This window comes from Cereibacter sp. Soil_C_27 (assembly GCF_057657095.1).
The window spans coordinates 216,834-272,715 of record NZ_JBDGJD010000004.1; the positions used below are offsets into that span (position 1 = coordinate 216,834).

The 55,882-nt window shown below is 68.2% G+C and carries 49 protein-coding genes and 1 pseudogene (2 of these 50 only partly in view); 22 read left to right on the forward strand and 28 right to left on the reverse strand.

Translation table 11 applies throughout. The features are described 5' to 3' along the window. The 5 genes and pseudogenes from flbT to AC3A5Z_RS15920 all read right to left on the reverse strand — a co-directional run. Window positions 1-83 carry the beginning of a flagellar biosynthesis repressor FlbT gene (gene flbT, locus AC3A5Z_RS15900; RefSeq protein WP_487520308.1) on the reverse strand. Its footprint begins 322 nt before the window's first position, so the window shows 83 of its 405 coding nt (coding positions 1-83); it begins with the start codon at window positions 81-83; the stop codon falls past the left edge of the window. Next, window positions 80-406 (reverse strand): annotated as a pseudogene (gene flaF, locus AC3A5Z_RS15905) (flagellar biosynthesis regulator FlaF); the annotation flags it as partial. The gene flbT and the pseudogene flaF, both read right to left, overlap by 4 nt. A 120-nt stretch (window positions 407-526) precedes the next feature. After that, the gene (locus AC3A5Z_RS15910) at window positions 527-1,819 is read right to left on the reverse strand and encodes a flagellin N-terminal helical domain-containing protein (RefSeq protein WP_487520309.1); all 1,293 of its coding nucleotides are present in this window, start codon (window positions 1,817-1,819) and stop codon (window positions 527-529) included. 204 nt (window positions 1,820-2,023) lie between these two features. Next, window positions 2,024-2,353 carry a hypothetical protein gene (locus AC3A5Z_RS15915; RefSeq protein ID WP_487520310.1) on the reverse strand — a complete coding sequence of 110 codons (330 nt, stop codon included), beginning with the start codon at window positions 2,351-2,353 and terminating at the stop codon, window positions 2,024-2,026. Continuing rightward, window positions 2,343-2,618, reverse strand: a complete 276-nt coding sequence (locus AC3A5Z_RS15920; protein WP_487520311.1) for a rod-binding protein — start codon at window positions 2,616-2,618, stop codon at window positions 2,343-2,345. The genes AC3A5Z_RS15915 and AC3A5Z_RS15920 overlap by 11 nt, the downstream gene beginning before the upstream one ends. A gap of 1,622 nt (window positions 2,619-4,240) precedes the next feature. Here AC3A5Z_RS15920 and AC3A5Z_RS15925 point away from each other — a divergent pair. Both AC3A5Z_RS15925 and AC3A5Z_RS15930 read left to right on the forward strand, forming a co-directional pair. Further along, complete coding sequence (locus AC3A5Z_RS15925) at window positions 4,241-4,990, forward strand: flagellar hook-length control protein FliK (RefSeq protein WP_487520312.1); 750 nt, start codon at window positions 4,241-4,243, stop codon at window positions 4,988-4,990. Between the two features lie 9 nt (window positions 4,991-4,999). Further along, window positions 5,000-5,653 carry a flagellar hook capping FlgD N-terminal domain-containing protein gene (locus AC3A5Z_RS15930; protein WP_487520313.1) on the forward strand — a complete coding sequence of 218 codons (654 nt, stop codon included), beginning with the start codon at window positions 5,000-5,002 and terminating at the stop codon, window positions 5,651-5,653. On the opposite strand, the gene ubiB is transcribed toward AC3A5Z_RS15930, so the two are convergent. Beyond that, window positions 5,654-7,183: a 2-polyprenylphenol 6-hydroxylase gene (gene ubiB, locus AC3A5Z_RS15935; RefSeq protein ID WP_487520314.1), complete on the reverse strand. Its 1,530-nt coding sequence runs from the start codon at window positions 7,181-7,183 to the stop codon at window positions 5,654-5,656. It abuts the gene before it with no gap. Further along, on the reverse strand, window positions 7,184-7,936 hold the full coding sequence (gene ubiE / locus AC3A5Z_RS15940; RefSeq protein WP_487520315.1) for a bifunctional demethylmenaquinone methyltransferase/2-methoxy-6-polyprenyl-1,4-benzoquinol methylase UbiE: 753 nt from the start codon (window positions 7,934-7,936) through the stop codon (window positions 7,184-7,186). 94 nt (window positions 7,937-8,030) lie between these two features. Between ubiE and mutM the strand changes: the two genes are divergently transcribed. The 9 genes from mutM to gyrB all read left to right on the forward strand — a co-directional run bounded on the left by mutM (window position 8,031) and on the right by gyrB (window position 17,942). Beyond that, window positions 8,031-8,882, forward strand: coding sequence for a bifunctional DNA-formamidopyrimidine glycosylase/DNA-(apurinic or apyrimidinic site) lyase (gene mutM, locus AC3A5Z_RS15945; RefSeq protein ID WP_487520316.1), 852 nt, complete (start codon window positions 8,031-8,033; stop codon window positions 8,880-8,882). 62 nt (window positions 8,883-8,944) lie between these two features. Next, window positions 8,945-9,721, forward strand: a complete 777-nt coding sequence (locus AC3A5Z_RS15950; RefSeq protein WP_487520317.1) for an enoyl-CoA hydratase — start codon at window positions 8,945-8,947, stop codon at window positions 9,719-9,721. Window positions 9,722-9,818: 97 nt separating this feature from the next. After that, the gene (gene rpsT, locus AC3A5Z_RS15955) at window positions 9,819-10,097 is read left to right on the forward strand and encodes a 30S ribosomal protein S20 (protein ID WP_136791561.1); all 279 of its coding nucleotides are present in this window, start codon (window positions 9,819-9,821) and stop codon (window positions 10,095-10,097) included. Between the two features lie 534 nt (window positions 10,098-10,631). Further along, complete coding sequence (dnaA, locus tag AC3A5Z_RS15960; RefSeq protein WP_487520318.1) at window positions 10,632-12,002, forward strand: chromosomal replication initiator protein DnaA; 1,371 nt, start codon at window positions 10,632-10,634, stop codon at window positions 12,000-12,002. Window positions 12,003-12,130: 128 nt separating this feature from the next. Beyond that, complete coding sequence (gene dnaN, locus AC3A5Z_RS15965; protein ID WP_487520319.1) at window positions 12,131-13,249, forward strand: DNA polymerase III subunit beta; 1,119 nt, start codon at window positions 12,131-12,133, stop codon at window positions 13,247-13,249. A 65-nt stretch (window positions 13,250-13,314) separates the two neighbouring features. Next, complete coding sequence (recF, locus tag AC3A5Z_RS15970; RefSeq protein WP_107662741.1) at window positions 13,315-14,406, forward strand: DNA replication/repair protein RecF; 1,092 nt, start codon at window positions 13,315-13,317, stop codon at window positions 14,404-14,406. After that, entirely contained in the window at window positions 14,403-14,828 is a 426-nt protein-coding gene (locus AC3A5Z_RS15975; RefSeq protein WP_487520320.1) for a VOC family protein, read from the forward strand. The genes recF and AC3A5Z_RS15975 overlap by 4 nt, the downstream gene beginning before the upstream one ends. Beyond that, a complete protein-coding gene (locus tag AC3A5Z_RS15980; protein WP_107662743.1) occupies window positions 14,825-15,445 on the forward strand; it encodes a LysE family translocator in 621 nt (206 codons plus the stop codon). Before AC3A5Z_RS15975 ends, AC3A5Z_RS15980 begins: the two co-directional genes overlap by 4 nt. A 79-nt stretch (window positions 15,446-15,524) precedes the next feature. Beyond that, window positions 15,525-17,942: a DNA topoisomerase (ATP-hydrolyzing) subunit B gene (gene gyrB / locus AC3A5Z_RS15985; protein ID WP_487520321.1), complete on the forward strand. Its 2,418-nt coding sequence runs from the start codon at window positions 15,525-15,527 to the stop codon at window positions 17,940-17,942. A 37-nt stretch (window positions 17,943-17,979) separates the two neighbouring features. Here the strand turns inward: gyrB and AC3A5Z_RS15990 are convergent, their stop codons facing one another. Next, complete coding sequence (locus AC3A5Z_RS15990; protein ID WP_487520322.1) at window positions 17,980-18,132, reverse strand: hypothetical protein; 153 nt, start codon at window positions 18,130-18,132, stop codon at window positions 17,980-17,982. A 210-nt stretch (window positions 18,133-18,342) separates the two neighbouring features. Here AC3A5Z_RS15990 and otsB point away from each other — a divergent pair, with 210 nt between their 5' ends. Then, window positions 18,343-19,122, forward strand: a complete 780-nt coding sequence (gene otsB / locus AC3A5Z_RS15995) for a trehalose-phosphatase (protein WP_487520323.1) — start codon at window positions 18,343-18,345, stop codon at window positions 19,120-19,122. Next, window positions 19,119-20,519 carry an alpha,alpha-trehalose-phosphate synthase (UDP-forming) gene (otsA, locus tag AC3A5Z_RS16000; protein ID WP_487520324.1) on the forward strand — a complete coding sequence of 467 codons (1,401 nt, stop codon included), beginning with the start codon at window positions 19,119-19,121 and terminating at the stop codon, window positions 20,517-20,519. The genes otsB and otsA overlap by 4 nt, the downstream gene beginning before the upstream one ends. 18 nt (window positions 20,520-20,537) lie before the next feature. Here the strand turns inward: otsA and AC3A5Z_RS16005 are convergent, their stop codons facing one another. Together AC3A5Z_RS16005 and AC3A5Z_RS16010 are read right to left on the reverse strand one after the other, a co-directional pair. Continuing rightward, entirely contained in the window at window positions 20,538-21,674 is a 1,137-nt protein-coding gene (locus AC3A5Z_RS16005; RefSeq protein WP_487520325.1) for a sensor histidine kinase, read from the reverse strand. Between the two features lie 35 nt (window positions 21,675-21,709). Further along, entirely contained in the window at window positions 21,710-22,234 is a 525-nt protein-coding gene (locus AC3A5Z_RS16010) for a DUF4142 domain-containing protein (RefSeq protein ID WP_487520326.1), read from the reverse strand. A 234-nt stretch (window positions 22,235-22,468) separates the two neighbouring features. On the opposite strand from AC3A5Z_RS16010, the gene AC3A5Z_RS16015 reads away from it, so the two are divergent. Further along, entirely contained in the window at window positions 22,469-22,657 is a 189-nt protein-coding gene (locus tag AC3A5Z_RS16015) for a DUF3008 family protein (protein ID WP_487520327.1), read from the forward strand. Here AC3A5Z_RS16015 and AC3A5Z_RS16020 read toward each other — a convergent pair. Next, the gene (locus AC3A5Z_RS16020) at window positions 22,654-23,706 is read right to left on the reverse strand and encodes a DNA topoisomerase IB (RefSeq protein WP_487520328.1); all 1,053 of its coding nucleotides are present in this window, start codon (window positions 23,704-23,706) and stop codon (window positions 22,654-22,656) included. The two genes, AC3A5Z_RS16015 and AC3A5Z_RS16020, sit on opposite strands and share 4 nt — an antisense overlap. Before the next feature lie 170 nt (window positions 23,707-23,876). On the opposite strand from AC3A5Z_RS16020, the gene AC3A5Z_RS16025 reads away from it, so the two are divergent. Continuing rightward, window positions 23,877-25,505 (forward strand): MFS transporter, encoded by a 1,629-nt coding sequence (locus AC3A5Z_RS16025; protein ID WP_487520329.1) that lies wholly within the window; start codon window positions 23,877-23,879, stop codon window positions 25,503-25,505. On the opposite strand, the gene purU is transcribed toward AC3A5Z_RS16025, so the two are convergent. From purU to tpa, 10 genes are all read right to left on the reverse strand, one after another. Then, window positions 25,506-26,390, reverse strand: a complete 885-nt coding sequence (gene purU / locus AC3A5Z_RS16030) for a formyltetrahydrofolate deformylase (RefSeq protein WP_487520330.1) — start codon at window positions 26,388-26,390, stop codon at window positions 25,506-25,508. 153 nt (window positions 26,391-26,543) lie between these two features. Further along, complete coding sequence (locus tag AC3A5Z_RS16035; protein ID WP_487520331.1) at window positions 26,544-27,410, reverse strand: dimethyl sulfoxide reductase anchor subunit family protein; 867 nt, start codon at window positions 27,408-27,410, stop codon at window positions 26,544-26,546. Next, entirely contained in the window at window positions 27,411-28,148 is a 738-nt protein-coding gene (locus AC3A5Z_RS16040; protein ID WP_487520332.1) for a 4Fe-4S dicluster domain-containing protein, read from the reverse strand. It lies immediately after the preceding gene. After that, window positions 28,145-30,904 carry a molybdopterin oxidoreductase family protein gene (locus AC3A5Z_RS16045; protein WP_487520333.1) on the reverse strand — a complete coding sequence of 920 codons (2,760 nt, stop codon included), beginning with the start codon at window positions 30,902-30,904 and terminating at the stop codon, window positions 28,145-28,147. The genes AC3A5Z_RS16040 and AC3A5Z_RS16045 overlap by 4 nt, the downstream gene beginning before the upstream one ends. Continuing rightward, window positions 30,901-32,037 carry an acetate/propionate family kinase gene (locus tag AC3A5Z_RS16050; RefSeq protein WP_487520334.1) on the reverse strand — a complete coding sequence of 379 codons (1,137 nt, stop codon included), beginning with the start codon at window positions 32,035-32,037 and terminating at the stop codon, window positions 30,901-30,903. The genes AC3A5Z_RS16045 and AC3A5Z_RS16050 overlap by 4 nt, the downstream gene beginning before the upstream one ends. A gap of 9 nt (window positions 32,038-32,046) precedes the next feature. Then, window positions 32,047-32,787, reverse strand: a complete 741-nt coding sequence (locus AC3A5Z_RS16055; protein ID WP_487520335.1) for a sulfite exporter TauE/SafE family protein — start codon at window positions 32,785-32,787, stop codon at window positions 32,047-32,049. Then, window positions 32,787-34,562, reverse strand: coding sequence for a sulfoacetaldehyde acetyltransferase (gene xsc, locus AC3A5Z_RS16060; RefSeq protein WP_487520336.1), 1,776 nt, complete (start codon window positions 34,560-34,562; stop codon window positions 32,787-32,789). The genes AC3A5Z_RS16055 and xsc overlap by 1 nt, the downstream gene beginning before the upstream one ends. Before the next feature lie 69 nt (window positions 34,563-34,631). After that, window positions 34,632-36,101, reverse strand: a complete 1,470-nt coding sequence (pdxR, locus tag AC3A5Z_RS16065; RefSeq protein WP_487520337.1) for a MocR-like pyridoxine biosynthesis transcription factor PdxR — start codon at window positions 36,099-36,101, stop codon at window positions 34,632-34,634. A gap of 69 nt (window positions 36,102-36,170) precedes the next feature. Beyond that, complete coding sequence (locus tag AC3A5Z_RS16070) at window positions 36,171-37,739, reverse strand: methyl-accepting chemotaxis protein (protein ID WP_487520338.1); 1,569 nt, start codon at window positions 37,737-37,739, stop codon at window positions 36,171-36,173. A 138-nt stretch (window positions 37,740-37,877) separates the two neighbouring features. Further along, window positions 37,878-39,257, reverse strand: coding sequence for a hypotaurine--pyruvate aminotransferase Tpa (gene tpa / locus AC3A5Z_RS16075; protein WP_487520339.1), 1,380 nt, complete (start codon window positions 39,255-39,257; stop codon window positions 37,878-37,880). Between the two features lie 284 nt (window positions 39,258-39,541). Here tpa and AC3A5Z_RS16080 point away from each other — a divergent pair, with 284 nt between their 5' ends. From AC3A5Z_RS16080 to AC3A5Z_RS16090, 3 genes are read left to right on the forward strand one after another with little or no spacing between them, the layout of a single operon-like run. After that, window positions 39,542-40,540, forward strand: a complete 999-nt coding sequence (locus AC3A5Z_RS16080; RefSeq protein WP_444667671.1) for a taurine ABC transporter substrate-binding protein — start codon at window positions 39,542-39,544, stop codon at window positions 40,538-40,540. A gap of 52 nt (window positions 40,541-40,592) precedes the next feature. Further along, window positions 40,593-41,399 (forward strand): taurine ABC transporter ATP-binding protein, encoded by an 807-nt coding sequence (locus AC3A5Z_RS16085; RefSeq protein ID WP_487520340.1) that lies wholly within the window; start codon window positions 40,593-40,595, stop codon window positions 41,397-41,399. Further along, window positions 41,396-42,655 (forward strand): ABC transporter permease, encoded by a 1,260-nt coding sequence (locus AC3A5Z_RS16090; protein WP_487520341.1) that lies wholly within the window; start codon window positions 41,396-41,398, stop codon window positions 42,653-42,655. Before AC3A5Z_RS16085 ends, AC3A5Z_RS16090 begins: the two co-directional genes overlap by 4 nt. 91 nt (window positions 42,656-42,746) lie before the next feature. On the opposite strand, the gene AC3A5Z_RS16095 is transcribed toward AC3A5Z_RS16090, so the two are convergent. The 6 genes from AC3A5Z_RS16095 to AC3A5Z_RS16120 form a co-directional block, all read right to left on the reverse strand. Then, entirely contained in the window at window positions 42,747-43,511 is a 765-nt protein-coding gene (locus AC3A5Z_RS16095) for an ABC transporter permease (protein WP_487520342.1), read from the reverse strand. Continuing rightward, a complete protein-coding gene (locus AC3A5Z_RS16100; protein ID WP_107664353.1) occupies window positions 43,511-44,299 on the reverse strand; it encodes an ABC transporter ATP-binding protein in 789 nt (262 codons plus the stop codon). Before AC3A5Z_RS16100 ends, AC3A5Z_RS16095 begins: the two co-directional genes overlap by 1 nt. A gap of 48 nt (window positions 44,300-44,347) precedes the next feature. Then, window positions 44,348-45,355 carry an ABC transporter substrate-binding protein gene (locus AC3A5Z_RS16105; protein ID WP_487520343.1) on the reverse strand — a complete coding sequence of 336 codons (1,008 nt, stop codon included), beginning with the start codon at window positions 45,353-45,355 and terminating at the stop codon, window positions 44,348-44,350. Window positions 45,356-45,525: 170 nt separating this feature from the next. After that, the gene (locus AC3A5Z_RS16110; RefSeq protein WP_487520344.1) at window positions 45,526-46,323 is read right to left on the reverse strand and encodes a DUF72 domain-containing protein; all 798 of its coding nucleotides are present in this window, start codon (window positions 46,321-46,323) and stop codon (window positions 45,526-45,528) included. Window positions 46,324-46,396: 73 nt separating this feature from the next. Next, window positions 46,397-48,190, reverse strand: coding sequence for an ABC transporter ATP-binding protein (locus tag AC3A5Z_RS16115; RefSeq protein ID WP_487520345.1), 1,794 nt, complete (start codon window positions 48,188-48,190; stop codon window positions 46,397-46,399). 4 nt (window positions 48,191-48,194) lie between these two features. Beyond that, a complete protein-coding gene (locus AC3A5Z_RS16120) occupies window positions 48,195-50,183 on the reverse strand; it encodes a hypothetical protein (RefSeq protein ID WP_487520346.1) in 1,989 nt (662 codons plus the stop codon). A 235-nt stretch (window positions 50,184-50,418) separates the two neighbouring features. Between AC3A5Z_RS16120 and AC3A5Z_RS16125 the strand changes: the two genes are divergently transcribed. Continuing rightward, a complete protein-coding gene (locus tag AC3A5Z_RS16125) occupies window positions 50,419-51,474 on the forward strand; it encodes a tyrosine-type recombinase/integrase (protein ID WP_487520347.1) in 1,056 nt (351 codons plus the stop codon). A gap of 3 nt (window positions 51,475-51,477) precedes the next feature. On the opposite strand, the gene AC3A5Z_RS16130 is transcribed toward AC3A5Z_RS16125, so the two are convergent. After that, complete coding sequence (locus tag AC3A5Z_RS16130; protein WP_487520348.1) at window positions 51,478-51,978, reverse strand: MarR family winged helix-turn-helix transcriptional regulator; 501 nt, start codon at window positions 51,976-51,978, stop codon at window positions 51,478-51,480. Between the two features lie 30 nt (window positions 51,979-52,008). Here AC3A5Z_RS16130 and AC3A5Z_RS16135 point away from each other — a divergent pair, with 30 nt between their 5' ends. The 3 genes in view from AC3A5Z_RS16135 to AC3A5Z_RS16145 are tightly spaced (each overlapping or abutting the next) and all read left to right on the forward strand, a layout consistent with a single transcriptional unit that may run on beyond the window. Next, entirely contained in the window at window positions 52,009-52,836 is an 828-nt protein-coding gene (locus AC3A5Z_RS16135) for an FAD binding domain-containing protein (protein WP_487520349.1), read from the forward strand. Continuing rightward, window positions 52,833-55,544, forward strand: a complete 2,712-nt coding sequence (locus tag AC3A5Z_RS16140) for a molybdopterin-dependent oxidoreductase (RefSeq protein WP_487520350.1) — start codon at window positions 52,833-52,835, stop codon at window positions 55,542-55,544. Before AC3A5Z_RS16135 ends, AC3A5Z_RS16140 begins: the two co-directional genes overlap by 4 nt. Continuing rightward, window positions 55,541-55,882 carry the 5' portion of a 6-hydroxynicotinate reductase gene (locus AC3A5Z_RS16145; RefSeq protein ID WP_487520351.1) on the forward strand. Its footprint extends 1,089 nt past the window's final position, so the window shows 342 of its 1,431 coding nt (coding positions 1-342); the start codon lies at window positions 55,541-55,543; its stop codon lies beyond the right edge, outside the window. Before AC3A5Z_RS16140 ends, AC3A5Z_RS16145 begins: the two co-directional genes overlap by 4 nt.

Here is a 55,882-nt window from a genome sequence, read left to right on the forward strand (position 1 = left end):
GAGCGCCGTTCGCCGTTCTCGATGACCGCGCCGTTGATTAGGACACGCTCATGCGGGCCGAGTTTCAGGACGAGGCCGCTCATCCCCTGCCCCCGTCGCCGCGCAGGCCGCGCATCACGGCGGTGTTGATGTCGATGAGCACATCGATGCCGGCATCGTCCTTCAGAACCTTCAGGCTGTGCTGGTCGATGAACTGGTAGAGATAGAAGAGCTGCGCCCGCAGCTTCTTGGGCAGGCCGTTGTCATTGTCGGCCACATCGGCGGCAAAGGTCGACCAGAGACGCAGATTGTCCTGCAGGGCCGCGGCGAAGGCGGCGAAATCCTCGGACTTGCGGGTACGGGTTGAGGCCAGTTTCTGCGTGATGCGGGCAAGCAGATCGTATTCGACGCCGCGCGCCGTGCGGGCGGGGGCCTCAGGCCGGGATTAGGCGAGGCGGGCCGTCTGAGCGGTGGACATGGGTCATCCTTTCCAAGATTGCACGAGCAGCGGAATGAGCCGGGCAGGAGCTGCCCGGCTCATGGCCCGTCACTTGAAGAGCGAAAGGATGTTCTGCGGCGCCTGGTTGGCGATCGACAGCGCCTGGATCCCGAGCTGCTGCTGGACCTGCAGCGCCTGCAGCCGTGCCGAAGCCTCCTCCATATCGGCATCGACCATCGAGCCGATGCCCGCCTTCATCGAATCCATCAGGTCGCCGACGAACTTCGCCTGGATGCCGATGCGGCCTTCCGCCGAGCCGAAGGCCGAGGCTGCCTTGATCGAGGTCTGGATCAGCCCCTCGATCGCCGAAAGCGCCGCCTTGGCGCCGTTGGTGGTCGAGACGTCGATCTTGGCCACCAGCGCCAGACCGCCGCCCGCCTTGCCGCCCGCGGTCAGCGTGGCATCGCCCGCCGCCGAGGCCGCGAGCGCCGTCGCGGTGTTGTTCTGCACCGTGAAGGTGTTGGAACTGGCCGTCACGGTGAAGTCGGTGCCGAGGCCCTGTTTCTTCAGTTCGAAGTTGATCGTGTCGACGAGGTTCTTGGCGATATCGGCGTTGGTGTCGCCGTCACGCGCCACATAGAGCGCCGTGCCGGTGGCAGTCGCATTGGTGCCGACGAATTTCGTCAGGTCGAAGGAGTAGCCGTCGCCGGCCATCACCGTGGCATTGCGGCCCGACGTCGCCGTTTCACCCGCGACGGTATAGGTCGCCAGCGCCGCGCCATTGGCCGTCGCGGTGCCCGCCGCGGTGAAGGCCGCCGCAGCGAGGGTCAGGCCACCGGCGGCTGCCGCCTGGGTCCCGAGGTCCTGCTTGGCCACGGCGATCGACGACGACGCCACCCCGGTGCTCGAACGGTCGAGCGAGGACAGCACGTTGACCGTCCCGGTGCCCGAGACCGTCGTCTTGATCAGCGCATAGGTTGTGGCCGATTCGCGGTTGCTGAGCAGGCTCAGACCGTTGAACTGCGCCGCGTTGACCACCGAGTCGATCTGCTTGGTGAGCGCCGCGATATCGGTCTGGATCTTGGTCTTGTCGGCGCTCGCCTCCTGCGCGGCGACGATCTTGCCCTTCATGTCGGTGAGCAGGCTGGTCACCGACTCCGCCGCCTTGGCCGACAGCGAGACGGTCGATTTGCCCAGAGCCAGGCTGTCGCTGATCGCCTTGAAGCCGGTGACATCCGACTCCATCACCTTGGAAATCGCCCAGACGGCGGCGTTGTCCTTGGCCGAGGCAACCGACTTGCCGGTGGAGATCTGGTCCTGGGTCTTGGCCAGGTTGGTGTTGATCCCCCGCAGCGTCTGGAGTGCGACCATGGCGCCGGTATTGGTAAGGATGGAAGACATTGCGTTTCCTTTGACAGGCCTGCGCTTTGCGCGGGCAGAAAGCCATCGCTGCGAATGGCGGAACAGGCGTTCTTGCCCTTGCGCCGGGTGCCCCCGCCGCGCCATCCCACCCCGGGACGCAAGCTGATTGATGCCCTCCATGTCTTAACGGATCGCTAATTCCCTCCTCCGCTCTGGCCCGCATTTGAACCAAAGGCGCCGCAGTCAGACCCTCTGGACCAGCGTCGGCAGGGCCGCCTGCGCGCGCTGGCCATGCGCGTCATAGGTCCCGAGCCCGCCCGACACTGCGGCCTCGACCTCGGCGAGGCGCCGCCGCGCCGCCCGGACCCCGCGTGCCGCAGCCTCGAGACAGACCATGTTGCGCTGCGCCTTCTCGCGCAGCCGCTGCGCATCGGCCTCCGCCAGCACCGGCGGCGCGGTCAGCGCCTGCACCGCCCGCTCGCCCAAAGGGCCCAGCGCCGCCAGATCCCCGGCCAGGATCGCCCCGCGCATCGCGTCGAGCAGCGCCTCCAGCGCCGCCGCCTCAGACGGCATCCGCGTCGCCCTTCGTCAGCGCGCGGAACAGGCTTTCCGCCAACCCGATCCCGCCGCCGCGCACCATGGCCGCCGCCTGTTCGTTGCGCAGGAAGGAGGCGAACTGTTCCTCGCCGATGCCGCCGCCAAAGCTGCCCTCGCCGGGCCCCACCCCGGCATGGGCCAGCATTTCCGAGAGAAAAGCTGCCTCCAGCTCGTCCGCCTTGCCGTGCAGCAGCTGCTGCCGCGCCGCCGGCGGCAGGGGAAGAATCGGGTCGGGTATCATGCCATGCTCCTTTCCATCGGATTTTTGTGACTATCCGCGATGCGGGTAAACAGTCGGTAATCAGTCTCGTGGAAAACGGAGCAAGGTCCGGCAGAACGCAGGTTCAGATGATCGCTCCACTTATGATACCCTTCGCCCCTGAGGCCCCGACCGCCGCTGTCCCGGCGACTGCGACGGGCGACGGAGCCTTCCTCCTGGCCTTCCTGCAGGCGGAGGTGCTTTCGGTGCCGAAGGAGCGGGAATCGGAAGCGCCTCTTCCTGAGAAACCCTCGATGTCTGCAGAGGAAGGCCCTGTCGAAGCGGAGCCAGCCGAGGAGTCGTCAGGCAAGGAAGTCGCGGTGGGATGGGCAGTTGCAATGACTGCGGTGCTTCCGCCGGTCGATAAGTCTCCGGCCTCTCCCTTCGACGAGGCTGAAGCGGCCTCAAACACCGCGGAGGCTGACGATTCCAACGCCGCCCCAGCACGGCACCTTGCTGCACTGCCCCCCGCAGAGTTGGAGGCGTCGCGAGGGGCGGATCACCAGGGGCTTCCAGCAGGGTCGACGTCGCGGGCGGTGCCCTTGCAGCCTGCTCCGGGGTTGCAGGATACGGGCGGCGCTGAGCAGGAAGTGTCGCAGCCTAGGCTTGTCGTCGTGGCCCAGCTAGGGGAAAGCGCGCGGCAAGACGTACCACGGCTGCCCATGGCGCTTCCGGAGGATGCTGCTGCTCCAGGCGCTTCTCGCGGCAATCCGGAGGCCTATGCTCGGGCTGAGCCGCGGAAGGAGGAGACGAAAGCAGGATCATCCGACCGGCAGGCTGAAGGACCGGAAGCGGCAGCCACTGCGGGTGAGTCCATGGTCGTCGCCCGAGATCCTGACTCTGCTTCCCAAGCTGCCACGCCATATGCCGGGGCCGCTCCTGCGAGCTCACCCGTAGCGGCCTTCCCGGTCGCCATCGACTCCGGCATAGCGGCCGCGCAGAAGCCAGCGCCGTCGCCAGACGCAGGGGCGAGCCCGAGCGAGCAAGGGTCATTTCCGTCCACACGATCAGCGCAGTCGCTCAGAGAGGTCGGCCAGATACAGCATCTCGAAGCGTCTGCGGAACCTGTGGTGCGACTCGAATCCAAAGCTGCGCCAGGCCCGGAGGTGAAGACACTCCCGCCCGTGCGGATCAGAGCATTGCCGGAGCGCCTGCCCGCGCCCGATGTGAAGGAGGATCGACTCCTCCTCAGTCCGTCAGCACAGACAGCATTTACAGGCACGGCTGTTCACGCGTTCAAGGCCAGCGCACCAGCCGTTCCGCCAATCACGATCCGGGAAGCCGTCGAGACCGCCGTGGATCATGCCACCGAGCCGGCTAGCCCGTCGAAATCCGATGCCCCGCCGCAGCTTCATCGCAGCAGCGAAGTGCCCCTGGATCCGGCAAGGTCCCTCCGCAGCGCAGCTTCCCCGGGCGAGCCTGCTCTGCCGCGCCCGCACGTCACGCCCGCTGCGCCTCTCGCAGCCGCAACGCCTGCTCCGCCTCTCGCACCGACGACGCCTCTCGCACCGGCGACGCCTCCGCCGCCCGAGGAGGCGATGTCCGCCCAGCCAAGGCTACGCCCGGAAAGGTCGGACGACCCGCAGTTCTCCGACAAGGCAGGGATGTCCGAAGAAAATCTCGCGAATACCACGCGGGGGGCGCCTGCGAGGCCGAAAACGCTCCCCTTCGACGGGCGCATATTGGCGCCATCTCCCCAGGCGACGCCTCCGCAGGCGCACAAGCTCCCGGAGGCGCCGGCGCAGGTCCACCTGTCCGATGCCCTGACCACCCGCCCTCTCGAGCCCCGCCGCGCCAATGCGCAGGAGAGCGAACTGCTCGCGCCTTCAAGCCCTTCCCTCACCGCACCGGAGCACAGCGCCCCACTCCAACCGGAAATATCCGCCGCTGATCCGCTCCCGGCCCCCGCACCCCAGGGCGATCCGGCCCTGACCAAACTCGAGCCAGCGGATCGTCCTGCGCTCCCGCCGCGTTCCCTGCCGCCGGAAGTGGCACCCGCCCTGACGGAGCTGGCGCGGGAAGGCGGGGGCGGAGTGGAGGTTGCGCTCTCGCCGGAAGAGCTGGGCAGTGTCACCCTGCGGATGGAGCAGGAAGGGGCGGGGCTTCGGGTGACGCTTTCGGCGGACCGGCCCGAGACGCTGGATCTGATGCGCCGCCATGCCGGGCATCTGCAGCAGGAGCTGGCCGATGCGGGTTTCGCGGGCGTCACCTTCAGCTTCGGCAAGGGCGAGAAGGGTGGCGAGCGGCAGGCCGACCGTCCGCCGCCGCGGGGGACCGAACTGGGCGCGGCTGTCGCCTTCCCCCGCCTGCCCGCTCCCGTGTCGCGGGGCAGCGGGCTCGACCTCAGGATGTAGGAGACGATGATGGATGTCGCTTCGGCCACCGCCACGACCAGCACGACGACGCAGACCGGCAGCGCCGCCAGCAGCGTGTCGGATTACCAGACCTTCCTCAACATGCTGACCACCCAGCTGCAGTATCAGGATCCGCTCAACCCGATGGAGTCGTCGGATTTCGCGGTGCAGCTCGCGACCTTCTCGGGGGTGGAGCAGCAGACCCAGACGAACCTGCTTCTACAAAGCATGATTTCCTCCTTCGACATGATGGGCATGGCGCAGCTGGCGGGCTGGATCGGCAACGAAGCGCGGGTGGCCGCACCCGCCTGGTTCGACGGTGCGCCGGTGACAATCTCGCCCAACCCGGCCTTTGGCGCCGACGGGGCAGTGCTGGTCGTCCGCGATGCCGAGAGCGATGTGGTCTCGCGCGAGGACGTGCCGGTGATCGCCGGGCCGATGGACTGGGTCGGGCTCGACCCCACCGGCGCGCCGCTGCCCGACGGGGCCTACAGCTTCACGCTGGAGAGCTATGCCGGCGAAAAGCTTCTCGGCACCAGCCCGGTGGAGGTCTACGGCCGGATCATCGAGGCGCGCGGCGGCGAGTCGGGCACGATGCTGGTGCTGGAGGGCGGAATCGAGGTGTTGGCCCAGGCCGTGACCGGCCTGCGTGCCGCGCAATGATCAGAGCAGCGCGCCCAGCCAGACCCCGAGCCCGGTCATCCCCGCCCCCGCCAGCATCCAGACCACCGGATGCACCCGGCGGCGCGGCGGCAAGACCACCACGGTCTGACCCTGGCGGATCAGCAGATCCTCCACCAGCCGCGGCAGCCGCGGGCCGAAGCGGCCGACGACGCGGGCGGTCCGGGTCAGATCGCGCAGGATCGCCTTGGGACCGACGTTTTCCTTGATGTAGTCCTCGACGATCGGCCGGGCCACCTGCCAGATGTTGATCCGCGGATCGAGGCTGCGCGCCACGCCCTCGACCACCACCATGGTGCGCTGCAAGAGGATCAACTCGGTCCGCGTCTCCATGCCGAAGCGCTCGGTCACCTCGAAGAGATAGGCCAAGAGCTTCGCCATCGAGATATAGGTGGCGTCCATGCCGAAGATCGGCTCGCCCACCACCCGCAGCGCCCGGGCGAATTCATCGATGTCGCGGTCGGCGGGCACATAGCCGGCCTCGAAATGCACCTCGGCCACGCGGCGGTAGTCGCGGCGGATGAAGCCGAACAGGATCTCGGCATAGACGCGGCGGGTGTATTCGTCGAGCCGCCCCATGATGCCGAAATCATAGGCGATGATGTCGCCATTCGCCGCCACCTTCAGGTTGCCCTGATGCATGTCGGCATGGAAGAAGCCGTCGCGCAGCGCATGGCTGAGGAAGAGCTGCAGCACCCGCGTGCCCAGCACCTGCCGGTCATGCCCTGCCGCATCCAGCGCCGCATTGTCGGCAAGGCTGATGCCCTCGGCCCAGCCCAGCGTCATCACCTGACGGCCCGAGAAGTTCCAGATCGGCTTGGGCACCTGGAAACCGGCGTCATTCTCGGTATTGGCGGCGAATTCGCCCGCCGCCGCCGATTCCAGCCGCAGGTCCAGCTCGCCGTTCACCACGCCTTCGAAATGCGCGATCACCTCGGTCGGCCGCAGCCGGCGCGAGGCCGGAGACAGCAGCTCGATGATCCGGGCGGCGAGGTAGAAGGCGTCGATATCGGTGCGGAACGACCGCTCGATCCCCGGGCGCAGCACCTTCACCGCGACCTGCACGCCGGTATCGGCCAGCCGCGCGCGATGCACCTGCGCGATCGAGGCGGCGGCGACGGGCTCGGAGAATTCCGAGAAGATCTGGCTCACCGGGCGGTTCAGCTCGGCCTCGACCATGGTCTTGGCCACCGCCACCGGGAAGGGCGGCAGCTTGTCCTGCAGATATTGCAGCTGCACCGCCATCTCGGGGCCGACCACGTCGGGCCGGGTCGAGAGGATCTGGCCGAACTTGATATAGGCCGGACCCAGCGCGGTCAGCGCCCGGGTCGCGGGCGGCAGCGTCTCGTCGCCCTTCAGCCCGATCCAAGCGAAGGGCCAGCCGAGCACCCGCGCCACCAGCCGGATCCGCGGCGGCGCGTCCAGCGCCGCCAGCACCACGCCGATCGCCCCGGTCCGCTCCAGCGTGGCAAGGGTCCGGATCAGCCGCCAGATATTGTGCGGGCCGCGCACCTACAGTTTCCAGCCGGAATGCAGCGCAGCGATACCCATGGAGAGGTTGCGATACTTCGCCTGACCGAAACCGGCCTTCTGGATCATCTTCAGGAAGGTCTCCTGATCGGGGAACTTGCGGATCGATTCCACCAGATATTGATAGCTGTCGCGATCACTGGCCACGATCTGGCCCATCACCGGGATCACGTTGAAGGAATAGCGGTCATAGGCCCATTGCATCGCCGGGTTGGGCAGATGGCTGAACTCCAGCACCATGAGCCGCCCGCCCGGGCGCAGCACCCGGAAGGCTTCGTTCAGCGCGTCCTGCACCCGGGTCACGTTCCGGATGCCGAAGCTGATGGTGTAGACGTCGAAGCTGTTGTCCTTGAAGGGCAAGGCCATCGCATCGCCCGTCACCCAATCCAGCCGCTCCGACATGCGGTCGGCCTCGGCGCGCTGGCGGCCCGCCACCAGCATGCTCTCGGTCATGTCGCAGACCACCGCCGTCGCCCCCGGCGCGCGGCCGAGGAAGCGGAAGGCGATGTCGCCCGTGCCGCCCGCCACATCCAGCAGACGCTGCCCGGCACGGGGGGCCAGCCAGTCCATCATCGCATCCTTCCACAGCCGATGGATGCCCATCGACATGAGGTCGTTCATGATGTCGTATTTCGAGGCCACGCGGGTGAAGACCCCATGAACCATTCCGGCCTTGTCCCCCTCGGGCACCGTCTGGAAGCCGAAGTGGGTGGTGTTGGGCTGATCGTCGGTCATCGGGTCTTGCTGTCCTTCGCTTTGACCTCTCTTTATAGGCTGCCCGGCGCGCGCTGCAATGCGCCGCCGTGCTGCCATCTGTCGCGGAGTGAGAATGCCCGAACTGCCCGAGGTCGAAACCGTGCGCCGCGGGCTGGAGCCCGTGCTCACCGGCCATGTCATCACCGAGGCCCTGGTGAACCGCCCCGACCTGCGCTGGCCCTTCCCGGAAGCCATGGCCGAGCGGCTGACCGGCCAGCGCATTCTCGCGCTGCGCCGCCGGTCGAAATACATCCTCGCCGATCTCGGCAGCGGCGAAAGTCTGCTGATCCATCTGGGCATGTCGGGGCGGATGCTGGTCTCCGGCGCCCTGCTGGGCGACTTCCACCACGACCATCCGGCCCCCGCCAAGCACGACCATGTGGTGCTGACCATGGACAGCGGCGCGCGGGTCACCTTCAACGACGCCCGGCGCTTCGGCTCGATGGATCTGGTGGCGACCGATCACGCGGCAGAACACCCGCTGCTGGCGGGGCTCGGGCCGGAGCCCTTGGGCAATGTCTTCCACGAGGCCTATCTGATCGCGCGGCTCGCGGGCCGCAACACGCCGATCAAGGCCGCGCTGCTGGATCAGCGCGTGGTGGCGGGGCTTGGCAACATCTATGTCTGCGAGGCGCTGTTCCGCGCGCAGATCGACCCCACCCGAAAGGCGGGCGCGCTGTCCGCCGCAACCGTCGCCTCGCTCGTGCCGATCATCCGCCAGGTACTGACCGAGGCGATCGAGGCCGGCGGATCGTCCCTGCGCGACTACCGGCAGGCGGATGGCGAGCTCGGCTATTTCCAGCACACCTTCCGCGTCTACGACCGCGAGGGCCAGCCCTGCGTCACCCCCGGCTGCCCCGGCACCGTCGGGCGCATCGTGCAATCCGGGCGCTCCACCTTCCACTGCCCGATCTGCCAGAGATGACTTGATCCCGTCCGCCGGGCTGCTAGACCTTCGCCCAACGCTGCGAGTGCAAAGGAACAGCCATGGCCTACGAGACGCTGATCGTCGAGATCGAGGATTATGTCGCGCTGATCCGGCTCAACCGGCCCGACGCGATGAACGCGCTGAACTGCAAGCTGATGTCGGAGCTGGCGCAGGCCCTGGGCGAGGCCGACCGCAACGACAAGGTGCGCTGCATCGTGCTCACCGGGTCGGAAAAGGCCTTCGCCGCCGGGGCCGACATCAAGGAAATGGCCGAGCAGAGCTTCGTCGACATGTTCGGCGGCGACTTCTTCACCCAGGATTCCGAAGCGATCCTGCGCACCCGCAAACCGGTGATCGCCGCCGTGGCGGGCTATGCGCTGGGCGGCGGCTGCGAGCTGGCGATGATGTGCGACTTCATCATCTGCGCCGAGAACGCCAAGTTCGGCCAGCCCGAGATCAATCTCGGCGTGGTGGCCGGCCTCGGCGGCACCCAGCGGCTCACCCGCTTCGTCGGCAAGGCCAAGGCGATGGACATGCATCTGACCGGCCGCTTCATGGATGCCGCCGAGGCCGAACGCTCGGGCCTCGTCAGCCGGGTCGTGCCGGTGAAATCGCTGATGGAAGAGGCGATGAAGGCCGCCGCCCGCATCGCCGAGAAATCCGCGCTCACCGCCATGGCGGTGAAGGAGGCGGTGAACCGCAGCTACGAGACCACGCTGCGCGAAGGCATCCTCTTCGAGCGCCGGCTGTTCCACGCGATGTTCGCCACCGAGGACCAGAAGGAGGGGATGGCCGCGTTTCTGGAAAAACGCACGCCCCAGTTCCGTGACAGATAAGTGAAAAACCGCCCATACCCGGTTGACTCGAGCCCGAGTCGCTCGTAAAGACGCGGCTTCAAGATAGACACGAACCGAAGAACCGGAAACTCGATACATGGCCAATTCGCCCCAGTCCAAGAAGCGCGCCCGCCAGTCCGAGGCTCGCTATGCCGTGAACAAGGCGCGCCGTTCGCGGATCCGCACCTTCCTTCGCAAGGTCGAGGAGGCTCTTGCCTCCGGTGACCAGGCTGCTGCCGCTGCCGCTCTGAAAGTCGCTCAGCCCGAAATGGCGCGCGGCGTCACCAAGGGTGTGCTGCACAAGAACACCGTGGCGCGCAAGATGTCGCGCCTCTCCTCGCGCGTGAAGACCCTCGGCGCTGCTGCCGCAGCCTGATCCGAAACGCACGACTGATCTGCAAAAGCGCGCCGCTCCGGCGCGCTTTTTGCATGTCTGAATGCGCGTTTCACCCCAGCGTTGCCGTTTTGCCCGCCCTCCGGGATTCGCTTCGGCAATCTATGCGTCAACAGTGAAGTTCGGTTGCGGAGCCTCGGTGCCAGTTGCTAGCGTCTGGAGGCGATTCACTTCGTCCTTGGGGGGACATGGCTGATCGCAGGTCGTTTTACATCGCTGCTGGTGTCGCGCTGCCGCGACTGGATGAAGAATGTCCTGTGGTCATGGGGTTATGGTGTCTGTGCTGAATAAAGCACGCATTCCACGGAGATAGGGGGCACCGAAGCCTTTCGGTGGCACCCAGTCCGTATCGACCCGGTTTTCCGGCCCGCGCCGCTGATGGCGGTGGGGCTGGCCCGTCCTTCTGTGCCTTCTCGGCAGAGGGGGCGCGGTGCAGTCGCGAACGAGACAACATGGCAGCCCATGGCATGACGCCGAGGGCAGGCCGCAAACAAAAAGCGACGGACGGGCTTGGGAATGACGAACGACACGTGGGTGCAAATGCGCGAAGGTCTGCTTCAGCGGGTAGGCCGGAACAACTTTGTCACCTGGATCGAACCACTGAAACTCGCCGGCCTGCGCGAGGGTGTCGCCCGGTTCGAGGTGCCGACCGTCTTCTTCGGCGACTGGGTCTCGCGCAACTTCGGCGACCACATCCGTCTGCACCTGTCCGAAGGCGGCGCGGCCGTGGAGCGGCTGGAATTCGCCGTGAGCACCGCGCCCCGTCCCGCTGCGGCGCCCGCTCCGGCTCCGGCCCCCGCCCCGGTGAAGACCACCGTCAAGGCCAAGCCCGTGGCCGAGGAAGACCTGCGTGGCGCCCCGCTGGATGCCCGCTTCACCTTCGAAAGCTTCGTGGTCGGCAAGCCGAACGAGCTCGCCCATGCCGCCGCCCGCCGCGTGGCCGAGGGCGGTCCGGTCAGCTTCAACCCGCTGTTCCTCTATGGCGGCGTCGGGCTCGGCAAGACCCACCTGATGCACGCCATCGCCCACGAGCTGCAGATGCGCCAGCCCGACCTGCGGGTGCTCTACCTCTCGGCCGAGCAGTTCATGTACCGCTTCGTCCAGGCCCTGCGCGAGCGCGAGATCATGGGCTTCAAGGAGCTGTTCCGCTCGGTCGATGTGCTGATGGTCGATGACGTGCAGTTCATCGCCGGCAAGGATTCCACGCAGGAGGAGTTCTTCCACACCTTCAACGCGCTGGTGGACCAGAACAAGCAGATCGTCATCTCCGCCGACCGCGCGCCGGGCGAGATCAAGGATCTGGAAGAGCGGATCAAGAGCCGCCTGCAATGCGGTCTGGTCGTCGACCTGCATCCCACGGATTACGAGCTGCGTCTGGGGATCCTGCAGCAGAAGGCCGACTACTATCACCAGCAGTACAAGGGCCTCGTGCTGGCCGATGGCGTGCTGGAGTTCCTCGCCCATCGCATCACCACCAACGTCCGCGTGCTGGAAGGCGCGCTGACCCGGCTCTTCGCCTTCGCCAGCCTCGTCGGGCGCGAGATCAACCTCGACCTGACGCAGGACTGCCTCGCCGACATCCTCCGCGCCTCCGACCGCAAGGTCACCATCGAGGAGATCCAGCGCAAGGTGGCCGAGCATTACAACATCCGCCTCTCCGACATGATCGGCCCGAAGCGGCTGCGCACTATCGCGCGCCCGCGTCAGGTGGCGATGTATCTGGCCAAGCAGCTGACCCCGCGCTCCCTGCCCGAGATCGGCCGCCGCTTTGGCGGGCGCGACCACACCACGATCATGCACGGTGTGCGCAAGATCGAAGAGCTGATGGCGACGGATTCGCAGCTCAACGACGATCTGCAACTGTTGCGCCGTCTGCTACAGGCCTGAACCGGGTCGGGCCGGGGCCTTGACGGCCCCGCGAAAGCTTCCATAGTCGAAAAAACTTGTGATCCGGCGAAAAGCCGGGCAGCTTCGGCGTCCCTGACGCGAGGCGTCGGTCAGAAGGGTATGAGGGAATGAAGATCAGCATCGAACGCGGCACCCTGCTGAAGGCCGTTGGGCAAGCCCAGTCGGTCGTCGAGCGCCGCAACACCATTCCCATCCTCGCCAACGTGCTGATCGAGGCCGAGGGCAGCTCCGTGTCGTTCCGCGCCACCGATCTCGACATCGAGGTGGTGGACCGCGCCGCCGCCATGGTCGAACGCCCCGGCGCGACCACCGTCTCGGCGGTCATGCTGCACGAGATCGTCCGCAAGCTGCCCGACGGCGCGCTGGTCGGCCTGACCGAAGATGCCGCGACCGGCCGCCTGACGGTCACCGCCGGCCGCTCGGTCTTCAGCCTCGCCACGCTGCCGAAGGAAGATTTCCCGGTGATGGCGAGCTCGGAATATGCCTCGAACTTCTCCGCCCCGGCCCCGGTGCTGCGGCGGTTGTTCGACAAGGCGAAATTCGCCATCTCGACCGAGGAAACCCGCTACTACCTGAACGGCGTCTACCTGCATGTCGCCACCGGCGACGAGGGCCCGGTGCTGCGCTGCGTCGCGACCGACGGCCACCGTCTGGCCCGGATCGATGCGCCGCTGCCCGAGGGCGCGCAGGGCATGCCCGGCGTCATCGTGCCGCGCAAGACGGTGAACGAGCTGCGCAAACTGCTCGACGACGACGAGGCCGAAATCGCCGTTTCGGTGTCCGAGACCAAGGTGCGCTTCGCCACCCCGGTGCTGACCATGACTTCCAAGGTCATCGACGGCACCTTCCCCGACTACACCCGCGTCATCCCCACCGGCAACACCCGCCGTCTGGAGGTCGACGCCGCCGAATTCGCCAAGGCGGTCGACCGCGTCGCCACCGTCTCCTCGGAACGCTCGCGCGCGGTGAAGCTGTCGCTCGACGAGGACCGGCTGGTGCTCTCGGTGAACGCCCCCGATTCCGGCGCCGCCGAGGAAGAACTGGCCGTGGCCTATGCCGACGAGACGCTGGAGATCGGCTTCAACGCCAAGTATCTCTTGGAGATCGCCTCGCAGGTGGATCGTGAGAACGCGGTCTTCCTGTTCAACTCCTCGGGCGACCCGACGTTGATGCGCGAGGGCAATGACATGTCGGCGGTCTATGTCGTCATGCCGATGCGCGTCTGAGCCGACGCCGGGGGGCCAGCCCCCCGGACCCCCCGGGATATTTTTCGACAGAAAATGAGGGTGTGATGCGCGGGCTTGCGATCGAGACGCTGGTCCTGTCGCATTTCCGCAGCCACCGCGCAGCACGGCTGCAGCTCGACGGGCGGCCGGTGGCCATCTTCGGGGCCAATGGCGCGGGCAAGACCAATATCCTCGAGGCCGTCTCGCTGCTCTCGCCCGGGCGCGGGTTGCGGCGCGCCGGCGCCGAAGAGATCGCCCGGCGGCCCGAGGCTCTGGGCTGGAAGGTAAGCGCCGATCTTCGCGGCTTGCACGGCGCGCATGAGGTCGAGACCTGGGCCGAGGCCGGGGCGCAGCGGCAGGTGCGGATCGACGGCAAGGCCGCGACGCAGGTGATGCTGGGCCGGATCGCCCGGCTGCTCTGGCTGGTGCCGGCGATGGACCGGCTCTGGATCGAGGCGGCCGAGGGGCGGCGGCGGTTTCTCGACCGCATGACCATGAGCTTCGCCCCCGATCACGCCGAGGCGGTGCTGGCCTATGAGAAGGCGATGCGCGACCGCAACCGGCTGCTGAAGGATCAGGTGGGCGACCCGCATTGGTATGGCGCGCTGGAGGCGCGGATGGCCGAGGCAGCGGCGCTGATCGTGGCGCATCGCGCCGCGGCGCTGGCGCGGCTGAATGCCGCGCAGGAGGGCGCTGCGACCGCCTTTCCCCATGCCGCCCTCAGCCTTTCCGGCGAGGAACCCGAGGATCTGGCGACGGCCTGGGCCGAGGGGCGGCGGCGTGACATGGCGGCGGGACGCACGCTGATCGGCCCGCATCGCACGGATCTGCTGGCGGTTTATGCCGCCAAGGGCGTCGGCGCCGACCAATGCTCCACCGGCGAGCAGAAGGCGCTCTTGATCTCGCTGATCCTCGCCAATGCCCGGGCCTTGGCCGAGGATCTCGGCGCGGCGCCGATCCTGCTGCTGGACGAGGTCGCGGCCCATCTTGACGCCGGACGGCGCGCTGCGCTCTATGACGAACTCTGTGCCCTGGGGGCGCAGGCGCTGATGACCGGCACGGGGGCAGAGCTCTTCGACACGCTGGGCAGCCGCGCGCAGGTGTTCGAGGTGGCCGAGGAGGCAGGCGTGTCCAGTGTGAGGGAGATCGTCGCATGACGCCGCAGCGGGTCACGCTCATCACGCTGGGCGTCGCCGATCTGGCCGCCGCCATCGCCTTCTACGAACGCCTCGGCTGGCGCCAGCACGGGCGGCAGGAGGGCGTCGCCTTCTTCCAGCTGAACGGTCTGGCGCTGGCGCTGTTCGGGCTCGCCGATCTCGCCGCCGATCAGGGCCGGGCTGGCGCGACCCTCGGCACCGGGGGAGTGACGCTGGCGCAGAACTTCGCCACCGAGGCCGAGGTCGATGCGGCCTTCACGCAAGCGCTGGCAGCGGGCGCCACGGCGCTGAAGCCGCCGGAGAAGGTGTTCTGGGGCGGCTATTCCGGCTACTGGGCCGATCCTGATGGCCATGTCTGGGAGGTTGCGATGAACCCGTTCTGGCCCTTGGCCGCAGACGGCAGCCTGACGTTGCCCGCATGACCATCGCTGCGGAAAGCCTGCTGCTCTACTGCGGCGCCCTCGTCATCCTGTTCCTCACCCCCGGCCCGGTCTGGGTGGCGATGATCGCCCGCGGCCTCACCGGAGGCTTCGCCGCCGCCTGGCCGCTGGCGGTGGGGGTCGCGCTCGGCGATCTCTTCTGGCCGCTCGCCGCGATCTTCGGGCTGAGCTGGGTCGCCTCGGTCTATGCCGATTTCATGTCCGTGCTGCGCTGGGTGGCGGTGGCGATCTTTCTCGTCATGGGCTGGATGCTGATCCGCAACGCCGGCAAGCCGATCTCGACCGACAGCCGCCTCACCCGCCCCGGCCGTTTCGCGGGCTTCGCCGCCGGCATCGCGGTGATCCTCGGCAATCCCAAGGCGATCCTGTTCTACATGGGCGTGCTGCCCGGCTTCTTCGACCTCACGCGGCTGACCTCTGTCGATGTCGCGGCGATCCTCGCCGTCTCGGCGGCGATCCCGATGGCCGGAAACCTCTGCTTCGCGCTCATGGTCGACCGGGTGCGCAGGCTTCTGTCCTCGCCAGAGGCGCTGCGTCGGCTGAACGTCACGGCGGGGGTGCTGCTGATTGCGGTTGCAGGCGTGATTGCCCTCTCCTGACCGCTAAATCTATGGCAGGCGCGTGACATTCCCCCCCCCGGCGGCTATAAGTTGCGGGTAATGAAAAGGGTGGGTCCGCATGGCCGAAGCAGCAAAAGTGCCGGAAGAATACGGCGCAGATTCCATCAAGGTTTTGAAGGGGTTGGAAGCCGTCCGCAAGCGTCCCGGCATGTATATCGGTGATACGGACGACGGCTCGGGCCTGCATCACATGGTCTACGAGGTCGTGGACAACGGCATCGACGAGGCGCTGGCCGGTCACGCCACCGCCGTCTCCGTGAAGATCCATGCCGACAGCTCGGTTTCGGTGCGCGACAACGGTCGCGGCATCCCGGTCGACATGCACCAGGGCGAGGGCGTCTCGGCGGCCGAGGTCATCATGACCCAGCTGCATGCGGGCGGCAAATTCGACCAGAACAGCTACAAGGTCTCGGGCGGCCTGCACGGTGTCGGCGTCTCGGTGGTGAACGCGCTGTCCGAATGGCTGGAACTCAGGATCTGGCGCAACGGCAAGGAATATTACGCCAAATTCGCCCATGGCGAGACGGTGGAGCCCTTGCGCGTCGTCGGTGACGCCCCGGGCGAGAAGGGCACAGAGGTGCGCTTCCTCGCCTCGACCCAGACCTTCTCGAACCTCGACTACGTCTACAAGACGCTGGAAAACCGCCTGCGCGAGCTGGCCTTCCTCAACTCCGGCGTCCGCATCCTGCTGGAAGACGAACGCCCCGCCGAACCGCTGAAGACCGAGCTTTTCTACGAGGGCGGCGTGCGGGAATACGTGAAGTATCTCGACCGCTCGAAATCCTCGATCATGCCCGAGCCGATCTACATCATCGGTGAACGCGCGGGGATCACCGTCGAAGTGGCGATGTGGTGGAACGACAGCTACCACGAGACGGTGCTGCCCTTCACCAACAACATCCCGCAGCGCGATGGCGGCACGCATATGGCGGGCTTCCGCGGCGCGCTGACCCGCACGATCAACGCCTATGCCCAGTCCTCCGGCATCGCCAAGCGCGAGAAGGTGGATTTCACCGGCGACGACGCGCGCGAGGGTCTGACCTGCGTTCTGTCGGTGAAGGTGCCCGACCCAAAATTCTCCAGCCAGACCAAGGACAAGCTCGTTTCCTCCGAAGTCCGGCCCGCGGTCGAGAACCTCGTGAACGAGAAGCTGGCCGAGTGGTTCGAAGAGAACCCGACCAACGCCAAGATCATCGTCGGCAAGATCGTCGAGGCGGCGCTGGCCCGCGAGGCGGCGCGCAAGGCGCGCGAGATGACCCGGCGCAAGACCGCGATGGATGTGGCCTCGCTGCCGGGCAAGCTGGCCGACTGCCAGGAGAAGGACCCGGCTCTGTCCGAGATCTTCATCGTCGAGGGTGACTCGGCAGGCGGTTCGGCCAAGCAGGGCCGGGCGCGCAAGAACCAGGCCGTGCTGCCGCTGCGCGGCAAGATCCTCAACGTGGAACGTGCCCGCTTCGACCGGATGCTGTCGTCGGAAACCGTCGGCACGCTGATCACCGCGCTCGGCGCCGGGATCGGCCGCGACGAGTTCGACATCAACAAGCTGCGCTACCACAAGATCGTCATCATGACCGACGCCGATGTTGACGGCGCGCATATCCGCACGCTTCTCTTGACCTTCTTCTTTCGGCAGATGCCCTCGATCATCGAGGGGGGCTTCCTCTACATCGCCCAGCCGCCGCTCTACAAGGTCGCCCGCGGCAAGTCCGAGGTCTACCTGAAGGATCAGGCCGCGCTCGAGGATTACCTGATCCAGATGGGCGTCGACGGCGCCATCCTGCAGCTCGGCACCGGCGAGAAGATCGCGGGCGCCGACCTCGCCCGGGTGATCGAGGGCGCGCGGCAGTTCCGCCGGGTGCTGGAGGCCTTCCCGACCCACTATCCGCGCAACATCCTCGAACAGGCGGCGCTGGCCGGCGCCTTCGATCCGGGCCGTGCCGACGAAGACTTGCAGCTGGTGGCCGACACGGTGGCCAAGCGGCTCGACGGCATCGCGGTGGAATACGAACGCGGCTGGACCGGGCGCATCACCCAGGATCACGGCATCCGCCTGTCGCGCATCCTGCGCGGCGTCGAGGAACTGCGCACGCTCGATGGCGCGGTGCTGCGCTCGGCCGATGCGCGGCGGTTGTCGCATGTCTCGACCGGCACGCGCGAACATTACCAGGCGCCGGCCCGGCTGATGCGCAAGGACCGCGACCAGATGATCCACGGCCCGATCGACCTCTTGAAGGCCATCCTGGCCGAGGGCGAGAAGGGTCTGTCGCTGCAGCGCTACAAGGGTCTGGGCGAGATGAACCCCGAGCAGCTCTGGGAAACCACGCTCGATCCCGAGGCGCGGACGCTGCTGCAGGTCAAGGTCGACGATCTGGCCGAGGCGGACGACATCTTCACCAAGCTGATGGGCGATGTCGTCGAGCCGCGTCGCGAGTTCATCCAGCAGAACGCGCTGAACGTCGAGAACCTCGACTTCTGACCTGTGGGACGGCAGCGTTGCGGCGCTGCCGTCCGTCCTAGCGGCGGACGGGCGTCGCGGCGAAGACGCAGCCGATGATCAGGCCGACGGCCCAACCGACGGCAAGCTGCCCGATCGCCACGCCGAAGACAGTGCCGAAGCCGATCCCGATGATCGTGCCCATGACCAGACGCCAAATCAGTTCCGACATGAGATCCTCCCTGTTGATCCGCCTCAACGGCACAAGCCCGTTCCGGTTCCATCGGCGGGAACCCGCCAAAACGCTGTTCATGCGGTTTTTGCCCGGGCTCACCTGCGTTAGCCATAACATCACGGGTTCGGCACCGGATATGCGCTGCAGAAATGAACAAAGCGCTCTCGTCAGGCGTTGACCCATGTCCGCAATCAGAACGGAGGCTCCATGCACCTGAACACCCGGCACCCCGGTCTCGACGACGGCCCCTCGCGGCTTCGCTCCGCGCTGGAGCATCCTGCCGATTGGGCGCTGTTTCTCGACATCGACGGCACGCTGGTGGATATCGCGGCCGAGCCGCATGCCGTTCAGGTGGAAACGGGCCTTGCCAATCATCTGCTCCGGCTGGCCGGACGGCTCGACGGCGCACTGGCGCTGGTGACCGGGCGACGCGTCGACTGGATCGACGCGCATTTCGGCCCGCACCTCTTCCCCGCCGCCGGTCTGCACGGGGTGGAGCGCCGCCGCGCCGCAGGCGATCTCGACCGCGCCGCCGTGACGCCCGGCCTCACCGCCGTGCGCAACGACCTCGCCCGCCGCACCGCCCAGATGTCCGGCGTCGTGCTCGAGGACAAGGGCCCCGCCGTCGCCCTCCACTTCCGTCAGGCGCCCGAGCGCGAGCAGGCGGTGCGCGACATGATGGCCATGGCGCAGAAGGTCATGGGCAAGGGCTGGACCCTGCAGCACGGCAAGATGGTGATCGAGCTGCGCCCCTCCAATGCCGACAAGGGCTCGGCGCTGAAAGCCTTCATGGCCGAACCCCCCTTCAAGGGCCGCCGCCCAATCGCCATCGGCGATGACGTCACCGACGAGGCGATGTTCAAGGTGGTCAACGCCCAGGGCGGCCTCTCCGTCCGCATCTGCGAGACCGAGGCCCCCACCGATGCCGTGGCGCAGATCGCCAGCCCGCAGAACCTGCGCGCCCTGATCCGCGAGCTTTCGGCATGACCCGGCTCGTCGTCGTCTCGAACCGCGTCCCGCTGCCCGACGAAAACGGCAACCCTCCCCCCGGCGGCCTCGCCGTCGCCGTCCATGCCGCCCTGCGCGAGAGCGGCGGCATCTGGATGGGCTGGTCCGGCAAGACCACCGGCGAGGAGGAACCGACCGGCCTCACCACCCTCGAGCATGGCAAGATCAGCTATGTGCTGACCGATCTCACCCAGGCCGACCTCGACGAATATTACAACGGCTTCGCCAACCGCGTGCTCTGGCCGATCTTCCACTGCCGCCTCGACCTCGCCGAATACGCGCGGCAGGAAATGGCAGGGTACTTCCGCGTCAACCGCCTGTTCGCCGAGCGTCTGGTGCCGATGCTGGAGCCCGACGACGTGATCTGGGTGCATGACTACCACCTGATCCCGCTCGCCGCCGAGCTGCGCAAGCGCGGGGTGAAGAACCGGATCGGCTTCTTCCTGCATATCCCTTGGCCGCCCGCCGACATCCTGACGGCGCTGCCGGTCTACGAGATCATCATGCGCGATCTGGCCGAATACGACCTCGCCGGCTTCCAGACCGATTACGATCTCGACAATTTCGTCGGCTGCCTGCGCCGCGAGAAATGGGGCGACCGCACCGGCAAGACCGCGATCCACGCCTTCGGCCATGATTTCGCCGCCGGCGCCTATCCCATCGGCATCGAGACCGCCGAATTCGCCCGGCTGGCGGAAAAGGCCGGCGAAGCCTCGATGGTCGGCGAGATGGAGCAGAGCCTGAACGGCAGCGCGCTGATGATCGGCGTCGACCGGCTCGATTATTCCAAGGGCATCTCGCACCGGATCGACGCCTTCGAGCGCTTCCTGACCCGCAATCCCGACATGGCGGGCAAGCTGACGCTCCTGCAGGTCGCGCCGCATTCGCGCTCCGATGTGAAGGAATATCTCGACATGCAGGCGCAGGTCGAGGCGCATTGCGGCCGGGTGAACGGCGCGCATGGCACGATCGACTGGGTGCCGATCCGCTATGTGAACCAATCCTTGACCCGCCCGGTGCTCTCGGGGCTCTACCGGCTGGCCAAGGTCGGTCTGGTGACGCCGCTGCGTGACGGCATGAACCTCGTCGCCAAGGAATATGTCGCCTCGCAAGACCCCGAGGATCCCGGCGTTCTGGTGCTGTCGCGCTTTGCCGGGGCCGCGCGCGAGCTCGACGGCGCCGTGTTCATCAACCCCTACGACACCGATCAGACCGCCGCCGCGATCGGTCGTGCGCTGGCCATGCCGCTCGACGAGCGGATGGCGCGCTGGAACCGGATGATGGAGCATCTGCTGAAGAACGATGTCGGCCACTGGTGCCGCAGCTTCCTCGACGATCTGTCCGAGGCACCGCTGCACGCGTCGCTGACAGCCTGATCCCTGCAGGCGCGCCGCTCAGCGCGCCTGTCCCTGCCCGTTCAGCGGAAAACGGATCTCGCAGTCGGCGCCGTCCGGCCCGAAGGACAGCCGCGCCTCGCCCGCAAGCATGTAGGCAATGCTCTTCTCGATCGTCTCCGATCCAAAGCCGCGCCGCTCCGGCGCGTCCTCGATCGGCACGCCGCTTTCCTTCCAGGTCAGGCGCAGATGCGTCCCCTCGCCCACGACCGACCAGCTGACATCCAGCCGCCCGTCCGGCTGAGCAAAGGCCCCGTATTTGCCCGCATTGGTCGCAAGCTCGTGGAAAGCCATTGCCAGCGCCTGCGCCGCGCCACCGGTCAGGTCGATCTCGGGCCCGCTCAGCGTCACCCGGTCCAGATCTTCCATGCCATGCGCTTGCAGCTCCTGCCGCAGCACCTCTTCCAGCCCGATGGAGCCGTCCATCCCCCGCGTCAGCAGATCCTGCGTGCGGCCCAGCGCCTGCAGCCGCGCCTCGAATGCCTGCGAGAAATCCGCCAGCGTCCCGCTCGACCGCCGGGTGCGCCGCGCAAGCGAACGGATGTTCAGCAACAGGTTCCGCACCCGATGCTGCAGCTCGCCCAGCAGAAGCTCGCTCCGCTCCACCGCCTTCTTCAGCGCCGCCTCGGTCTCAAGCCGGTCGATGGCCGCCGCCAGCAGGTTGGCGTAGTTCTGCAGGAAGGTCGCGTCGTCATCGTCGAAGTCATGCGGCGTCCGCGAATCCACCTCCAGCACGCCCCAAGCGCGATGCTCGCCCCGGATCACCACATTGACCATGCTGCGGACGTGATGCTCCTGCATGAAGGCCGGAATCTCGAAACGCTGCTCCGCCCCCACATCGGGCGAGAGGGCCGGGCGGTCCGTCTGCATGGCATAGCCCGCGGGGGACAGCTCATGCGCGCCGATCATCTCATGCCCGACGACACCCGGATGCCAGCCGATCCCGGCGCGCACCAGCAGGCTGTCGCCCCCCGGCATCAGTTCCAGCACCTTGACCAGTTCCGCCCCCAGCGAGGTGGCGACCGTCTGGCAGGCATCCTCCAGCAGTCGGTCCAGATCCTGCGTGCGCAGGGACTGCGTGCCGAACGAGGCGAGGGCCGCCGTCTGCCGTTTCAGTCTCTGGATCTCTTCGAGCATCCCACCTCTTCCTCTGCCCTGCCTGCCCGTCAGGGTCAGAAGCTGCCCGCAAGCTCGCGGACTTCGGTCTGATGCTTCACCAGCCCATCCATCGCCTGCCCGGCGAAATCGCGCAGCGCCCCGGGGGCGCCCTCGGCGGCAAAGCCCTGAAACAGCGTCACCGCCTCGTCATGGGCGCGGGCTTGGGCCATCACATAGGTATCGTCGAACTGCTCGGCGCTGCTTTTCTTCAGCGTCTCCACATCGGCCAGATGCCGCTGCGACATGCCTGCCGCCGGGGCGACCTGATCGGCCTTCGCCGCCTCGATCAGCGCGGCCGTGGCATCGGTCTGATCCGCCACCACCGACTCGGCAAAGGCGCGGACCTCTTCGGTCTGCGAGCGTTCCAGAGCGATCTCGCTCGTGATGATGCCATACATGGCCGAAGACAGGGCCATGTCGGAAAAGACTTGCGGGTCGTCGATGACGACCAGCGGCGTCTCGCGCGGCTGAGCCACGGCCGTGGTGGCCAGCGGCGTCAGAGCCAGCGCGGCGCCAAGCGCCAGGGTCACGAATTTCATGCGTCCTCCTTGGTCCGACGAAGGTCAACCATCGGAGGAGGTCATGGTTCCGTTTGCCCCCGTCTCCCCTCCGGTCCTCGGCGGGAACCTTCCCCGATCGGGCGGGTTTCGCCCAGGATCAGCCGCTGCGGACCGCCTTTGTCCGGAGGTTGACAGAAGGTTAACGAAAAAGAGGATCCCGTTCCAGATCAACACCTTGCCCCGATTTTCACGCGTGAAACCAAGGAGAGGCCGATGCCCGCCAAATCCAAGGCCCAGCAAAAAGCCGCCGGAGCCGCCCTGTCCGCCAAGCGCGGCGACACGAAGAAGAGCGACCTCAATGGCGCCTCGAAAAGCATGGAGAAATCCATGACCGAATCCGAGCTCGACGAGCTCGCCTCCACCTCACGCAAGGGCAAGCCCGAGCACGCCAGCAAGGACTAGACGGGCGGCTCGGCCGACAGAAACCCGAGCATCCGCCGCTCCTCGGCCCGCAGATCCTGATCCCCGACCGGCTCGACCTGCTCCAGCAGCTCGACCCGCTCGTCGGGGGCCAGCTCCGACAGCGACAGGATGCGCGGGTGGATGTAGGAGGCCTTGCTGATCGTCGGGGTATTCATCAACCGCTCCGCCGCCGCCTCGGCCATCATCTTGGCCGTCAGCTTCCCCTCCGCCGCCCGCGCCACCCCGAAGGCCGCAAGCGACCCGCCCCAGGTCCGGAAGGTCTTGGCCGTCACCTCGGGCACCCCCGTCGCCTCGGCCAGATAGGCGTTGACGTGATGCGAGGCCACCTTGCGGACCTCGCCTTCCTCGGTGACGTAGGTGAAGAGGTTCCGCCCTGGCAGATCGCCGATCTCCTGCAGGATCCGGTGCAGCCGCTTGTCCCGCAGCGTGTGCTGGACCTTCTTGCCGCCTTTCGCCCGGAACGACAGCCGCACCTCGGTCTCGGTCAGCTTCATGTGCCGCGACAGAAGCGTGGTCGCCCCGAAGGTCCGGTTCTCCGAGGCATAGGCCGAAGTCCCCACCCGCAGATAGGTCCGGTCGATCAGCATGGTCAGCGCGGCGAGGCTGAAGGCCAGCTCCCCCGCCTCGGCATGCAGATCCCGCACCACCCGCCGCCGCAGCTTTCCCAGCGCCGCGCCGAAGGGCGCCAGCTGCGAATATTTCGCCTCCGACCGCCACAGCCCCCAATGCGGGTGATAGCGATACTGCTTGCGCCCCCGCGCGTCGAAGCCGGTGGCCTGCAGGTGGCCGTTCTCCTGCAGGCAGATCCAGACCCGCTCGTAAGCGGGCGGGATGCCCAGCTTCTGGATGCGCTGACGCTCGGCCTTGTCGAGCAGCTTGCCGTCCGGGCCGCGGTAGGCAAAACCCTTGCCCGAGCGGCGGCGGCTGATGCCCGGATCGGCGTCGCTGACGTAGATCAGACCCTCCGGCACCAGAGCCTCGCTGCCATCGTCGAGCGTGACCAGCACGTCGGGTCCGTTGTCCTTCACGCCGCATCCTCCCCCAGATCGCCGGATCAACCTGCGGAACGCAGCCGAGTTCCCGGGCGTTGGATCGGGCGCGGGGAAGTGATCGCCGCGCGGTCACGGCCCAGCCTTGTCTCCGGCATCGAAGCGGCCTATCCCGAATACACCGGCCAGAGGCGAAAGGTTTTTCAGACGTGCCGCAGCGTATCTCTCCGACGGCGCCGTTCCGGCACAAGACCTTCCGCTATCTCTGGCTCGCGACGCTGGTCTCGAACTTCGGCGGTCTGGTGCAGGCGGTGGGCGCGGGCTGGATGATGACCACGCTGACCGACTCTCCGGGCCTGATCGCGCTGGTGCAGGCCTCGAACACGCTGCCGATCATGCTGTTCTCGCTGCCCTCCGGCGCACTGGCCGACAGTCTCGACCGGCGCAAGATCATGCTGGTGGCGCAGGGCTTCATGCTGGTCGTCTCGGCGGGGCTCGCCTTCTGCGCCTATGCCGGGCTGCTGACACCGTGGCTTCTCCTCGGCTTCACCTTCCTCATCGGCCTCGGCGTCGCGCTCTACAACCCGTCTTGGCAGGCCTCGATGGGCGACATCGTTCCGCGCGACGACCTGCCCTCGGCGGTGGCGCTGAACAGCATGGGCTTCAACCTGATGCGCAGCGTCGGTCCGGCACTCGGCGGTCTGATCGTGGCCGCCGCCGGGGCGGCCGCGGCCTTCACCCTGAACGCGATGAGCTACATCCCCTTCATCCTGACGCTCGCCCGCTGGAAGCCCGAGATCGCGCCGCGCCGCCTGCCGCGCGAGGCCTTCGGCAGCGCCATCGGCGCCGGGCTGCGCTATGTCGCCATGTCGCCGGTGCTGCTCAAGGTGATGTTCCGCGGCTTCCTCTTCGGTCTGGCGGCGGTCTCGGTGCTGGCGCTCCTTCCGCTGATCGCCCGCGATCTGGTGGGCGGTGGGGCCTTCACCTATGGCGTGCTGCTCGGCGCCTTCGGGGTCGGCGCCATCGGCGGCGCGCTGCTGAACGCCCGGCTGCGCGAGCGGTTCTCCAACGAGTGGATCGTGCGCGGCGCCTTCCTGACCTTCGCGGCGGCGGTCAGCGGGTTGTCGGTCAGTCAGTCGCTCTGGATCAGCGCGGCGGTGCTTCTGCCCGCCGGAGCCTCATGGGTGCTGGCGCTTTCCCTGTTCAACGTCTCGGTGCAGCTGTCGACGCCGCGCTGGGTCGTCGGCCGGGCGCTGGCGCTCTACCAGACCGCGACCTTCGGCGGGATGGCAGGCGGCAGCTTCCTCTGGGGGCAGGTGGCCGAGATCTCCGGCCCCAGCGAGGCGCTGCTGTTGTCAGCGGCGGTGCTGGTGGTGGGGGCCTTGGCGGGGCTGAAGCTGGCGCTGCCCGCTTTCGGCACCGCCAACCTCGATCCGCTGAACCGCTTCAACGAGCCGACGCTCAGGCTCGACCTGCGGGCCCGCAGCGGTCCCATTCAGGTCATGGTGGATTACGTCATCCCGCAGGAGAACATCCCAGCCTTTCTCGCCACCATGGCCGACCGCCGCCGCATCCGAATCCGCGACGGCGCCCGGCAATGGGCGCTGCTGCGCGATCTGGAGCAACCCGACATCTGGGTCGAAAGCTATCACGTCGCGACCTGGGCCGAGTATCTGCGCCACCACGAGCGGCGGACCAAGGCGGATGCCGAGGTCACCGACCGGCTGATGGAACTGCACCAGGGGCCGGAGAAGCCCCGGGTGCATCGGATGATCGAGCGTCAGACGGTGCCCTTGTTCGACGACATGCCGCTGAAGCCCCATCCCGACATTCCGTGATCAGCCCATCCGCTCCGACGCATGGCCGCCGGGGCTCGCCGGGAAGACCACCGTCTTGTTGCCGTTCAGGAAGACGCGGTGGTGGATATGCGCGTGGATCGCGCGCGACAGCACCCCCGCCTCGACGTCGCGGCCAAGGCTGACGTAGTCGTCGGGGCTCTGCGCATGGGTGATGCGGACGGTGTCCTGCTCGATGATCGGGCCCTCGTCCAGATCGGCGGTGACGTAATGCGCCGTCGCTCCGATCAGCTTCACCCCGCGCTGATAGGCCTGCTTGTAGGGGTTGGCGCCCTTGAAGGACGGCAGGAAGGAGTGGTGGATGTTGATGATCCGCCCCGACATCTTCTGGCAGAAGGCATCCGACAGCACCTGCATGTAGCGCGCCAGCACCACCAGTTCCGTCCCGCTCTCCTCGACCAGCGACAAGAGCCGGGCCTCGGCCTCGGGCTTGTTCTCCTTGGTGACGCGGATGTGGTGGAAGGGGATGTCATGGTTCACCACGACCTTCTGGTAGGTCATGTGGTTCGACACCACCCCGACGATGTCGATCGGCAGCGCGCCGATGCGCCAGCGGTAGAGCAGGTCGTTCAGGCAGTGGCCGAAGTTCGACACCATCAGCAGAACCTTGATCTTCTGCGCCTGGTCGAACATCTGCCATTCCATGTCGAAGGGCGTGGCGATGGCGGCGAAGCCTTCGGTCAGGGCCTCCAGCGTCGTCCCGGTCTCGGGGCGGAAGCCGACGCGCATGAAGAAGTTGCCGGTCTCCAGATCGTCGAACTGAGCCGAGTCGGTGATGTTGCAGCCGTTCTCCGCCAGATAGCTGGCGATGGCCGCGACGATCCCGCGGCGGGAGGGGCAGGTGACGGTCAGGACGAACTGCGGCATGAGGTTCCTCGGAAAGCAAAGGGCATGGGTTCCGGCTATCGTGCCGGAGGCCCTGCGGCACATCACAAAGCGACGGTCAGATGGCGATTTCAGACATTGGCCAGAGTGTCGGGCCTTCGCGCCCGGTCACAGGGCGCGAATTGCCGCTGGCGATCAGCGTTTGCCGTAGTAGAGCCCGACGACATGCTCGGCCTCGGCGAAGAACAGCCAGCGCTGCACGAAGGCGCCGGTCAGATGCAGCAGCACCGCGAGGCCGATGGTCAGCGGCGAGGGCCAGAGCGTGAGCGGCGCGGGCAGGACGGCGGCGAAGAGCACCGCGATGACCCGCAGCTTTTGCGCATGCTTGCGGCCGACGACATGGATCATCTCGCGCATCAGGTAGTTGCCGCCGGTATGCGGCTGCTCGAAGACCCGGGGGCTGCCGATGCTGCCGAGTCCGGTGGCGGTGCTTAAGGTGGAGCCGCAGGCGGCGAAACGCAGGTCGCCGACGCGGAAGCCCCGGACGAGGGCGATGCCGAGGGCGAGGCAGCAGAGCAGGGCGAACCAGCCGGTCCCGGCGAGGATCGCGCCGCCGGTGAGCGAGAAGAGGCCGTAGGTCAGAGGCACCGAAAAATGGTTCCAGCGCGGCACGGTCTTCAGCTGGGCGTAGAGCATCGAGGTGCAGAAGATCGTCAGCGCCGAAAGCGCGGCACCGATGAGGCCGAGCAGCGGCACGTCGAAGCCCAGCCAGTCGCCCAAGGCGCAGGGGGCCAGCAGCAGCAGCGCCGCGACCGAGGTCCAGGCCTCGCGCGACAGCCAGCTTGTGCGCCATTGGGTGAAGGCCAACAGCGCGCGCTGCGGATTGCCTAAGTGCGCGGTGGAGGCGGTCAGCCCGCCGGCGGCCAGCGCATAGCCGAGGCCCCAGAGCCAGAAGGCGGGCCAGCCCTCGGGGTCGGCGATGCCCAGACCGAGGAAGGCGAGGAAGCCGAAGCCGAGCCCCGAAAGCACGGTGAAGACGATGACGGAGGGAGCAGGATGCATTCAGATCCGCTCCAGCAGCTTGTCGAGCCAGCCGGCAAAGCCGGTCGCCTTGATGTCGAGCAGCGGCGCCAGCAGCGAGGCCTCCTGCGGGCGGTCCTTCTTGCGCGGCGGCAGGTAGCGGTTCACCGGCTTGGTGCCCTGCTCGGGCATCAGCTCAAAGCCGCCGCGCTCCGCCACCAGACGGCTCACCTTGCTGTCCGGGTCGCCCAGATCGCCGAAATGCCGCGCGCCGGTCGGGCAGGTGCGGACGCAGGCGGGCTGGCGGTCGATCTCGGGCAGGTTCTCGTTGTAGATCCGGTCGACGCAGAGGGTGCATTTCTTCATCACCCCCGCCGTCTCCTCCATCTCACGCGCGCCATAGGGGCAGGCCCAGGCGCAGAGGCCGCAGCCGATGCAGGCATCCTCGTTCACCAGCACGATGCCGTCCTCCCGGCGCTTGTAGCTGGCGCCGGTCGGGCAGACGGTGACGCAGGGGGCATCCTCACAATGCAGGCAGGAGCGCGGGAAGTTGACGATCTGCGCCGGACCGGCCTCGGGCTGCACCTCGTAGGAATGCACCCGGTTCAGGAAGACCCCCGAAGGCTCCGCGCCATAGGCATCCTGATCGGTTAGGGCCGCGCCATAGCCCTGATCGTTCCAGCCCTTGCAGGCGGTGACGCAGGCATGGCAGCCGACGCAGGTGTCGAGGTCGATCACCAGACCCAGCTTCTTGTCGGTGGTGGCGGGCAATTGGGTCATGTCGTCTCCAGAGGCGAGCCGAGCACGCCGAATTGCGGCAGCGAGGCCTCGTGCCGGGCCACCTTCTCGATCCGCACGCGCAGGTCGAACCACGCCGCCTGCCCGGTGATCGGGTCGGAATTCGACCAGCGTTGGCCGTCGCCCTTCTCGGGCAGCAGTTCCGAGATCAGGTGGTTGAGCAGGAAGCCCTCGGTCGCCTCGGGCGCGTCGGCGTCGAGCGCCCAAGCCCCCTTGCGCTTGCCGATGGCGTTCCAGGTCCAGACGGTGTTCTCGTTCAGCGCCGCCATATGCGCGACGGGCACCACGATGCTGCCGGTGGGCGAGGTCACCCGCGCCCAGTCGCCTTCGGTGAAACCGTTTTCTACCCAGACCTTCGTCGGAACATAGAGCGCGTTCTTGCCGTGAATCTGCCGCAGCCAGGCGTTCTGCGAGCCCCAGGAATGATACATCGCCATCGGCCGCTGGGTCAGCGCATGCAGCGGATAGCCCTCGACATCGCCGAGCGGCGCATACCAGAGCGGCAGCGGCGACATGGTCTCCTTGATGCGGGCGCGCAGCCGGTCGGGTGGCTGCGGGAAGCCGTGCCCCTCGGCGGCAAGCTGGAAGCGGCGCAGGGGCTCGCTGTAGATCGAGAAGAGATAGGGCTGCGGCGTGTCGTAGAAGCCGGTCTCCACCGCCCAGTCCTGATAGGCGGCGTTCCACGGCTTGTAGAAGGCGGCCTCCTCCGGCACATGCGCCTGAAAAAATCCGCCATTGGCGATATAGGCGTCGATCTGCCCCGGGTTGGGCGCGCCGCGCCCCACCTCGCTGCCATTGCCGCGAAAGCCCATCAGCGGCCCGACCCCCGGCCTGCGCTGATGGCTGACGAGGTAATCGGCGTAATCGGCATAGAGCGGCGCACCCTCGGGCGTGACGAACCCCGGCAGGCCCAGCCGCGCGCCCAGATCGATCAGCACCGACTGGAAGCCGCGCACGTCGCGGTCCGGCTCCACCACCGGCCAGCGGATCGCATCGCCCGCCGCCCCCGGTTCGGAGATCGGGCGGTCCAGGAGGCTGATGCAGTCGTGCCGCTCCAGATAGGTGGTGTCGGGCAGGATCAGATCGGCATAGGCCACCATTTCCGAGGCATAGGCGTCGGAATAGATGATCCGCGGGATAACATATTCCCCGTCCTTCTCCTCCGTCAGCATCTCCATCACGGCGGCGGTGTTCATCGAGGAGTTCCACGCCATGTTCGCCATGTAGAGAAACAGCGTGTCGATCCGGTAGGGATCGCCGGCATGGGCATTGGGGATGACCATATGCATCATCCCATGCGCCGAGAGCGGGTTCTCCCAGGAAAACGCCTTGTCGATCCGCGCCGGGCTGCCGTCGGGCAGCAGCGCCAGCTGTTCCGGGCCACGCGGATAGCCCAGATGCGGGCCGGAAAGCGGCTTGCCCGGAACGGAGACGAAATGCGGCGTCGGATGCGCCTCCACAGGCTTGGGATAGGGCGGCTTCAGCCGGTAGCCGCCGGGCGTTTCCACCGTGCCGAGCAGGATCTGCAGCAGATGCAGCGCCCGCGCGGTCTGGAAGCCGTTGGAATGGGCCGAGATGCCGCGCATCGCGTGAAAGCTGACCGGGCGGCCGATCATCGTCTCGTGCCGGTCGCCGCGGAAGTCGGTCCAGGGCTGAGCGATCTCGATCGCCTCGTCGAAGGCCACCCGCGCCAGATCCGCCGCCAGGGCGCGGATGCGCGGCGCCGGGATGCCGACGCGGTCGGCCACCGCCTCGGGGGCGTGCTCCGGCGCAAGATAGGTCTCGGCCATCTGCTGGAATACCGTCCGGTGCCCCTGCCAGACCGCGCCCAGATCGGGCTGCACCCCCTTGGCGTCCCAGGGGGCGGGCTGGCCGCTGCGGCGGTCGATGACGAAAGGCTGGCTTTCGGCATTCTTCAGGATCAGGCCCTTCTCCGGCCCCTCGGTCGCGTTCACCAGGAGCGAGGCATTGGTGAACTTGGCCAGATAGTCGAGATCGACCTTCCCCGCCTCCAGAAGGCAATGGATCAGCGACAGGATCAGCAGGCCATCCGTCCCCGGGGTGATGCCCAGCCAGTCGTCGGCCACCGCGTTGTAGCCGGTGCGAATCGGGTTCACCCCGATCACCCGGGCGCCGCGCGCCTTCAGCTTGCCCAGACCGATCTTGATCGGGTTGCTGTCATGGTCCTCGGCCACGCCGAAGATCACGAAGAGCTTCGTGCGCTCCCAGTCGGGCTGGCCGAACTCCCAGAAGGCACCGCCGATGGTGTAGATCCCCGCCGCCGCCATGTTGACCGAGCAGAAGCCGCCATGCGCGGCATAGTTCGGCGTGCCGAAGGCCTGCGCCCAGAGGCCGGTCAGGCTCTGGCTCTGGTCGCGGCCGGTGAAGAAGGCGAGCTTCTCGGGCGCCGTCTCGCGCAAGGGCTTCATCCAGGAAACCGCCAGCGCCAGCGCCTCGTCCCAGGAGATCTCCTCGAAGGCCCCCGAGCCGCGCGGCCCGACCCGGCGCAGCGGCGCGCGCAGGCGGGAGGGCGCGGTGATCTGCTTGATCCCGGCGGCCCCCTTGGCGCAGAGCACGCCCTTGTTCACCGGATGGTCGCGGTTGCCCTCGATGTAGCTCACCTTGCCGGAGGTCAGGTGCACGTTGATGCCGCAGCGGCAGGCGCACATGTAGCAGGTGGTCTTGCGGATCTCGTCCGAGACGGGCGGCGAGGTGTCGAAGACGGGCTGGCGGATCATGCGGTCCTCGTGGCTTCTGTCAGGATATGGCGGGCCTCGGCGGCGATGCGCGCCTCTTCGCGCGCCGGGACGATCCAGGCCGCGACGCGCGACCCCTTGGCATGCAGCCGCGGGCCCGCCGGATCGGCCCCCTCGACCTCGACCCCGGCCCAGTTCAGCCCCACGAGGATCTGCCGGCGAAGCTGAATATCATTTTCACCAATGCCGCCGGTAAAGGCAACCGCGTCGAGCCCCTGCATCGCTGCGATCATCGACCCGGCATGGCGCAGCACCCAGTAGCGGAAATGCCGGATGGCGAATTCCGCCGCCTCCGTCCCCGCAGCCTGCAGCGCCCGCATGTCCGAGGCGCCGCCGAGGCCCAGCAACCCGCTCTCGCGGTTGAGGATCCGCGCCGCCTCGTCGATGCCATGCAGCTCGGCCAGCCGCAGCACCGCGTTGCCGTCGATGCTGCCGCTGCGCGTGCCCATGGTCAGCCCGTCGAGCGGCGAATAGCCCATGGTCGTCGCCACCGACTGCCCGCCCCGGATCGCGCAGAGCGAGGCACCATTGCCCAGATGCAGCGCCAGCAGCCGCTCGGGCAGGGCCGCGCCGCTGATCGCGGGCAGCTGCTCCACCAGCCCGGCATAGGAGATGCCATGGAAGCCGTAGCGCCGGATCTCCTCATGACCCGGCGGCAGGGCATAGCGCAGCGCCTCCTCGGGGTTGCTGGCGTGAAAGGCGGTGTCGAAGCTGGCGAATTGCGGCAGATCCGGCGCCACGGCGCGCAGGGCGCGGATGGCGGCCAGATTGTGCGGGTTGTGCAGCGGGGCCAGCGGGATGCAGGCGACGATCTCGGCCTCGATCTCGGGCGTTACCCGGCAGGACGCGACCAGCCGCCGCCCGCCATGCACCACCCTATGCGCCGCCGCCTGCAGGGTCGGGACCGGATGGCCCAGCTCCTCGAGTGCCGCAAGGCAGAGCGCGATGGCGCCCAGATGGTCCGCCGCCTGCACGGACCGCCGCAGCGGCCCGAGAACCAGCTCCGCCGCGCCGCCGATCTCGGTCACCGCGCCGGAGAGCACCGGCGCCCCATCCCGGAACAGCACCAGCTTGATCGAGGACGAGCCCGCGTTCACCACCAGAAGATCGCCCATCCGCCCCCCTCAGATCACCGATTTCGCCAGACCGGCCAGCGACATCACCGCCAGGAGCCCGATGGCGAAGCGGCGGAAATCCTGAGGCGCGGCGCGCAGGAAGTGCCTCCCGCCGAGCCAGATGCCGAAGACCACCAGAGGCAGCATCCACCCCAGCGCCCAGAGCGTATCGACCGAGATCATCCCTGCCTGCCACATCAGCGGCATCGACCAGAGGTCGAGCAGGGTGAAATAGGCGATCAGCGTGGCGCGGAAGGCGGCGGCCGGGATCGGCTGCGCGGCAAAGAACGCCGCCACCGGCAAGCCGCCCACCGCCGCGCCATTGGCGATGCCCGAAAACACCCCGATCCCGACATGCGGCCCCGCGCCCACCGGACGCAGGAACTGCCAGCCGGTCATCAGCACCGCGCACATTGCCAGCACGTAGAGCGCGATGAAGGCCCGCGCCATGTCGACGCCGACATTGGCCAGCGCAAAGACCCCCAGCGGCACGCCAATCGCCGCCCCCGCCGAGAGCGCGCCGACCCGGCGCCAGTCGACATGACCCCGGATGCCGCGCGCCTGCAGCACCGCGATCAGCCCGTCGCAGAGCAGCACCGCAGGCACCACCAGCACCGGGTTGATCACCAGCCCCGCCGCCGAGACGACCAGAGCGGCAAAGCCGAAGCCGGAATAGCCGCGCACGAAGGCCGCCAGCAGGACCGCCGCCGCCAGAAACAGCGCCGCGCCCGGCGTCAGGTCGAAGGGCATCACGCCCCGGCTTGCCGCCGCATGTCGGACGGGTCGATCCCGGCCACCGCGACCGGCTTCTTCATCGCGTCGCGGCGGAAGGGCTCACCCAGCTCCTGGTTCAGCAGCACCTCGATGAAGGTGGTGACCCCGGCCTTCTGATCGGCCAGCGCCCGGTGCAGCGCCTCGGTCAGATCCTGCATCGAGCTGACCTGCACGCCCTTCAGCCCGCAGGCGGTGGCGATGGCGGCATAGCTGACCTTGGTGTTCAGCTCGGTGCCGACGAAGTTGTCCTCGTACCACAGCGTCGTGTTGCGCTTTTCCGCGCCCCACTGGTAGTTGCGGAAGATCACCATGGTGATCGCCGGCCATTCCTCACGGCCGATGGCGGTCATCTCGTTCATCGAGATGCCGAAGGCCCCGTCGCCGGCAAAGCCCACCACCGGCATGTCCGGCTGGCCGATCTTGGCGCCCATGATCGAGGGCAGGCCATAGCCGCAGGGCCCGAACAGCCCCGGCGCGAGGTATTTCCGGCCCTGCTCGAAGGTCGGGTAGGCGTTGCCGATAGCGCAGTTGTTGCCGATGTCGGAGGAGATGATCGCCTCCTTCGGCAGCGCCTGCTGGATCGCGCGCCAGGCCATGCGCGGGCTCATCTTCTCCGGCTCGCGGGTGCGCGCCCGCTCGTTCCAGGTCGTGCCCGGATCGTCATCCTCGTGATCCATGGATGAGAGCTGCTGCGCCCAGACCGATTTCGTATGCGCGATCATGGCCTTGCGATCCTCGCGCCCGGCGTCGCCCGCCCCGGAGGACAGCCGCGCCAGCACGGCCTCGGCCACCTTCTTCGCATCGCCTACGATCCCCACCGTCACCGGCTTGGTCAGGCCGATCCGATCGGGGTTCAGATCGACCTGGATGATCGCGGCCTCTTTCGGCCAGTAGTCGACGCCGTAGCCCGGCAGCGTCGAGAACGGGTTGAGCCGGGTGCCCAGTGCCAGCACCACATCGGCCCTGGAGATCAGCTCCATCCCCGCCTTCGACCCGTTGTAACCCAGAGGCCCGGCGAACAGCGGGTGGCTGCCCGGGAAGGCGTCGTTGTGCTGGTAGCCGCAGCAGACCGGCGCATCGAGCCGCTCAGCCAGCGCCATCGAGGCCGGGATCGCGCCCGCCAGCACCACGCCCGCGCCGTTCAGGATCACCGGGAACCTGGCCCCCGACAGCAGCTCCGCCGCCCGGGCGATCGCCTCCTCGCCGCCCGAGGGCCGCTCGAATTCCACCACTTTCGGCAGCTCGATGTCGATCACCTGGGTCCAGTAATCGCGCGGCACGTTGATCTGGGCCGGGGCGCTGGCGCGCTTGGCCTTCAGGATCACCCGGTTCAGCACCTCGGCGATCCGGCTTGGGTCGCGCACCTCCTCCTGATAGGCGACCATGTCCTTGAACAGCGCCATCTGCTCGACTTCCTGAAAGCCGCCCTGGCCGATGGTCTTGTTGGCGGCCTGCGGGGTGACCAGCAGAAGCGGCGTGTGGTTCCAGTAGGCGGTCTTCACCGGCGTCACGAAATTGGTGATGCCGGGGCCGTTCTGCGCCACCATCATGCTCATCCGGCCGGTTGCGCGGGTGTAGCCGTCGGCCATCATCCCGGCATTGCACTCATGCGCGCAGTCCCAGAAGGCGATGCCCGCCTTGGGAAACAGGTCCGAGATCGGCATCATCGCCGAGCCGATGATCCCGAAGGCATGCTCGATGCCATGCATCTGCAGCACTTTGACGAAAGCCTCTTCGGTGGTCATCTTCATGGCGGTTCTCCTTGTCCGCGCGCAGTCTAGCCCCGGGCCGCGGGCTGCGGTTAGGGCCAGACCTTCGGCCTACATAGGTCCAGTCTCGGCGATGCCGCGGGCGATCAGCGCGATGCCCTCGGCGATGCGGGCATTGGGGATCGAGGAGAAGGCCAGCCGGTAATGCGTCGAGGGTCCGGCCCCCGGCGCGAAGAACACCCGCCCCGGCTCGATCAGCACCCCCTTGGCCCGCAGCCTGAGCGCAAGTTCGCCGGTATCCACATGGTCCGGCGCCCGCATCCACAGGCTCGACCCGCCGAAGCCGCCCTGTCCGGCGATGGTCAGCCCCTGCTCGCGGATCGCCTCGTCCATCAGGATGCGCCGCCGCTTGTAGGCCGCGCGCATCCGGTTGATCAGCGCGTCGTAATGGCCGAGCGACAGGAAATAAGCCGCCGTGCGCTGGATATGACCCGGCGGATGCCGGAGCACCGTCGCCCTGAGTGCCCGCGCCTCGGTGATGAAGGCCTCTGGGGCGACGATGTAGCCAAGCCTGAGGCCCGGGAACAGCGACTTCGAGAAGGAGCCGACGTAGATCACCCGCCCCTCGCGGTCGAGCGATTTCAGCGAGGGCGAGACGGCCTTGAGAAAGGACATCTCGAACTCGTAATCATCCTCGACGATGACGAAATCCCGCGCCGAGGCCGCCTCCAGCAGGGCGCGGCGCCGCTCCAGAGGCATGGTGGCATTGGTCGGGCAGTGGTGGCTGGCGGTGGTGAAGACCACATCGGCGGCGGGCAACGCGTCGGGCGGCAGGCCGTCCTCGTCGACATCAACGGAGACCACCTCGCAGCCGGTCTGGCGCAGCACGGCGCGCAAGCCGGGATAGCACGGGTTCTCCAGCGCCGCCCGCCGACCCGGGCCGAGCAGCACCTGCCCGGCAAGCCAGAGCGCGTTCTGCGCCCCCATGGTCAGCAGCACCTCGCCCGGGGCGGCGATGATGCCCCGGCGCGGCAGGATGTGGCGCAGGATGTATTCGATCAGCAGCGGGTCGTCGCGTTCGTAATAGTCGCTGGTCAGCGTCTCGAAATCGCGCTTGCCCAGGGCGCGCAGCGCGCAGAGCCGCCAGTTGCGGTGATCGAAGAGCGAGGCATCGGCCTGCCCGTAGATGAAGGGATAGCGATAGCTGCTCCAGTCCTCGGGCTTGGCCAGCCGCTCCTGCGCCGAGAAGCGCCGGCCGGTCAGCCCGGCGTAATCCACCGTGGGTTCGGCGCGGTCGCGGGTCAGCGAGAAATCCGGCTGGCGTGGCGCGGTGTCTGAGACGAAATAGCCCGAACGCCCGCGCGAGGTCAGATAGTCGGAGCTGACGAGCTCGGTATAGGCCAGCGTCACGGTGATCCGGCTGACGCCCAGATGCTGCGCCAGACCGCGGCTTGAAGGCATCCGGTCGCCGGGGCGGTAGCGGCCCGCCAGCACGCCCTCGGCCACCATCTGCCGGATCTGCTGCTGCAGGGTTCCGGCGCCATTCGGGGAGAGGAAAAAACTTTCAGCCGGTATCGCCATTCTGGCCTTATCGTTGCGGGAGTGCTGGACTGTTGTAGTCAGCCCCGGCAGGCAAGGCCAAGCCCAAACTCAGGCCGCCGCCGCCTCCCGCCCGCCGAGCCAGCCGAAACCGCGGGGGGCCTGGGTGACGGGCGCGGGCTCCGTCGCGGCGAGGCGGAAGTAGGAGATCGACTCCTGCAGCACCTCGGCTTGGCCTGAGAGGGAGCTGGCGCCCGACGACAGCTCCTCGGCGGCGCTGGTGTTCTGCTGGGTGACGTGGTCGAGCTGCTGGATCGCCACGTTCACCTGGGCCGCCCCGGTCGCCAGCTCCCGCGAGGAGACCGAGATGGCGGAGACAAGGCCCGCCGTCTCCTCGATGTCGGGCACCAGACCGGCCAGCACGGTGCCTGCATTGGCCGCGGCCTGCACCGTGCTGGTGGAGAGTGCCGCGATCTCGGCGGCGGCGCTCTGGCTGCGCTCGGCCAGCTTGCGCACCTCCGCCGCCACCACCGAGAAGCCGCGCCCGTGGTCGCCCGCCCGCGCGGCCTCGACCGCGGCGTTCAGCGCCAAGAGGTCGGTCTGGCGGGCGATCTCCTGCACCACCGCGATCCGGTTGGCGATGGCATGCATGGCCGAGACCGCCTCGGTCATCGCGCGCCCGGTCTCGCGGGCGCTCTCGGCGGATTTCAACGCAATGCGCTCGGTCTGCGCCGCGTTTTCCGAGCTTTGCCGGATATTCGCCGTCATCTGCTCCACCGCTGCCGAGGCTTCCTCGGTGGCCGAGGCCTGTTCGTTGGCGCCCTGCGACAGCTCCTCCGAGGTGGCGGCGACGCTGGCGCTGCCGGTGCCGACGGTGCCGATGGCGTGGCTGACTTTGCCCACCACCTCGCGCAGCTTGAGGATCATCGCGTTGGAGGCTGCCAGCATCTCGGCGATCTCGTCGGAGCCGCGCACCTCGGCGGTGGTGCCGAGATCGCCGGCCGCGACGCCGCGCGTCAGCGAGATCGCCCGGCGCATCCCATGCGAGATCGACAGCGTGATCCAGCTGGCGCTGCCGAGCCCGATCAGCACCGCCACCGCCACCATTCCCAGCACCAACCGCACCGACTCGTCCGAGTCCTGCTCGGCCCTGCTGGCGACCGCGCCCAGATCGGCCAGCCCGCGCTCCCTGACCTGATCGAGCAGCACGACCCTCTGCGCCACCCAGCCGACATAGTCGGGGTCGAGCAGCGCCTGCAACGCGGCCTCTGCCCGGCCGGCGGCGGCATGGTCGAAGACCGCGCGGTTGGTCGCCATGGTCAGCTGCCAGAGCCGCTCGTATTCCGCGAGGATTTCCCGCTCGGCGGGGCCGACCTGCTGCACCAGCGCGTCGAAGATCCTGCGCGCCTCCGCCGAGGAGGCCTTTCGCTGAGCCATCATCTCGGCCTTGCGGGCGGGATCGGTGGTCATCAGGTAGTTGCGGGTCGTCAGCTGCATGCGCAGCTGTTCGCTGTTCAGCCGCTCGCCCAGCAGGATGGCCGGGAACTGGTCATGCACCAGCGCGTGGATGCGGTCATTCGATTGCTCCAGCGCGTGGATGTTCTCCCAGATCGCGGCGCCGGCGAGCAGGAAGACGGCGCAGAAGGTCGCCATCAGCTTGAGCTTGATCGTCAGTTTCATGCAGCGTCTCCTGTGCCCCGGGCGCGCCCGCAAACCTCGCGGGATCAGCCTAGGGGCTGCCGGTAAAGGAAGGCTTAGCTGCAAAAACAGGAATGGGCAGGCGCTGCCGCCTGCCCTCCGCGTTCCCTGTCTTCGGCGTCAGCCGAAGACGCGGGTCAGCGCGCGGTCGATCGCATCGGTGATCTGATCGATGTCATCGGCCTTGGAGATCAGCGCCGGCGAGAGGCAGAGCGTGTTGTTGAAGCCCGGCAGGCTTCGGTTGGTCATGCCGATGATGACGCCCTGCTGCATGCAGTCGGCCACCACCGCCGCCACGCGCTTCTCGTCGGCCGGCTCCTTGCTGTCGCGGTCCGAGACCAGCTCGGCGCCGCAGAATAGCCCCTTGCCGCGCACGTCGCCGATGACCTTGTGCTTGTCCTGCAAGGCCTTGAGGTTGTCGATCACCCGCGCGCCCATGGTCAGCGTGTTGTCGAGCAGCCCCTCGTCCTCGATGATCCGCATGTTCTCCAGCGCTGCGGCGGGGCCGGAGGTGCAGCCGCCGAAGGTGGAGATGTCGCGGAAATAGCTCATCGGATCGTTCGGATCGTCCTTGAACATGTCGAACACCGCCTCGGTGGTGACGGTGCAGGAGATCGCCGCATAGCCCGAGGCGACGCCCTTGGCCATGGTGACGAAATCCGGTTTCACCCCGTAGTTCTGGTAGCCGAACCAGACCCCGGTGCGACCGACGCCGCAGACCACCTCGTCGATGTGGATCAGGATGTTGTACTTGGCGCAGATCTCCTGCACCCGCTCCCAGTAGCCGACCGGCGGGGTGATGACGCCGCCGCCCGCCGTCACCGGCTCGAGGCAGATCGCGCCGATCGTGTCGGGGCCCTCGCGCAGGATGACCTCCTCGATCGCATCCGCCGCCCGCTCGCCGTAGTTCTCCACGTCCCACTGCTTGCGGTATTCGAGGCAATGCGGCACCTCGACGAAGCCCGGGGTCAGCGGGCCGTATTGCATCACCCGCTGCGGCTGGCCGCCGGCGGAAAGCGCGGTGATCGTGGTGCCGTGATAGTCGCGCTCGCGGTAGAGGATCTTCGACTTCTTGCCGCCATGGTGCCGGTGCGAGATCTGCCGCACCATCTTGAACACCTTCTCGTTCGCCTCGGAGCCGGAGTTCGAATAATAGACCCGGCTCAGGCCCGGCATCTTCGAGATCAGGCGCTTCGAGAACATCGAGGCCGGGATCGAGCCTGCGGAATGGGCGAAGTAGTTCATCTTGATCAGCTGGTCGCGCACCGCGTTGGCGATGCTCTCGCGGCCGTAGCCCACGTTCACCGTCCAGACGCCGCCCGAGACCGCGTCGAGATGCTCCTTGCCGGTGGCATCCCAGACCCGCATCCCCTTGCCTTCGACGATGATGCGCGGATCGATGGATTCGTATTGTTTGTGCTGGCTGAGATGGTGCCACATATGGGCACGGTCAGCCTCGATGACCTCACTGAGATCGTTGCTCTGCGCCAAGCCTTCCATGGTCCGTCCTTCTCGCGTTGATGAGCTGCCCGAATTTCCGGCGACGGCAGCATGTGACGACCAATCCTTTCCGATTGCAACGGCCCGCCGTAGGGCCAGAGCGTTACGGACGATAAGGCCAGAGCCAGTTTCGCTTTGGTGCGGGGTTTTGCCCGGAGAACACTGGGGCGTGGCGAGCGTCTCCCGTGCAAGGCGCTTCATTATTGGGCGGGACTGATGCGATGCTGCTAAACAGCACAATGACCGCGCGGCATCGACCGTGCAGCACAACAAGGAGGAACTGAATGACCGGACGCAACACCCTCATGAGTGCGGTGGCGGGGCTTGCCCTGCTGGCTGGCCTGCCGGCCCAGGCGCAGGAAGAGATCACCGTGGCCTATTTCCTCGAATGGCCGATGCCCTTCGAATATGCCAAGGTGACCGGCGCCTATGACGAGGCGCTGGGAGTGAAGGTGAACTGGCGCGCCTTCGATACCGGCACGGCGATGTCGGCGGCGATGGCCTCGGGCGATGTGCAGTTCGCCATCAGCCAGGGCGTGCCGCCCTTCGTGGTGGCGACCTCGGCGGGGCAGGACCTGCAGATCATCGACGTCGCTGTGTCCTATTCGGACAACGACAACTGCGTGGTGCGCACCGATCTCGAGATCACCAAGGACAATGCCAGCGAGCTGGCCGGCAAGCGGGTGGCGGTGCCGATCGGCACGGCGGCGCATTACGGCTTCCTCAAGCAGATGGCCCATTTCGGCGTCGACGTCTCGACACTACAGATCGTCGACATGGCCCCGCCGGATGGTGCGGCCGCCATCGCGCAGGGCGCCGTCGACATGGCCTGCGGCTTCGGCGGCGGGTTGGGCCGGATGAAGGAGCATGGCGACGTGCTGCTGACCGGCGCCGAGAAGGAGGAGCTGGGCATCCTGGTCTTCGACGTGACCACCTCCCCCGCCGCCTTCCTCGCCGAGAACCCTGAACTGGCGGCGAAGTTCGTCAAGGTGACGGCGGATGCCAATGCCATGTGGAACGAGGGCTCGAAGAAGGCCGAGATGATCGAGGTCATCGCCAAGGACGCCGGCATGGATGTCGAGACGGCAACGCGCGACATCGGCACCTTCGTCTTCCCGAGCATCGACGAGCAGCTTTCGGCGAAATGGCTCGGCGGCGGCAGTCAGGAGTTCATGAAGGGCGTGGCCGAGGTCTTCGTGACCGCGGGCAGCATCCCGGCGGCGCTCGACAGCTACGAGGGCGTGGTGAACACCGCCCCGCTGGAAGCCGCCAAGGGCATGTGAGGCAACGGGCGGCGGGCGCTGTCCCGCCGCCCCCACCCAGGAAGATCCCGATATGACCGGACTGACCGTCGAAAACCTCTCGATGCGTTTCGACCTGCCCAGTGGCCAGCATGTGCAGGCGCTGAAGAATGTCTCGCTGGCGCTGAAGCCGGGCGAGCTGATGTCGGTGCTGGGCCCCTCGGGCTGCGGCAAGACCACGCTCCTGAACATCCTCGCCGGATTCCTCGCCCCCAGCGAGGGCCGGGTGACGATGAACGGCCACACCGTCACCGGACCCGCCGCCGAGCGCGGCATGGTGTTCCAACAGGGCGCGCTGTTCGAATGGATGAGCGTGCGGCGCAACGTCGATTTCGGCCCGCGGATGAAGGGCATGGCCAAGGCCGAGCGCGACCGGATCACCGATCACCTCCTGGAGACCGTGGGCTTGCAGGATTTCAAGGACAAGGCGGTCTACGAGCTGTCCGGCGGCATGCAGCAGCGCGTGGCGCTGGCGCGCTGCCTCGCCAACGACCCCGACGTGATCCTGATGGATGAACCATTGGGCGCGCTCGACGCGCTGACGCGGGAGAAGATGCAGGGGCTGGTGCTGAAGCTCTGGAAGGAGACCGGCAAGACCGTCGTGCTCATCACCCATTCCGTCGAGGAGGCGCTGCTGCTGGGCGAGCGTCTGGTGGTCATGGCCCCGCGTCCGGGGCGGATCTTCAAGGAATATCGCCTGCCCTTCGCCGAGCGGGGGGTGAACGCCGATCTGCGCGACGTGAAGAAATCCGAAGGCTTCGCGCAGACGAGGGAGGAGATCCTGACGATGATCTGGGGCATGGAAGAGGAAATCATGGGCCGGAAGGAGCGCCGCGCATGATCGTCCTTGGCTTCTACGCAGCACTCTTCGTCGCTTCCTTCCTCGTTGTCCGGCTGCTGCGCCGCCGCGGGGCGCGCAACGACCTGACCAGCCGCAAGACGGTGACCTTCGGCGACGAGAGCGCCATCCGCCCCGACCGCACCGCCTCGGTGATCTCGGTGCTGGCGATCTTCCTGATCTGGGGCGCCTTCACCGGGTCGCGGATCGTGCCGCTGCATGTGCCGGGGCCCTTCCTCGGCGACATGAGCTTCACCTACACGGCCGAGAACGCCGCCGGGCAGCGCGACGACGCCACCGTCACCGTCCGCGCCTATCGCGGCGACAAGCCCGCGGCGCCGGAGGTGGCGCCGGGCGAGGGCTTCGCCCGCGACGACAGCGCGGTGGTCGCCGCCTGGCGCTCGGTGCTGATCCGGCCGGGCGACAACGACCAGGACAGCGGCCAGGAGGGCTACCGCATCGTCGCCATCGACGGCCAGCCGGTCGGGCCCGATCAGTCGGTGGAGGTGGCGCAGGGCCGGGTGCTGCTGACCTCGAAGGGCTCGCTGAACATCGAGCCGTCAAAGGGCCTGCAGATGGAGCCGATCTGGCTGCCCGCGCCGGAAACCGTCGTCGCCCGCTTCTTCGAGATCGCCCGCGATGGCTACCAGAATATCTCGCTCTGGGAACACCTCGGGGCCTCGCTGATGCGGGTGCTCGCGGGCTTCGCGCTGGGATCGCTGGTGGGCATCCCGCTCGGCTACGCCATGGGCCTCTCGGGCTGGTTCCGCGGCTGGTTCGACCCGATCGTCGAGTTCATGCGCCCGGTGCCGCCGCTGGCGCTGATCCCCTTGGTGATCATCTGGTTCGGCATCTGGGAGAGCGGCAAGATCGTGCTCCTCTTCCTCGCCGCGCTCTGGATCATGACCATCGCCGCGCGCTCCGGCGTCTCGGGCGTGCGGATCTCGAAGATCCACGCGGCCTATTCGCTCGGCGCCTCGAAGACCCAGATCCTGCGCCATGTCATCATCCCCAACTCGCTGCCCGACATCTTCACGGGCGCGCGGGTGGCGATGGGGGTCTGCTGGGGCACGGTGGTGGCCGCCGAACTGGTGGCGGCGCAGAAGGGCGCCGGGATGATGATCATCGCCGCCTCGAAGTTCCAGCTCACCGACATCGTGGTGATGGGGATCATCCTGATCGGGGTGATCGGCTACGGCATCGACACGTTGATGCGCATGGCCGAGAAGGCGCTGGTGCCGTGGAAGGGCCGGGGCTGATTTTCGCAGAAAATCAGGGGACACGGGGGGCTGATCTTCGCAGAAATCAGCGGGCGCGGGGGGCCGATTTTCTGCGAAAATCGCGCTCCCCTCAACCCTGCGGCCGCTCCGCCCAGCCCGCAAAGATCCGCTCCAGCGCGACCACGGCGTAATAGAGCAGGATGCCGAGGAAGGCCAAGGCGATCAGCACGGCGAACATCAGCGGGTAATCCCCGTTGGTCTCGCCCGACTTGAACAGCGCGCCGAGGCCGCGGCCATGCGGGCTGACGATCTCCACCAGATTGGTGCCGATGAAGGCCAGCGTGACCGAGACCTTCAGCGCGCCGAAGAACTCTGGCAGGGTCTTCGGCAGGGCGATCTTCTGGAAGATGGTGAAGCGCGAGGCGCCGAGCGAGCGCAGGATATCGCGGTATTCCGGCTCCAGCGTCGACAGGCCGATGCCGACCGAGACGGCGATCGGGAAGAAGGAGATCAGGAAGGCCATCAGCACCGTGTTGAAATCGTGCTGGCCGATGAAGAGCAGCGCGATGACCGGCACCAGCGTCGCCTTCGGCACCGCGTTGAAGCCCACGAGCAGCGGATAGAGCGCGTCGCGCGCCAGCCGCGAGAAGCCCATCACCATGCCGAGGAAGGTGCCGAAGATCACCGCCAGCAGAAGCCCCAGCACCGTGCGCCACAGCGTCTGCCAGCCCATCGTCAGGAACAGCCCCCAGTAGCGCACATAGGCGGGCGGCAGGTCGGAGGGCGAGGCCATCTTGTAGTTCGGCCAGCCGTTGACCCAGACGAGGAATTCCCACAGGCCGAGGAAGGCCAGCACGGCAGCGACCGGGACGGCGATCTTGCGCGCGAGATCCATCAGTGCAGCTCCCCGTCGCGCCCCTGGGCGATGCGGATCTGGTCGCGCAGCACATGCAGCATCTCGGTGGCCTTCGGCGTGTAGAGGATGTCGATCTTCCGGTCGGCGGGCAGGTCGACGTCGAGCACGAATTGCGTATGCGCCGGGCGGCCCGACAGCACGATGACCTGATCGCCGAGAAAGACGCTCTCGCGCAGGTCATGGGTGATCAGCACGCAGGTGAAGGGCTCGGCTGCGCGCAGGTCGCGCATGGTCTGCCACAGGTCCTCGCGCGTGAAGTTGTCGAGCGCGCCGAAGGGCTCGTCCATGATCAGCACATCGGGCTTGTGGACGATGGCGCGGCAGAGCGAGGCGCGCTGGCGCATCCCGCCCGACAGCTGCGAGGGCCGCTTGGCGTCGAAGCCCTTGAGGCCCACCATCTCCAGCAGCTGCATCGCCCGCTCCACCCGGTCCTTGCGGGACATCCTGGGGGCGACGATCTCGAGGGGCAGGATGACGTTCTCGAGGATGCTGCGCCACTCCAGCAGCACCGGGTTCTGGAAGGCCATGCCCACCGTCTTGCGCGGGCTGGTGACCTTCTCGCCATGCAGCCAGACCTCGCCCCTGTCGGGCGTCATCAGCCCCGAGATCAGCCGCGTCAGCGTGGACTTGCCGCAGCCCGAGGGGCCGACCACGGCGCAGAACTCGCCTTCGGGCACGGAAAGGCTCAGCCCGTCCAGCACCGGCAAGGGGCCCATGCGGGTCTGGTAGGCGTGGCTCACGCCCTTGATGTCGATGAGATTGGTCATGCTGGCCCCGGCGTTCGGGAGAGGGCGCCGCGCGGGCGCCCCCTCCGGTCAGTTCATCGTCAGGCTGCCGTCGGTCGGCAGATAGCTCGGGTCGAAGTAGAGCTTGGCATCCGGCGCGTTGACGAAGGTGTAGACCGACTTCGTCTGCTCGATCGCCTTGGCCATCCGCGCCTCGTCGATCCCGCCCAGCCCGTTCTGCTTCACCCAGTCGGTCAGCACGTTGTCGTCGATCGACATCTGCAGCCGCTGCCGCTCCAGCGCCGCATCCGCCGCCGGGTTGCGCGACATCAGCGTCTCGATCGCCGCCTCCGGGTCGGAGATGCTGTCCTTCCAGCCCTTGGCCACGGCGCGGAGGAAGCCCGTCACCGCCTCCGTGTTCGCCTTGGCGAAATCGGTGTTCACGATCACCGCATTGCCATAGAGCGCCACGCCGTGATCGGCCATCAGCAGCACCGAGACATCCTCGGCCTCCACGCCCAGACGGATGACGTTCAGCGTCGAGGTGAAGGAGAAGCCGGTGACGGCATCGACCTGGCCCTCGGCCAGCATCGGCTCGCGGGTCGGGAAGCCCACCGGCTCCACCGTGATGCTCGCCATGTCGAGGCCGTTCGCCTCGGCGAAGATCGGGAACTGCGCCCAGGCGCCATCGGGCGGCGGCGCGCCCAGCTTCTTGCCGGCGAGATCGGCGGGCGCCTCGATGCCGAGCGACTTGCGCCCGACCACCGCGAAAGGCGGCTTGTCGTAGATCATCATCACCGCCGTCACCGGCGCGCCGGGGTTCTGGTCGAGGAATTTCATCAGGCTGTTGATGTCGGCGAAGCCCACGGGAAAGGCCCCCGTGGCCACCTTCGGGATCGCGTCGAGCGAGCCCGCGCCCTCGGAGACTTCGACCGACAGGCCTTCGGCGGTGAAATAGCCCTTGTCCACGGCCACCACATAGGGCGCCGCCGGACCCTCGAACTTCCAGTCGAGCGCGAAGGGCATGGCGGTTTCGGCATGGGCCGCTGCCGCAAGGCTGAACGCCGCGGCGAAGGCGGCGAGGGACGGACGGAACATGGATATCTCCCCAGAACTAAGATCGTCTCCGACCCTGCGCGGCACCGGGGCGGTTGCAAGCCGCGCGGCGGGCTTCGGGCAGCGCCGGTGCAACTATGCCCTGAAAACCGGCATTCTGTCGACAACTGCCTAAGCCCGAGGCGATTTATGGGCAGCTGCCCGGAAATGCCTCACTCCAGCCGGTCGATCAGCGCCAGCGCCGCCTGCGGATTGCGCGGCTTGAAGCCGCTGATGACATAGAGGAACACGTCGCGCGGCTTCTCCGGCGCCGGCGGGCCGATCGGCTCCAGCCCCTCGCCGGCCTTTCCCGCCACCCAGTCCTTCGCCCGCTGCGCCCAGCGATCCAGAGGCGGCTTGGCATAGCCTAGCGGCTCGTCCTCTGACGTGCCCATGATCCGGGCATAGACGAAATCCGCGGTGGGGTCGGCGATCAGCGGATGTTCCGAGTCGCCGGACAGCGCGATGGCGACATTGTGCTTGCGCGCCAGCTCGACGAAGGCAGGGTCGCGGAAGCTCTCGTGCCGCACTTCCACCACATGCCGCAGCCTGCGCCCCTCGTGCGAGGCGGGCAGCAGAGCGAGGAAGGCGGCGAAATCCTCGGGGTCGAACTGCTTGGTCGGCAGGAACTGCCAGTTCACCGGGCCGAGCTTCTCGCGCAGCTCCATCACGCCGCTGGTGAAGAACCGCTCCACCGACGCGGCGCTTTCCGCCAGCTTCTTGCGATTGGTGGCAAAGCGCGGCGCCTTCAGCGAGAAGACGAAGCTGTCGGGCGTCTCGTCATGCCAGCGGGCGAAGCTTTCGGGCTTCTGCGAGCCGTAATAGGTGCCGTTGATCTCGATGCTGGACAGCTGGCGGCTGGCATATTCCAGCTCGCGTTTCTGCGGCAGGCCCTTGGGATAGAAGTTGTCGCGCCAAGGCTCGAACACCCAGCCGCCGATGCCGATGCGGATCTTTCCCGTCTTTGCCATGCCACCTCCTGCCGTCCCGCAAAGATGGGCCGCCTCCCGCGCTTGTCGACCCGGAGCCTGCGGAAATCCGCCGTCAGCCCGCAGCGAAATGCAGGGCGCGGAAGGCCGGGCTCTGCTCCAGCAGCTCGGCATAGCTGCCCGAGGCGACCACCCGCCCCGCCTCCATCAGGAAGATCACGTCGCAGGCGCGGACCGTGGTCAGCCGATGCGCGATCAGCACGATGGTCTTGCTGTGGCCGAGCCTGGCCAGCGCCTGCATCACCGCCCGCTCGGTCAGGTTGTCGAGCGCGCTCGTCGCCTCGTCAAAGACCAGAAGATCGGGGTCGCGGTAGATCGCCCGGGCGATGCCGATGCGCTGGCGCTGCCCGCCCGACAGCCGCGTGCCCCGCTCGCCCACCAGCGTATCATAGCCCTCCGGCAGCTCTCGGGTGACGAAGCCGTGCAGATCGGCCACCCTGGCGGCCTCGATCACCGCGCCGCGGTCGATCTCGGCTGCGGGACAGCCGAAGGCGATGTTCGCCGCCACGCTGTCATCGACCAGATAGATCTCCTGCGGCACATAGCCGACCGAGGCCTGCCAGGACCGCAGGTTTTCCGGCCCGATCGCCTGCCCGTCCACCCGCAGGACCCCCGACTGCGGTGCCAGCAGCCCGAGGATCAGATCGACCGCCGTGGTCTTGCCCGCCCCGGTCGCGCCAACGATCCCCACCGTGGTCCGCGCCGGGATGGTCAGGCTCAGCCCGTTCAGCGCAGGCTGCGCAGCACCTGGAAAGCCGAAGCCCACGTCTTCCAGCACCAGCGCCTGCCGCAGCCGCAGCGCCGGGCCCCGCACCCCGCCCAGATCGCCGGTCACCGGCGCCAGCAGTTCGGCGTGCAACTCGTCCAGCGAGGCCGCGCCATAGCGCAGGGCCGAGAGCGCGGCAAAGAGCTGCTGGATCGTCGGAAAGATCCGCGCCGCCGCCAGCGCATAGACCCCGAGGATCGGCACCACTTCGGCCATCGAGCCCTGCGTCGCCAGCAGCCAGAGCACGAAGAGGATCATCCCGCCGAAGGCGATCACCTCCAGCAGGTGCCGGGGCAGTTCGCTGATGATCGCCAGCGCCGCCTGACTGCGCGCCAGTTCGGCCGCCGGGGCCTGAAACTGCGCGATATAGCTGCGCTCCAGCCCCATCAGCTTCACCGTCTTGATCCCGCCCATCGCCTCGGCCACGATCCGGTGCTTCTCGCGGTTGGCCACCACCCGTTCCTCGCCCATCCGGCCGAGCCGCGCCCGCGCGATCACGAAGATCAGCCCGTAGCTGCCGCCGAACAGCAGCGCCGCCCCCAGCGCGGCATAGGGTTGCAGCAGCAACATGAAGCCGACCAGACAGGCGATCATCACGCTGCTGGCGATCAGCCGCATCGCCGCGCTCAGCGGCCCGTTCACCACCTGCGCCACCTCGGACAGCACGCTCTTGCCCAGATCGGCGCTGCGGCGTCCGAGGAACCAGACATAGGGCTGGCCGAGGTAACGCTCCAGCAGACGGCTGGCCAGCGTCAGGGTGCGCATCTGCGAGAAGGCGGTCAGCGCATAGAAGGTGAAGGCGCGGAAACAGGTGGTGCAGAGCACGAAGAGGAAGACCGCGACGCCGAGCAGGATCATGAAGCCCTGCACCGTCTCCAGCCCCGAGGCGGCGTAGAGCGTGGCGAGGAGCGGGTTGCTGTCGATGGCGCCGGGATTGGAGACCAGCGCCAGAAACGGCAGGATCGAGGCGACGCCCAGCATGTCGAAGAGGCCCATCAGCACGGTGAGGCCGATCAGCCAGAAGAACTGCCGCCGCTCGCGCCGGTCGAGAAGCGCAAGGATCTGGCGATAGATGCCGATCATGCCGTCACCCGGTCAGGGCGTCGATCATCGCCTTGAACTCGGCGCAGACCTGTTCATCCGAACAGCGCGCCTCGACCTGCCGCATGATCGCCTGCGCCTTGTGCCACTCCGCCCCGCCGAACCTCGCCGCCAGATGGGTCCAGGCCCGCTCCAGCTCCGCGGGATCGCTGCTTTCGGCGTAGAACGGGTAGTCGTCGCCCAGATAATGCGCCGCGTTCATGTCGTCACGTGTCACCAGCACCACCGCGCCGCAGCGGGCGGCGACGAAGGCCTTGAGGAAGGGCTTCCACGCCTCCGGCCCCAGCTTGCGCACGATCCAGTGGCAGTTGAACCGTGGTGCATGGGTCTGCCAGTCGGCCTCGGTGAAGCCCGCGTTGATCACCTCCACCACCTCCACCTTGTCGCGCAGCGTGTCGGGCAGATGGGTGTTGAAGGGCGCGCCGTAATAGCCGGTGCGCAGCCGGTCCATCGGCGGCTGGCAGCGCGGCACATGCGGGTTGATGTGATGGCTCACGAGGAAGGAGGGCACCTCGGGCAGCATCCGGTTCAGATCCACCGTCTGACCCAGCGAGAGCGTCATGCTCGCATCGAAGAGCCGGGCCTTGGGCAGGTCGAACATGTCCTGCCAGTCGCTGACCATGGCGATGTTGCGCGCCCGCAGGCGTCGCAGCACGGCAGGCCGGTGCCACTGGATCGCACCGCGGTTGACGATCACCACCCGGTCGCGCTGCGCCTCGACATCCGAGGTGCAGCGCACGTCGTAACGGTCTCCGAACCGCGCCGCGATCATCTGGCTCAGCTGGCGCCCGCGCATCAGGGTGATGCCCGCATGGTGATAGCGTTCGGCATAAAGGAAGGTGATCGGCACTTTTGCCCCGCCGATCAGCGGCGCGGGGCGGGGCGTGGGCGTCTGGCGCAGGCTGCGCGCGGTGAAGGCATTGTCGCGCGCGGGGCCGAGGGCGGCGGGCAGCACGGCGGGGCGCAGCGGCGACCCGCCGTGCTGCAGGCGGTAGAACGACAGATCCGCCGCCCCCGGCGCCTCGGCCTCCAGCGCCAGCCAGCGCCGCATCGTCTCGGCCACCTCCGGGTCGCCATGGCGGCGCCAGATCACCCCGGTATCGCAGCTCGCCCCGTCCTGCGGCAGCGCCTCAGCCCCCGCCGCCGCCCGCTGCGCCAGCACGGCATCTGCCGGCGCGCCTTCCAGCAGCGCCCGCTCCGCCATCTCCTCCGGCCCCAGCCCCTCGTGCCGCCAGAGCGCGAAGCGCTGCGGCAGAAGCCAGCGGGTGAAAAGCGTGTGCAGGTTGCCGACGACAATGCGGTCGGGATCGAGATAGAGCGACCACTCGGCCTCCGGCGCGACCGGGGCCAGCACCTCCGCCGCCGAGATCCTGTGGCGTGCGGCAGCCTCGGGCGAAGGAGCGGTCGGCACCACCTCCCAGCCCTGCTGCGCGATCTCCGCATCGGTGAAGCACAGAAAGCGCAGGCCTTCGGGCATGCCGAACAGCGGCGGCAGTTGCGGCGCGGCACCGAAACGGGCGGTGTAGACCACGATCTTCCGCGCGATTTCCGGGTCGAGCGTCGGGCTGCGATCCGACACCGGCACGGCCAGATCGACCGCCGGGCCAAGCCGTGCCGGCGCCAGCAGCGCCGTGGCCGAGGGCCCCTGCCCCTCCACCGCATCGAACAGCGGAGCGGCGGCCTCCCAGCCCCGCGCTCGCGCCGTCATGAGCGCCACCGCCTGCGCAGGCGCCAGACGCCCCGGCGCCCACCACCGCGCCAGCCGTGCCAGCGGCAGCGCGAGACCCGGATGCCGCCGCCCAAGCCATCGCGCGCCGCTCTCCGACAACCTGCGCAAGGGCGCTGCGCGCCGTCGTGTCGCCGCCAGCGCAGTCTGCCAGTCGTCCAGCCCCCGCCGCGCCTTCTGGCGCAGCCCGTATCCCCTGAACCGGCCCAGCGAAGCCCGCGTCCCGCCTCTGGGCACCCCCTCGATCATCAGATGGCCCCCGGGGGCGGCGGGACAGGCGCGGATGTCATCGGCAAGGGCAATCTCCGGGGCTGAAACGGGCGAAGCAAAACTCTCCCCGCGGGTGCCGCCAAATGTGGCCGGGGATGCAGTCATGCTGGCACAGGCTCTCGGGCAAATCCACCGCTTCCGCAGCGCCTGCCGCTTTCCCGCCCGGCACCATCGCCGCTTGCGCAGCCCCGCGCGCCTTCGCTAGACTCGTCGCATGGCCCTTCCCGCCCCCTTCACCGGCAGACCCGCCCTCGCGCTGTCGCAGCAGGACGAGGCCGCGCTGACCGATCTCTATATCCGGGGCACCCCGGCCAACACGCTGCGCGCCTACGAGCGCGACCTGCTCTACATCACGGCGTGGAAGGAGGCCGCCTTCGGCCAGCCGCTGCTCTGGCCCGAGACCGAGGCAGCGGCGCTGCGTTTCGTCATCGACCACGCCCGCGACCTGTCCGATGCCCCGCCCGAGGACACCGCCCGCCGCGCCGCCGAACAGCTCATCGCCTTGGGCCTGCGCCGCGATCTCGCCTGCCCGGCCCCGGCGACACTCGACCGGCGCATCGCCAGCTGGCTCGCCTTCCACCGGATGCGCAACCTCGTCTCACCCTTCGAGGCGCCGCTGGTGCGGCAGGCACGGGCCAAGGCCCGCCGCGCCGCTGCCCGACCGCGCAAGCCGAAGTCGGCCCGCCCGATCACGCTGCCGCTCTTGGAAACCCTGCTCGCCACCTGCGACAACAGCCTGCGCGGCTTGCGCGACCGGGCGATCCTCAGCCTCGGCTTCGCCAGCGGCGGGCGGCGCCGGTCGGAACTGACCAGCCTCAGGATCGAGGACATCGGCCGCGAGGATTTCGCCACCAAGGGCCTGCTCTGGGTCCGGCTGATCGAGACCAAGACCACGGCGAAGGGCGCGGCGCCCAAGCTGGTGCTGAAGGGGCGGCCCGCCCGGGCGCTGATGGGCTGGCTTCTGGCGGTCGGCGCCGACGCCGGGCCACTGTTCCGCCCGATCTCGAAATCCGGCCGCGCGCTGCCCCGGCGCATGGCCCCCGACGCGATCCGCACCATCCTGACACACCGGCTTTCGCTGGCCGGGCTGCCCGCCGATCATGCCAGCCCGCATGGGCTGCGCTCGGGCTTCCTGACCCAGGCGGCACTGCAGGGCGCGCCGATCCAGGCGGCAATGCGGCTCTCGCTGCACCGCTCGGTGGCGCAGGCCCAGCGCTATTACGACGATGTCGAGATTACCGAGAATCCGACGACCGACCTGATGGGCTGAGCCTCAGGTGAGCCGCGCAAGCAGAGCCATGAGCGCGGCCCGTTCCGCGGCATCGAGCGGCGCCAGCGTCCGGTCGGAAACCTGCAGCGCCACGCTGCGGCGGCGATCCAGCAGCACAGCACCCGTCTCGGTCAGCGCCACGCTCAGGCGGCGGCGGTCGGCGGGGTCGGCGCTGGTGGTCACGTAGCCCTGCCGCACCAGCCGATCGACCACGCCCTTCACCGTCGCGCCGTCCATCGCCGTCGCGCGGCCGAGATGGTTCTGCGACAGGGGGCCGAGCTCGCTCAGCCGTGCGAGGACGGCGAACTGGGTCGTCGTCACCTCGGGGATCGCGTCGGAAAAGATCGCCAGATGCCGCTGCGTCACCCGGCGCAGCACATAGCCGATCTGGTCATCCAGCACATAGGGGGCGGGCGAATGTTCCACCCTTCCGGGATAGCCGCGCGCATCGCGCCGCGCAAGAAAGTTGACAGCCTGCCCGGGCTGGCCGCAGAGTGTTTGCATACAAACAATCCGCCCGCCCGCAGGTCCGCCATGACGCCCTACGCCCGGCCCGCCACCCTGCCCGACGCCTTGGCCCTGCTGGGCGAGGGCAGGCTGGTTCTGGCTGGCGGCACCGACCTCTATCCGGCAGAGCCCGGCCAGCGCCTTTCCCGCCCCGTGCTCGACATCGCCAGCCTGCCCGACCTGCGCGGCCTCCGCCTCTCGCCCGAGGGGCTGCGGATCGGCGCCTGCACCACCTGGGCCGAGATCGTCGCTGCCGACCTGCCGCCCGCCTGCCACGCGCTGCAGGCCGCCGCGGCAGAGGTCGGCGGGCGGCAGATCCAGCGCGCCGGGACCATCGGCGGCAATCTCTGCAACGCCTCGCCCGCTGCCGATGGCGTGCCGCCCCTGCTGGTGCTGGAGGCCGAGGTGGAGCTTGCCGCGCGGCACGGCACCCGCCGCCTGCCGCTGGGCGACTTCCTCCTCGGGCCGCGCCGGACGGCGCTGGCGCCGGACGAGGTTCTGGTGGCGGTGCATCTGCCTGCCGGGGCGCTGACCGGGCGCTCGGCCTTCCTCAAGCTCGGGGCGCGGGCCTATCTGGTCATCTCCATCGCCATGGTGGCGGTGCGGCTGGTGCTGGAGGAAGGCCGGGTACAGCAGGCCGCGCTTGCGGTGGGCGCCTGCAGCGCCACGGCGCGGCGGCTGCCGCAGCTGGAAGCGGCGCTGATCGGCCTGCCGATGGCCGCCTGCCATTCATGCATCACGAATGACGGCGTGGCCGCGGCGCTGTCGCCGCTGGACGATCTGCGCGCCAGCGCGGCCTACCGGGCCGAGGCGGCGGCGGAGCTGCTGCGCCGCGCCATCGGACAGATCGCATGAGCCTCGGCTTCACCCTGAACGGCCGCGCGGTGAGGCTGGAGGCCGATCCCTCCCGCCGCCTGTCGGACGTCCTGCGCGAAACCGCCGGGCTCACCGGCACCAAGGTCGGCTGCGACGCCGGCGATTGCGGGGCCTGCACCGTCCTGCTCGACGGCGAGGCGGTCTGCGCCTGCCTCACCCCGGCAGGCCGGGTCGAGGGCCGCGCGGTGCTGACGGTGGAGGCGCAGGACCCGCTGCTCGACCGGCTGCGCGCCAGCTTCCTGCGGCATGGCGCGGCGCAATGCGGCATCTGCACCCCGGGGATGATGCTGGCGGCGGTCGCGCTGTTGCGCACCGTGCCCGCCCCGACCGAAGCGCAGGCCGAGGCGGCGCTGGGCGGCGTGCTCTGCCGCTGCACCGGCTACCGCAAGATCCTCGCCGCCGTCTGCGACACCAGCAAAGCCCCGCCCGCGCCGCTGCCCGACGCAGGCGCAGCGGTGGGCGCGCGGCTGGCGCGGCTCGACGGGGCGGCGAAGGTGGCGGGCGATTGCTTCGGCGCGGATCACTGGCAGAGGGGCGGGCTGATGCTTCGGGCGCTGCGCGCGCCGCACCACCGCGCGGGCTTCACCCTGGGCGATACCGGGGCTTGGGCGCGGGCGCGCGGCAATGTGGTGGCGGTGCTGACCGCCGCCGACATTCCGGGGCCGAACCGCTTCGGCGTGATCCCGCCCTTCGCCGATCAGCCGGCCCTGGCCGCGCATGAGGCCCGGTTCCGCGGCGAGGCGGTGGCGCTGGTCGCCTTCGAGGATGACGACCGCCCGCAGCACCTCACCGACTTCCCCGTGGAGTGGCACCCGCTGCCGCCCCTTCTCGATCCCGAAGCGGCAGAGGCCACAGGCGCCCCGCAGCTGCACCCCGACCGTCCCGGCAACCGGCTGATCGAGGGCCGGGTGCGGCGCGGCGATGCAGAGGCGGCGCTGGCGGGCGCGGCGCATGTGGTGGAGGGGGCGGTGCAGACCGCCTTCGTGGAACACGCCTATATCGAGCCGGAGGCCGGCGCCGCCTGGCTCGAGGGCGAGACGCTGGTGATCCGCGCCTGCACCCAGGCGCCGGTGATGGACCGCGACGACTGCGCGCAGCTTCTGGCGCTGCCGAAGGAGCGGGTGCGGATCATCCCCTCGGCGGTGGGCGGCGGCTTCGGCTCCAAGCTGGACCTCAGCCTGCAGCCACTGCTCGGGCTCGCCGTGCTGAAGACCGGGCGCCCGGCGCGCATGGTCTATTCCCGCGCCGAGTCGATGGCCTCGACCACGAAACGGCATCCGGCGCGGATGCAGGCGCGGATCGGCTGCGATGCCGAGGGCCGGCTGACGGCGATGCACTTCGACGGGCTCTTCGACACCGGCGCCTATGCCAGCTGGGGCCCGACCGTCGCCAACCGCGTTCCGGTGCATGCGACCGGGCCCTACCTGATCCCGCATGTCGCGACGACGGCGCGGGCGGTTCATACCAACGGCCCGGTCTCGGGCGCCTTCCGCGGCTTCGGCGTGCCGCAGGCGGCAATCCTGCAGGAGACGCTCTTCGACCGGCTGGCCGAGGCCTGCGGCCAAGACCGGCTGGAGTTCCGTCTGCGCAATGCGCTCGGAACCGGCGATGCGACCGCGACGGGTCAGGTGCTGCAGGCCGCCGGGATCCGGGAGTGTCTGGAGGCGCTGCGCGCGCCATGGGCGCGGGCGCTGGCCGAGGCCGCCGAGGCCAATGCCGTGCCGGGTCCGGTGCGGCGCGGCGTGGGCATCGCCTCCTGCTGGTATGGCTGCGGCAACACCTCGCTGCCCAACCCCTCGACCATCCGCATCGGGCTTCGCCCCGACGGCACCCTGGTGCTGCATCAGGGCGCGACCGATATCGGGCAGGGCGCCAATACCGTGATCCCACAGATCGCCGCCGATGCGCTTGGGCTGCCGGTCGCGGCCTTCAGCCTCATCGGCGGCGATACCTGCCTCACCCCCGATGCCGGCAAGACCTCGGCCTCGCGCCAGACCTTCGTCAGCGGCCGCGCGGCTCAGGCGTCGGGGCGCGCGCTCAGGGCGGCGATCCTGCGGCTGGCCAATCTGGGCGACGGCGCGCGGCTGGCGCTGGACGGCGCCACGCTGACTGTCAGCGAAGGAGGCGCCACCCGTCAGATCGACCTTGCGGCGCTGCCCGCCGACGCGCGTGGCCATGTGCTTGCGGCAGAGGAGACCTACGACCCGCCGACCACCCCGCTCGACGAAAACGGGCAGGGCACGCCCTATGCGGTCTACGGCTACGGCGCGCAGCTGGTGGAGCTGGCCGTCGACACCGCGCTCGGCACGGTGAAGCTGCTGCACATCACCGCCGCGCATGATCTGGGCCGGGTGATCAACCCGCAGCTGGCCGAGGGCCAGATCGAAGGCGGCATCGCCCAAGGCATCGGGCTGGCGCTGATGGAGGAATACATCCCGGGCCGCACCGAGAACCTGCACGACTACCTGATCCCGACCATCGGGGATGTGCCGCCCATCACCTCGATCCTGATCGAGGTGCCCGACCCGGAGGGCCCGATGGGCGCCAAGGGGCTGGGCGAGCATGTGCTGATCCCCACTGCCCCGGCGATCCTCAATGCCATCCGCAATGCCTGCGGCGCCGAGATCACCACCCTGCCCGCCCTGCCGCACCGCGTGCTGGCCGCGATCCGCGAGGTCCGGCGATGAAGATCCGCTGCGATGCCTGCCCGGTCATGTGCTACATCGCCCCCGGCCAGACCGGCGCCTGCGACCGCTACGGCAATGTCGACGGGCGCATCCTGCGCAGTGACCCGGTGGTGCTGCTCAGCCGGACGCTGGAAGAGGGCGGCAAGGTCATTCCATTCGCGCTTCCCGAATGGGACGGCGAGATGATCCACCCTGCCGACAGCTTCGTCACCGGCATCGGCGCGGGCACCACCTACCCCGACTACAAGCCCGCCCCCTTCATCGTCGCCTCTCAGGTCGGGGACGCCGATGTGGTGACCGTGGTCACCGAGGCGATCTTTTCCTATTGCGGCGTCAAG

What these genes read in the sequence shown, in the direction of transcription:
- gyrB (WP_487520321.1), top strand. Translation starts at nt 15,525, where the DNA reads ATGGCCGAAGCAGCAAAAGTGCCGGAAGAATACGGCGCAGATTCCATC.
- AC3A5Z_RS16105 (WP_487520343.1), bottom strand. Translation starts at nt 45,355, where the DNA reads ATGTTCCGTCCGTCCCTCGCCGCCTTCGCCGCGGCGTTCAGCCTTGCG.
- tpa (WP_487520339.1), bottom strand. Translation starts at nt 39,257, where the DNA reads ATGGAAGGCTTGGCGCAGAGCAACGATCTCAGTGAGGTCATCGAGGCT.
- AC3A5Z_RS15920 (WP_487520311.1), bottom strand. Translation starts at nt 2,618, where the DNA reads ATGATACCCGACCCGATTCTTCCCCTGCCGCCGGCGGCGCGGCAGCAG.
- AC3A5Z_RS16035 (WP_487520331.1), bottom strand. Translation starts at nt 27,410, where the DNA reads ATGCATCCTGCTCCCTCCGTCATCGTCTTCACCGTGCTTTCGGGGCTC.
- AC3A5Z_RS15990 (WP_487520322.1), bottom strand. Translation starts at nt 18,132, where the DNA reads ATGTCGGAACTGATTTGGCGTCTGGTCATGGGCACGATCATCGGGATC.
- otsB (WP_487520323.1), top strand. Translation starts at nt 18,343, where the DNA reads ATGCACCTGAACACCCGGCACCCCGGTCTCGACGACGGCCCCTCGCGG.
- AC3A5Z_RS16070 (WP_487520338.1), bottom strand. Translation starts at nt 37,739, where the DNA reads ATGAAACTGACGATCAAGCTCAAGCTGATGGCGACCTTCTGCGCCGTC.
- AC3A5Z_RS16100 (WP_107664353.1), bottom strand. Translation starts at nt 44,299, where the DNA reads ATGACCAATCTCATCGACATCAAGGGCGTGAGCCACGCCTACCAGACC.
- recF (WP_107662741.1), top strand. Translation starts at nt 13,315, where the DNA reads ATGCGCGGGCTTGCGATCGAGACGCTGGTCCTGTCGCATTTCCGCAGC.
- AC3A5Z_RS16135 (WP_487520349.1), top strand. Translation starts at nt 52,009, where the DNA reads ATGACGCCCTACGCCCGGCCCGCCACCCTGCCCGACGCCTTGGCCCTG.
- AC3A5Z_RS15975 (WP_487520320.1), top strand. Translation starts at nt 14,403, where the DNA reads ATGACGCCGCAGCGGGTCACGCTCATCACGCTGGGCGTCGCCGATCTG.
- AC3A5Z_RS16015 (WP_487520327.1), top strand. Translation starts at nt 22,469, where the DNA reads ATGCCCGCCAAATCCAAGGCCCAGCAAAAAGCCGCCGGAGCCGCCCTG.
- AC3A5Z_RS16120 (WP_487520346.1), bottom strand. Translation starts at nt 50,183, where the DNA reads ATGATCGAGGGGGTGCCCAGAGGCGGGACGCGGGCTTCGCTGGGCCGG.
- dnaN (WP_487520319.1), top strand. Translation starts at nt 12,131, where the DNA reads ATGAAGATCAGCATCGAACGCGGCACCCTGCTGAAGGCCGTTGGGCAA.
- AC3A5Z_RS16085 (WP_487520340.1), top strand. Translation starts at nt 40,593, where the DNA reads ATGACCGGACTGACCGTCGAAAACCTCTCGATGCGTTTCGACCTGCCC.
- AC3A5Z_RS16040 (WP_487520332.1), bottom strand. Translation starts at nt 28,148, where the DNA reads ATGACCCAATTGCCCGCCACCACCGACAAGAAGCTGGGTCTGGTGATC.
- mutM (WP_487520316.1), top strand. Translation starts at nt 8,031, where the DNA reads ATGCCCGAACTGCCCGAGGTCGAAACCGTGCGCCGCGGGCTGGAGCCC.
- AC3A5Z_RS15915 (WP_487520310.1), bottom strand. Translation starts at nt 2,353, where the DNA reads ATGCCGTCTGAGGCGGCGGCGCTGGAGGCGCTGCTCGACGCGATGCGC.
- AC3A5Z_RS16130 (WP_487520348.1), bottom strand. Translation starts at nt 51,978, where the DNA reads ATGCAAACACTCTGCGGCCAGCCCGGGCAGGCTGTCAACTTTCTTGCG.
- AC3A5Z_RS16005 (WP_487520325.1), bottom strand. Translation starts at nt 21,674, where the DNA reads ATGCTCGAAGAGATCCAGAGACTGAAACGGCAGACGGCGGCCCTCGCC.
- pdxR (WP_487520337.1), bottom strand. Translation starts at nt 36,101, where the DNA reads ATGGCGATACCGGCTGAAAGTTTTTTCCTCTCCCCGAATGGCGCCGGA.
- AC3A5Z_RS16140 (WP_487520350.1), top strand. Translation starts at nt 52,833, where the DNA reads ATGAGCCTCGGCTTCACCCTGAACGGCCGCGCGGTGAGGCTGGAGGCC.
- AC3A5Z_RS16050 (WP_487520334.1), bottom strand. Translation starts at nt 32,037, where the DNA reads ATGGGCGATCTTCTGGTGGTGAACGCGGGCTCGTCCTCGATCAAGCTG.
- AC3A5Z_RS16045 (WP_487520333.1), bottom strand. Translation starts at nt 30,904, where the DNA reads ATGATCCGCCAGCCCGTCTTCGACACCTCGCCGCCCGTCTCGGACGAG.
- dnaA (WP_487520318.1), top strand. Translation starts at nt 10,632, where the DNA reads ATGACGAACGACACGTGGGTGCAAATGCGCGAAGGTCTGCTTCAGCGG.
- rpsT (WP_136791561.1), top strand. Translation starts at nt 9,819, where the DNA reads ATGGCCAATTCGCCCCAGTCCAAGAAGCGCGCCCGCCAGTCCGAGGCT.
- AC3A5Z_RS15910 (WP_487520309.1), bottom strand. Translation starts at nt 1,819, where the DNA reads ATGTCTTCCATCCTTACCAATACCGGCGCCATGGTCGCACTCCAGACG.
- otsA (WP_487520324.1), top strand. Translation starts at nt 19,119, where the DNA reads ATGACCCGGCTCGTCGTCGTCTCGAACCGCGTCCCGCTGCCCGACGAA.
- AC3A5Z_RS16090 (WP_487520341.1), top strand. Translation starts at nt 41,396, where the DNA reads ATGATCGTCCTTGGCTTCTACGCAGCACTCTTCGTCGCTTCCTTCCTC.
- AC3A5Z_RS15925 (WP_487520312.1), top strand. Translation starts at nt 4,241, where the DNA reads ATGTCCGAAGAAAATCTCGCGAATACCACGCGGGGGGCGCCTGCGAGG.
- AC3A5Z_RS16095 (WP_487520342.1), bottom strand. Translation starts at nt 43,511, where the DNA reads ATGGATCTCGCGCGCAAGATCGCCGTCCCGGTCGCTGCCGTGCTGGCC.
- AC3A5Z_RS16010 (WP_487520326.1), bottom strand. Translation starts at nt 22,234, where the DNA reads ATGAAATTCGTGACCCTGGCGCTTGGCGCCGCGCTGGCTCTGACGCCG.
- AC3A5Z_RS15950 (WP_487520317.1), top strand. Translation starts at nt 8,945, where the DNA reads ATGGCCTACGAGACGCTGATCGTCGAGATCGAGGATTATGTCGCGCTG.
- xsc (WP_487520336.1), bottom strand. Translation starts at nt 34,562, where the DNA reads ATGAAGATGACCACCGAAGAGGCTTTCGTCAAAGTGCTGCAGATGCAT.
- AC3A5Z_RS15980 (WP_107662743.1), top strand. Translation starts at nt 14,825, where the DNA reads ATGACCATCGCTGCGGAAAGCCTGCTGCTCTACTGCGGCGCCCTCGTC.
- purU (WP_487520330.1), bottom strand. Translation starts at nt 26,390, where the DNA reads ATGCCGCAGTTCGTCCTGACCGTCACCTGCCCCTCCCGCCGCGGGATC.
- AC3A5Z_RS16115 (WP_487520345.1), bottom strand. Translation starts at nt 48,190, where the DNA reads ATGATCGGCATCTATCGCCAGATCCTTGCGCTTCTCGACCGGCGCGAG.
- AC3A5Z_RS16055 (WP_487520335.1), bottom strand. Translation starts at nt 32,787, where the DNA reads ATGCCCTTCGACCTGACGCCGGGCGCGGCGCTGTTTCTGGCGGCGGCG.
- AC3A5Z_RS16080 (WP_444667671.1), top strand. Translation starts at nt 39,542, where the DNA reads ATGACCGGACGCAACACCCTCATGAGTGCGGTGGCGGGGCTTGCCCTG.
- AC3A5Z_RS15930 (WP_487520313.1), top strand. Translation starts at nt 5,000, where the DNA reads ATGGATGTCGCTTCGGCCACCGCCACGACCAGCACGACGACGCAGACC.
- AC3A5Z_RS16110 (WP_487520344.1), bottom strand. Translation starts at nt 46,323, where the DNA reads ATGGCAAAGACGGGAAAGATCCGCATCGGCATCGGCGGCTGGGTGTTC.
- ubiE (WP_487520315.1), bottom strand. Translation starts at nt 7,936, where the DNA reads ATGACCGACGATCAGCCCAACACCACCCACTTCGGCTTCCAGACGGTG.
- AC3A5Z_RS16125 (WP_487520347.1), top strand. Translation starts at nt 50,419, where the DNA reads ATGGCCCTTCCCGCCCCCTTCACCGGCAGACCCGCCCTCGCGCTGTCG.